At 42.1% G+C, this 57,671-nt stretch carries 47 protein-coding genes (1 of these 47 running past the window's edge); 19 read left to right on the top strand and 28 right to left on the bottom strand.

Annotated elements, in window-relative coordinates; all coding sequences use genetic code 11:
* Together ACM0OR_RS10520 and ACM0OR_RS10515 are read right to left on the bottom strand one after the other, a co-directional pair.
* Positions 1-688 carry the 5' portion of a M56 family metallopeptidase gene (locus ACM0OR_RS10520; RefSeq protein WP_323265627.1) on the bottom strand. 176 nt of this gene lie to the left of the window's left edge, so the window shows 688 of its 864 coding nt (coding positions 1-688); it begins with the start codon at positions 686-688; its stop codon lies off the left edge, out of view.
* A complete protein-coding gene (locus tag ACM0OR_RS10515) occupies positions 688-1,107 on the bottom strand; it encodes a BlaI/MecI/CopY family transcriptional regulator (protein WP_237991680.1) in 420 nt (139 codons plus the stop codon). Before ACM0OR_RS10515 ends, ACM0OR_RS10520 begins: the two co-directional genes overlap by 1 nt.
* A 302-nt stretch (positions 1,108-1,409) precedes the next feature.
* Between ACM0OR_RS10515 and ACM0OR_RS10510 the strand changes: the two genes are divergently transcribed.
* The gene (locus tag ACM0OR_RS10510; RefSeq protein ID WP_323265628.1) at positions 1,410-2,147 is read left to right on the top strand and encodes a 2-phosphosulfolactate phosphatase family protein; all 738 of its coding nucleotides are present in this window, start codon (positions 1,410-1,412) and stop codon (positions 2,145-2,147) included.
* Between the two features lie 590 nt (positions 2,148-2,737).
* Here ACM0OR_RS10510 and egtD read toward each other — a convergent pair.
* Both egtD and ACM0OR_RS10500 read right to left on the bottom strand, forming a co-directional pair.
* Positions 2,738-3,778 (bottom strand): L-histidine N(alpha)-methyltransferase, encoded by a 1,041-nt coding sequence (gene egtD, locus ACM0OR_RS10505; RefSeq protein ID WP_414576183.1) that lies wholly within the window; start codon positions 3,776-3,778, stop codon positions 2,738-2,740.
* Between the two features lie 324 nt (positions 3,779-4,102).
* Positions 4,103-5,050, bottom strand: coding sequence for an ADP-ribosylglycohydrolase family protein (locus tag ACM0OR_RS10500; RefSeq protein ID WP_414576182.1), 948 nt, complete (start codon positions 5,048-5,050; stop codon positions 4,103-4,105).
* Between the two features lie 271 nt (positions 5,051-5,321).
* On the opposite strand from ACM0OR_RS10500, the gene ACM0OR_RS10495 reads away from it, so the two are divergent.
* From ACM0OR_RS10495 to ACM0OR_RS10470, 6 genes are all read left to right on the top strand, one after another.
* Complete coding sequence (locus ACM0OR_RS10495) at positions 5,322-5,858, top strand: hypothetical protein (RefSeq protein ID WP_414576181.1); 537 nt, start codon at positions 5,322-5,324, stop codon at positions 5,856-5,858.
* Positions 5,859-6,202: 344 nt separating this feature from the next.
* Positions 6,203-8,128: a sulfite reductase, ferredoxin dependent gene (sir, locus tag ACM0OR_RS10490; protein WP_414576180.1), complete on the top strand. Its 1,926-nt coding sequence runs from the start codon at positions 6,203-6,205 to the stop codon at positions 8,126-8,128.
* 233 nt (positions 8,129-8,361) lie between these two features.
* Complete coding sequence (locus ACM0OR_RS10485; protein ID WP_414576179.1) at positions 8,362-8,553, top strand: DUF6888 family protein; 192 nt, start codon at positions 8,362-8,364, stop codon at positions 8,551-8,553.
* Positions 8,550-8,750, top strand: a complete 201-nt coding sequence (locus ACM0OR_RS10480) for a DUF6887 family protein (protein WP_323265638.1) — start codon at positions 8,550-8,552, stop codon at positions 8,748-8,750. Before ACM0OR_RS10485 ends, ACM0OR_RS10480 begins: the two co-directional genes overlap by 4 nt.
* Before the next feature lie 44 nt (positions 8,751-8,794).
* The gene (locus ACM0OR_RS10475) at positions 8,795-9,502 is read left to right on the top strand and encodes a 16S rRNA (uracil(1498)-N(3))-methyltransferase (RefSeq protein WP_414576178.1); all 708 of its coding nucleotides are present in this window, start codon (positions 8,795-8,797) and stop codon (positions 9,500-9,502) included.
* A 184-nt stretch (positions 9,503-9,686) separates the two neighbouring features.
* Positions 9,687-10,793, top strand: a complete 1,107-nt coding sequence (locus ACM0OR_RS10470) for a tetratricopeptide repeat protein (RefSeq protein WP_414576177.1) — start codon at positions 9,687-9,689, stop codon at positions 10,791-10,793.
* A gap of 57 nt (positions 10,794-10,850) precedes the next feature.
* Here the strand turns inward: ACM0OR_RS10470 and ACM0OR_RS10465 are convergent, their stop codons facing one another.
* The 4 genes from ACM0OR_RS10465 to ACM0OR_RS10450 form a co-directional block, all read right to left on the bottom strand.
* Positions 10,851-11,294, bottom strand: a complete 444-nt coding sequence (locus ACM0OR_RS10465; RefSeq protein WP_323265635.1) for a hypothetical protein — start codon at positions 11,292-11,294, stop codon at positions 10,851-10,853.
* A 559-nt stretch (positions 11,295-11,853) separates the two neighbouring features.
* The gene (locus ACM0OR_RS10460) at positions 11,854-12,309 is read right to left on the bottom strand and encodes a cupin domain-containing protein (protein WP_323265634.1); all 456 of its coding nucleotides are present in this window, start codon (positions 12,307-12,309) and stop codon (positions 11,854-11,856) included.
* Between the two features lie 3 nt (positions 12,310-12,312).
* Complete coding sequence (locus ACM0OR_RS10455) at positions 12,313-13,104, bottom strand: cysteine hydrolase family protein (RefSeq protein WP_414576176.1); 792 nt, start codon at positions 13,102-13,104, stop codon at positions 12,313-12,315.
* Positions 13,105-13,310: 206 nt separating this feature from the next.
* A complete protein-coding gene (locus ACM0OR_RS10450) occupies positions 13,311-15,344 on the bottom strand; it encodes a protein kinase domain-containing protein (protein ID WP_414576175.1) in 2,034 nt (677 codons plus the stop codon).
* 525 nt (positions 15,345-15,869) lie between these two features.
* Between ACM0OR_RS10450 and ACM0OR_RS10445 the strand changes: the two genes are divergently transcribed.
* Both ACM0OR_RS10445 and ACM0OR_RS10440 read left to right on the top strand, forming a co-directional pair.
* Positions 15,870-17,156, top strand: coding sequence for a PPC domain-containing protein (locus ACM0OR_RS10445; protein ID WP_414576174.1), 1,287 nt, complete (start codon positions 15,870-15,872; stop codon positions 17,154-17,156).
* 69 nt (positions 17,157-17,225) lie between these two features.
* Positions 17,226-18,623: an amidohydrolase gene (locus ACM0OR_RS10440; protein WP_414576173.1), complete on the top strand. Its 1,398-nt coding sequence runs from the start codon at positions 17,226-17,228 to the stop codon at positions 18,621-18,623.
* Here ACM0OR_RS10440 and ACM0OR_RS10435 read toward each other — a convergent pair.
* Positions 18,599-18,769: a hypothetical protein gene (locus tag ACM0OR_RS10435; protein ID WP_414576172.1), complete on the bottom strand. Its 171-nt coding sequence runs from the start codon at positions 18,767-18,769 to the stop codon at positions 18,599-18,601. The genes ACM0OR_RS10440 and ACM0OR_RS10435 overlap by 25 nt on opposite strands.
* Positions 18,770-19,242: 473 nt before the next feature.
* Here ACM0OR_RS10435 and thrC point away from each other — a divergent pair, with 473 nt between their 5' ends.
* Positions 19,243-20,334 (top strand): threonine synthase, encoded by a 1,092-nt coding sequence (thrC, locus tag ACM0OR_RS10430; protein ID WP_414576171.1) that lies wholly within the window; start codon positions 19,243-19,245, stop codon positions 20,332-20,334.
* A gap of 130 nt (positions 20,335-20,464) precedes the next feature.
* On the opposite strand, the gene ACM0OR_RS10425 is transcribed toward thrC, so the two are convergent.
* A complete protein-coding gene (locus ACM0OR_RS10425; protein WP_414576170.1) occupies positions 20,465-21,001 on the bottom strand; it encodes a hypothetical protein in 537 nt (178 codons plus the stop codon).
* A gap of 374 nt (positions 21,002-21,375) precedes the next feature.
* On the opposite strand from ACM0OR_RS10425, the gene ACM0OR_RS10420 reads away from it, so the two are divergent.
* Entirely contained in the window at positions 21,376-23,370 is a 1,995-nt protein-coding gene (locus ACM0OR_RS10420) for a S8 family serine peptidase (RefSeq protein WP_414576169.1), read from the top strand.
* Between the two features lie 141 nt (positions 23,371-23,511).
* On the opposite strand, the gene ACM0OR_RS10415 is transcribed toward ACM0OR_RS10420, so the two are convergent.
* The gene (locus ACM0OR_RS10415) at positions 23,512-24,342 is read right to left on the bottom strand and encodes a squalene/phytoene synthase family protein (protein WP_414576168.1); all 831 of its coding nucleotides are present in this window, start codon (positions 24,340-24,342) and stop codon (positions 23,512-23,514) included.
* A 1,372-nt stretch (positions 24,343-25,714) separates the two neighbouring features.
* Between ACM0OR_RS10415 and ACM0OR_RS10410 the strand changes: the two genes are divergently transcribed.
* Positions 25,715-29,899 (top strand): PAS domain S-box protein, encoded by a 4,185-nt coding sequence (locus ACM0OR_RS10410; RefSeq protein ID WP_414576167.1) that lies wholly within the window; start codon positions 25,715-25,717, stop codon positions 29,897-29,899.
* Positions 29,900-29,955: 56 nt separating this feature from the next.
* On the opposite strand, the gene ACM0OR_RS10405 is transcribed toward ACM0OR_RS10410, so the two are convergent.
* Positions 29,956-30,414 (bottom strand): DUF4168 domain-containing protein, encoded by a 459-nt coding sequence (locus ACM0OR_RS10405; RefSeq protein WP_414576166.1) that lies wholly within the window; start codon positions 30,412-30,414, stop codon positions 29,956-29,958.
* Positions 30,415-30,754: 340 nt separating this feature from the next.
* Positions 30,755-31,744: a DNA polymerase III subunit delta gene (gene holA, locus ACM0OR_RS10400; protein ID WP_414576165.1), complete on the bottom strand. Its 990-nt coding sequence runs from the start codon at positions 31,742-31,744 to the stop codon at positions 30,755-30,757.
* Between the two features lie 124 nt (positions 31,745-31,868).
* Here holA and ACM0OR_RS10395 point away from each other — a divergent pair, with 124 nt between their 5' ends.
* Positions 31,869-32,657, top strand: coding sequence for a DUF1868 domain-containing protein (locus ACM0OR_RS10395; RefSeq protein ID WP_414576164.1), 789 nt, complete (start codon positions 31,869-31,871; stop codon positions 32,655-32,657).
* A 116-nt stretch (positions 32,658-32,773) separates the two neighbouring features.
* On the opposite strand, the gene ACM0OR_RS10390 is transcribed toward ACM0OR_RS10395, so the two are convergent.
* Together ACM0OR_RS10390 and ACM0OR_RS10385 are read right to left on the bottom strand one after the other, a co-directional pair.
* Positions 32,774-33,556 carry an RDD family protein gene (locus ACM0OR_RS10390; protein ID WP_414576163.1) on the bottom strand — a complete coding sequence of 261 codons (783 nt, stop codon included), beginning with the start codon at positions 33,554-33,556 and terminating at the stop codon, positions 32,774-32,776.
* A 21-nt stretch (positions 33,557-33,577) separates the two neighbouring features.
* Positions 33,578-34,432 carry a DUF975 domain-containing protein gene (locus ACM0OR_RS10385; protein ID WP_414576162.1) on the bottom strand — a complete coding sequence of 285 codons (855 nt, stop codon included), beginning with the start codon at positions 34,430-34,432 and terminating at the stop codon, positions 33,578-33,580.
* 81 nt (positions 34,433-34,513) lie between these two features.
* On the opposite strand from ACM0OR_RS10385, the gene ACM0OR_RS10380 reads away from it, so the two are divergent.
* The 5 genes from ACM0OR_RS10380 (at position 34,514) to ACM0OR_RS10360 (ending at position 40,062) form a co-directional block, all read left to right on the top strand.
* Positions 34,514-35,479, top strand: a complete 966-nt coding sequence (locus ACM0OR_RS10380; protein WP_414576161.1) for a stage II sporulation protein M — start codon at positions 34,514-34,516, stop codon at positions 35,477-35,479.
* 229 nt (positions 35,480-35,708) lie between these two features.
* A complete protein-coding gene (locus tag ACM0OR_RS10375; protein ID WP_190705599.1) occupies positions 35,709-36,176 on the top strand; it encodes an Hsp20/alpha crystallin family protein in 468 nt (155 codons plus the stop codon).
* Positions 36,177-36,381: 205 nt separating this feature from the next.
* Positions 36,382-38,271: a molecular chaperone DnaK gene (dnaK, locus tag ACM0OR_RS10370; RefSeq protein ID WP_323265651.1), complete on the top strand. Its 1,890-nt coding sequence runs from the start codon at positions 36,382-36,384 to the stop codon at positions 38,269-38,271.
* Positions 38,272-38,794: 523 nt separating this feature from the next.
* Positions 38,795-39,040 carry a hypothetical protein gene (locus tag ACM0OR_RS10365; RefSeq protein ID WP_190705605.1) on the top strand — a complete coding sequence of 82 codons (246 nt, stop codon included), beginning with the start codon at positions 38,795-38,797 and terminating at the stop codon, positions 39,038-39,040.
* A gap of 11 nt (positions 39,041-39,051) precedes the next feature.
* Positions 39,052-40,062, top strand: coding sequence for a hypothetical protein (locus ACM0OR_RS10360; protein WP_190705608.1), 1,011 nt, complete (start codon positions 39,052-39,054; stop codon positions 40,060-40,062).
* 113 nt (positions 40,063-40,175) lie between these two features.
* Here the strand turns inward: ACM0OR_RS10360 and glpK are convergent, their stop codons facing one another.
* The 6 genes from glpK to ACM0OR_RS10330 all read right to left on the bottom strand — a co-directional run bounded on the left by glpK (position 40,176) and on the right by ACM0OR_RS10330 (position 46,411).
* Positions 40,176-41,693 (bottom strand): glycerol kinase GlpK, encoded by a 1,518-nt coding sequence (glpK, locus tag ACM0OR_RS10355; RefSeq protein WP_414576160.1) that lies wholly within the window; start codon positions 41,691-41,693, stop codon positions 40,176-40,178.
* A gap of 96 nt (positions 41,694-41,789) precedes the next feature.
* Positions 41,790-43,802: a transketolase gene (tkt, locus tag ACM0OR_RS10350; protein WP_414576159.1), complete on the bottom strand. Its 2,013-nt coding sequence runs from the start codon at positions 43,800-43,802 to the stop codon at positions 41,790-41,792.
* Between the two features lie 602 nt (positions 43,803-44,404).
* Positions 44,405-45,655 (bottom strand): beta-ketoacyl-ACP synthase II, encoded by a 1,251-nt coding sequence (fabF, locus tag ACM0OR_RS10345; RefSeq protein WP_414576158.1) that lies wholly within the window; start codon positions 45,653-45,655, stop codon positions 44,405-44,407.
* Between the two features lie 37 nt (positions 45,656-45,692).
* Positions 45,693-45,848, bottom strand: a complete 156-nt coding sequence (locus tag ACM0OR_RS10340; protein WP_414576157.1) for a hypothetical protein — start codon at positions 45,846-45,848, stop codon at positions 45,693-45,695.
* A gap of 42 nt (positions 45,849-45,890) precedes the next feature.
* Positions 45,891-46,142 carry an acyl carrier protein gene (acpP, locus tag ACM0OR_RS10335; RefSeq protein ID WP_190705620.1) on the bottom strand — a complete coding sequence of 84 codons (252 nt, stop codon included), beginning with the start codon at positions 46,140-46,142 and terminating at the stop codon, positions 45,891-45,893.
* 74 nt (positions 46,143-46,216) lie between these two features.
* Positions 46,217-46,411 carry a hypothetical protein gene (locus tag ACM0OR_RS10330; RefSeq protein WP_414576156.1) on the bottom strand — a complete coding sequence of 65 codons (195 nt, stop codon included), beginning with the start codon at positions 46,409-46,411 and terminating at the stop codon, positions 46,217-46,219.
* Between the two features lie 193 nt (positions 46,412-46,604).
* Between ACM0OR_RS10330 and ACM0OR_RS10325 the strand changes: the two genes are divergently transcribed.
* Positions 46,605-47,510 carry a CoB--CoM heterodisulfide reductase iron-sulfur subunit B family protein gene (locus ACM0OR_RS10325; RefSeq protein ID WP_414576155.1) on the top strand — a complete coding sequence of 302 codons (906 nt, stop codon included), beginning with the start codon at positions 46,605-46,607 and terminating at the stop codon, positions 47,508-47,510.
* Positions 47,511-47,618: 108 nt separating this feature from the next.
* Here ACM0OR_RS10325 and lpxD read toward each other — a convergent pair whose 3' ends face one another.
* The 7 genes from lpxD to ACM0OR_RS10290 all read right to left on the bottom strand — a co-directional run bounded on the left by lpxD (position 47,619) and on the right by ACM0OR_RS10290 (position 57,181).
* Positions 47,619-48,671, bottom strand: coding sequence for a UDP-3-O-(3-hydroxymyristoyl)glucosamine N-acyltransferase (lpxD, locus tag ACM0OR_RS10320; protein ID WP_414576154.1), 1,053 nt, complete (start codon positions 48,669-48,671; stop codon positions 47,619-47,621).
* Between the two features lie 291 nt (positions 48,672-48,962).
* Positions 48,963-49,877 (bottom strand): glycosyltransferase family 2 protein, encoded by a 915-nt coding sequence (locus tag ACM0OR_RS10315; RefSeq protein ID WP_414576153.1) that lies wholly within the window; start codon positions 49,875-49,877, stop codon positions 48,963-48,965.
* A gap of 4 nt (positions 49,878-49,881) precedes the next feature.
* Positions 49,882-50,856, bottom strand: coding sequence for a glycosyltransferase family 2 protein (locus ACM0OR_RS10310; protein ID WP_323265658.1), 975 nt, complete (start codon positions 50,854-50,856; stop codon positions 49,882-49,884).
* 19 nt (positions 50,857-50,875) lie between these two features.
* The gene (locus ACM0OR_RS10305) at positions 50,876-52,330 is read right to left on the bottom strand and encodes an O-antigen ligase family protein (RefSeq protein ID WP_414576152.1); all 1,455 of its coding nucleotides are present in this window, start codon (positions 52,328-52,330) and stop codon (positions 50,876-50,878) included.
* A gap of 8 nt (positions 52,331-52,338) precedes the next feature.
* A complete protein-coding gene (locus ACM0OR_RS10300; protein ID WP_414576151.1) occupies positions 52,339-54,516 on the bottom strand; it encodes a GumC family protein in 2,178 nt (725 codons plus the stop codon).
* Positions 54,517-54,668: 152 nt separating this feature from the next.
* Positions 54,669-55,868 (bottom strand): glycosyltransferase family 4 protein, encoded by a 1,200-nt coding sequence (locus ACM0OR_RS10295; RefSeq protein ID WP_414576150.1) that lies wholly within the window; start codon positions 55,866-55,868, stop codon positions 54,669-54,671.
* A gap of 95 nt (positions 55,869-55,963) precedes the next feature.
* On the bottom strand, positions 55,964-57,181 hold the full coding sequence (locus ACM0OR_RS10290) for a glycosyltransferase (RefSeq protein ID WP_414576149.1): 1,218 nt from the start codon (positions 57,179-57,181) through the stop codon (positions 55,964-55,966).
* Between the last annotated feature and the right edge of the window lie 490 nt (positions 57,182-57,671).

Genomic DNA, 57,671 nt, shown 5'->3' with positions numbered 1-57,671 from the left:
AAATGTCTGATTGAGCAAATACAGAACCATTACTGACTACTAATAACAGAGATTCTGCCAACAATAAAGGGTCTACTTGGGATGCAGCGTAACTATCAGCGCGTAATTCTCGCAATACTAAAAGTTCTTGCCACAAAGGTTCTGTGTTGGGTAGCCAAGCGGTGCAGGTACGTATCCAACCCAGCCAGAAGAACCAAAACGTGTCTCTGTAATAATGATGTCCTTGTTCGTGTGCTAAGACGCTTTCTACATGGTCTGGAGAGAGGGTTTGTAATAATCCTTGACTCACTACTAATTCTGGTTGCCAAAAACCAATTTGACCTGCAAATAAAGCTTCTGTGTTCATGAGTCTGACTTGTGTACCCTCAAAATCTACGACAGGACAATCACGGGCTGATTGTAGCGATCGCCAACCTTGGTAAGCTAGTGTGAGGCACAATCCAGAGAATACAGTCAGGACAACTAAAGCGAGAGAATAGCTCAACCAACCTGTATACATCCCGCCCATTTGGCCTTGCGGCCCCATACACAGCACCGCGATCGCTGTCATAAAAATTAGCAAAGGCGGGAAGAGAAACAGAAATAGCGATCGCCGCCAGCGCACATCCCAACTACCTAGGGTAGGAGTCCAAGAACAGCGCAATATCCCTGCGACTATCACAGTAATCAAAATCATGATTAGGTGCATTATTGTTCCTCCCTGGCTTGGCGTGCGGCTTGAATACGTTTAGCGATCGCTTCGATTTGCTCGCTGGCTGCTTCATCCAGACTATCAGCAAAAGCAGCTACTACGTCAGGATTACCTACAGCCAGAAATCGCTGTAATTGTTCATGAGCTTTAATTACCTGTGCCTGCTGCTTTGTCAGTAAAGGCCGCCAATAGAACGCTTTACCTTTTTTATCACAAACTAGCCAACCTTTATCGGTGAGGCGACGCAACACCGTAGTCACAGACGTGTAAGCTAACTCGCGGTTAGGGTCAGCCAAAATGCGATCGTGAACATCTTTGACGGTGACTGAACCTAATTCCCAGATGATATTTAATATCTCTGCTTCTAAAGGGCCTAAAGACAGTTGTTTAGGATGATAGTCGGGTAAAGGGGCCATAGGGATTGGGGACAATAAAAGTCAAAAGTCAAAAGTCAAAATTTTAGAATTTCTGGGGGAATAGCTTTCCCCGTATTGTTTTAGAATATCTGGTTTAGACGCAAACTCTAGCAACTTTAAATCATTCGTTAATATCTGACGAGAGAATGAAAATCTCTCTTTCCTAATCCCCAATCACTCACAATAATCAATACTCTTGCCTAACCATTAAGAAATACTCGGACATTAAGTGTCATCATTGTGATCACGAGCAATTAGAATTAATCTCGGCAATAGTTATTGAGAGCAGGTTTATCCCCAGCGTGAAGCTATTTGTATACCATACCCCGGAACTAACTCCAACGGACAAAGCCCCAGACTGCGCGATCGCAGTCGATGTTTTGCGAGCTACTAGCACTATAGCAACTGTCCTCTCTTCTGGGGGCGAAGCTGTACAAGTCTTTAGCAATTTAGATCAACTCATCTCTGTGAGTGAACAATGGCCAGCACAAAAACGGCTGCGAGCTGGAGAACGAGGCGGTGGTAAAGTCCCTGGGTTTGAATTAGGTAATTCACCCCTCGATTGCACACCTGAACTCGTGGAAGGACGGCGTTTGTTTATTAGTACCACCAATGGGACTCGCGCTTTAAAACGAATAGAGGAATCAGCCACTGTGCTGACAGCCGCTTTCATTAACCGCGCCGCAGTTGTAGAGTACCTGATGGAGAAGCAACCGGAAACAGTTTGGATTGTCGGTTCTGGTTGGGAAGGCAGTTTTTCCTTGGAAGATACAGCCTGTGCAGGTGCGATCGCTCATAGTGTCATCGAAAAATCCCAATTACCGCCAGAAGAATTAGCTGGTAACGATGAAGTTATTAGTGCGATCGCTCTATACTCCCAGTGGGAAAATAACCTATTGGGTTTATTCCACCACGCTAGTCACGGTAAACGACTGTTACGCCTGGAATGCCATGAAGACTTGAAATATTGTTCCCAAACCGATATTTTAGCTGTTCTGCCCACACAGCAAGAACCAGGAGTGTTTAAAAGTAAAATTTAAATATGCAAAATAAATAACCGCAAAAATTTCTTGCTCTGTAGTTCGTAATTTGACGTGAGTTCGACGACTTTTAAACACCCCTCTCCAAAGACCTACCGTGTATACACATCTATATGCTAAGTGCAAAATGTGGTTTGATCCCCCTAAATCCCCCTTAAAAAGGGGGGTTAGGGGGGATCAGAATGATACGGCATAAGGTTATCAGACTTGTGTATACACCGTAGCTCCAAAGACGCGGAGAGGTACTCTCCCCTGCGGGTTCGCGGTAGCGTCTGTCTACGACACGCTACGCGTTCGCGTTAGCGTCCTGCAGGGAACGTAAAAGAAGCAAGCTAGATCGAGGGGTTTTCCAGATTCCGTGAAAAGTCAGGTTAATAGACAGGTGATTGGTGACAGACTTAGGTTGGGAAGCCACCGCCTTGGACGGCTCTCCCGGCTTGGGGCGAGTGGCGTTTAATGGAAGGAAACCTAATACCAAGATAGATCCATGTTGAGTTTCCTCGATCGATGTTGGGTTGCGCTTAACCTACATCTAATGCACAAATTTAGCCTTGACACGCTACTACATTTATTGAGTAATTTATTTTTTGTTAATCCTTGACTTGCAATTGACACAGCAATAAAGCAAACCATTGTTTTGCATCAGTCCAGGTTTGGATAGGAACTAAACCCTTGGTTGTCAGTTGCTGTTGGATAGTGTTGAGATTGAATTTGCGAGAGATTTCAGTGAAGATAGTTTCACCTTGGGCAAAATTAACGGTGAGATTGAGAGATTTTAATTGTACGGTTTGCGATCGCACACTTTTTAAGTGCATCTCAATTTGATTTTTGGTTTCGTTATAAAATGCCCAGTGTTCAAACTGTGTCGTGTCAAAATCTCCTTCAAACCGCCTATTCAAATGATCTAGCATATTCAGGTTAAAGGCTGCGCTGACTCCTTGGCTGTCATCGTAAGCAGGTTCTAAAATCTCCTTGGACTTGTGTAAATCTATCCCCAACAAGAAATACTCACCAGGTTGCAAAGCGTTGATAATTTGGGAAAAGAAAACATCACACTCATGAGGGTTAAGATTCCCTAACGAACTACCAATAAAACCAATCATCCGAGTAGGTGACTGAGTTGGGGGGAGTTTTGCCAAAGCTAATTCATAAGTTCCAGCCAGTGCATAAACTTGCAGGGAAGGATAATCCTTTAATAAATTTCTCGCACTACTTTCCAACATCCCTGCACTAACATCTATAGGTAAATAGCGCAAAGGATAGTTTAGTTGTCGATAAGCATCTAGTAAAATCCTGGTTTTGGTAGAACTACCACTACCAAGTTCTACCAATTCGCAAGCCCCAGTTATCTTGACGATTTCACCAGCATACTCTTGCAAAATCGCGGTTTCTGTGCGTGTAAGGTAATATTCTGGTAACTCACAGATTTGCTCGAATAATTCAGAACCACGGTCATCATAAAAATAATATGCTGGTAAAGATTTGGGAAATTGAGTTAATCCCTTGACTACATCACTTCCTGCGCTAGATGAAACTATTTTGGTTGCTTCTACCAAACGCTGTATCTGCAAACGTTCTTCAATACTTTTGTGGGAAGTATTCTTGTTGCTAACAGCTTCAGATATTGACATTGAACCTCCGCATACTTTTGATACTAAATTGCTTTTGATGACAAAGCTTTATTCTAATCAGTGAAACACCAAGCCATAGCTCATAACATCACGCCTCAGCCAGATGAATACAAAAGCATAGCTATTTTTACTGATTTTTCCATTAAAACAGCATTAAATATTTATTAATGAGGATGCACGAGTGTAGGGGAGATAAGGGAGAGAATAACTATTGACTATTGATATGGGTTCAATAGAGTATATTGGCTCTCCTCAAGGGCATTTGTCTGGGGCGTGGATTCAGTTAATAAACGGTAGCTTTTGCTTGAATTCAGGGTAAATTGATTATATTTGATGACCAATTGCCCCCGCAAAGCGCGTAGCTAAGTTGATAATGTCTTGTTTGCGAGCAATTTGCTTAAACCATTGTTGGGGTATACCTTCCACCCCATAGTAAATGCCTGCTAAACCCCCTGTCACCGCCGCAGTGGTATCGGTATGTCTTCCTAAGTTGACAGCTTTTAGTACCGCCTCTGCATAAGTGGAACTATTTAACAAGCACCAGAGGGAGGCTTCTAGGGTATCAATTACATAGCCACCAGAATTAATCTCTGCTATTGGTAACTTGGCAATTTCACCCCTGAAGATGCGCTGAAAATAAGGTTGTTCTGGAAGATATTCATCTGCTGCATAAACTCTTTGGATATTTTCTAATCCTTTTAAATAGGCTGTCTGGGGATTCGCACCTTTGAGCAGTTCCACGGCAATACTAATATAAATGCCGCAGGCCATTTGCGATCGCAGATGAGCATGGGTAATACTAGAAACTTGATGTACCCTTGTAATTAACTCCTGTAAAGCTAAACTTCGATGACAATAAGCCATTGGCAAAATTCTCATCAAAGAACCATTACCATTGCTCATTTCACTAGTTCCTCCAGCTTCTAAAGGTGGAACTCCCTGCTTGAGACGCATAATCACTGCATGAGTGCTTTCACCGATGCCAAATATTTCGCCACGAGGTGTCCAGTAAGCCGTTTTATACCAACGGCAAAAAGAATCCGCGATCGCATTTATTGAATAACCTCTACACAGGCTTTCTGCCAGGCAAAATGTGAGTGAACTATCATCAGACCATGTTCCTGGAGGTTGATTCCATGTCCCGTAACCCAGCATCTTTGTGACTGGAGATTGAGCTAAGTCGGCGCGGCTAGTGAACTCCACCGGTACACCCAACGCATCACCGACACACAAACCCATCAAACCAGATAACGTTTTTGTAGCGGTTAGCATTTATTAAATCTCCATGCAAACTACTCAAAATTAACTTTATAGATTTCTTGTAGAGATGATTGAAGTAACTGCTACAGCTAGCTTGTTCTTTCTATATGAATAGTCACAAAATAGGATTTAATAAACAAGTTTATTCCTTCAGATTGTGCCAGTTTTTAAAGTGCATATTCCCTATTTTTAATACAGAAATTCGTAAAAATATCTGGAACATATTTGACATATCTTTCGACTTTAAAAGTAAAAGGAAACACTAGAAAATTTACTCAAGATTATGAAAAATATACTCAAGTCTCTAGTAACAATCTCTGCATTTTCTTCCGTAATTATGACTGGTTTCGTAGTTAATGCTGGTCAAGCTGCGGCTGAACCTCAAAAAGGTACTGATGCTATTTATGTTGGTGCTGGTATCGCCGCAGGTGTTACCAATGGTGGACAAAATAATGATGCTGCTAACTTTGGCGGTAATCTTACAGGACGCGTCAAACTAGGCAATACCCCATTTTCTGCACGGGGTAACGTACTTTGGAATGACGAGACAACGGCAATTATTCCAGAGGTTTCCTTTGATGTGCCTATTGCCAATCGCACCAACGCCTTTGTAACTGGTGGTTACTCCTTTGTGGAAAAAAATGGCTTACCAAGTCCTTTAGGCAATAGAGAATCTGTAGTATTGGGTGCAGGGGTTGAATCTGAAGTGGCTAACAACTTCCTGGTTTACACCAATGCCAAAGTCGGATTGCGTGCTTACCAAGATAGCCCCGCGTCTGCTGTCAGCATCAATGGTGGTATCGGTTATCGGTTTAGATAGGTGACAGGTGACAGGGGACAGGTGACAGGGGACAGGTGACAGGTGACAGGGGACAGGTGACAGGTGACAGGGGAAGCAGGCGGAGAAAAATCCAATTCCCAATGCCCAATTTGAACACTTTTTGCGGTAGTATATATTTAACTCAGCACTAAAAACTCAGAAACGTCAAAAGCTGGTTTGATGAGGTGTTTAATCACTGAATAAAACCAGCTTTTTGTCGTGTTAAGATAGAGATATTCTGCACATTTCCGACCGGATTACCGGGAATAGCCAGACGCAGCAATGCTGCTAACAGGCTAATTCGGCAATTACCGATGCCTTATTGAGAATACTATAGAACTCTGATGGTTAAATCTGCTCCTTCCCCTCTCGCTAGCCGCAAGCCTTCCAAAGTAGAAGGGCTGAAAGAAAACAGTAATTTTTTACGTGAACCTGTAGCAACGCAGATACTTGAGGATACTACTCATTTCAGCGAAGACGCAGTACAAATTCTCAAGTTTCACGGTTCTTATCAACAGGATAACCGCGATAACCGCGTTAAGGGACAGGAGAAAGATTACCAGTTTATGCTGCGGACAAAAAACCCTGGTGGGTTAGTACCGCCGCAACTCTACCTGGCTTTAGACAAGCTAGCTGATGAATATGGCAATCACACTTTGCGGGCAACGACTCGTCAAGGTTTTCAACTGCATGGTATTTTAAAGAAAAATCTGAAAGCAGCGATCGCTACAATAGTTAAAAATCTCGGTTCAACTTTGGGTGCTTGTGGCGACATCAACCGCAACGTCATGTCCCCCCCTGCTCCTTTCAAAAATCGCCCTGAATATCAGTATGCTTGGGAATATGCCCAAAATATTGCGGACTTACTCTCACCCCAAACTGGTGCTTATTACGAAATCTGGCTAGATGGGGAAAAAGCCATCAGTGCTGAAGAGAGTCCAGAAGTTAAAGCAGCCAGACAGAGCAATGGCAATGGCACAATAATTCATGACACCGAAGAACCTATCTACGGCACATACTATATGCCGCGTAAGTTCAAGGTGAGTGTGACAGTACCGGGAGATAATTCGATTGATTTATATTCCCAAGATTTAACTCTAGTAGTCATTACTGACCACCAAGACAACCTGGAAGGATTTAATATCTTTGCTGGTGGTGGCTTAGGTAGAACCCACAACAAAGAAGAAACCTTCGCCAGAATTGCAGACCCCATCGGCTATGTTGCTAAGGCAGACGTGTATGATGCGGTAAAAGCGATTGTTGCCACACAGAGAGATTATGGCGATCGCACTGACCGCAGACACGCTAGGTTAAAATACTTAATTAATGATTGGGGTGTCGATAAATTCCGCGCCAAGGTTGAAGAATATTTTGGCAAACCCCTCGCACCTTTCCAAGAATTACCAGAGTTTAAATATCATGATTTCCTGGGTTGGCAAGAACAAGGCGATGGCAAACTATTTTTAGGTATTTCTATTGATAACGGTCGGGTAAAAGACGAAGGCTCGTTTCAACTGAAAACCGCCCTGCGGGAAATTGTCGAGCAATTTAACTTACCCATCCGCCTCACAGGTAACCAAAACCTGATTTTCTACGAAATTGCCCCAGAAAACAAACCCGCAATTCAAGCAATTCTCGACCGTTGCGGCATAGTTTCCGACCCCAACACCATCGACCCTCTAGTCCGTTATGCGATGGCTTGTCCCGCTTTACCTACTTGTGGTTTGGCTATTACCGAGTCAGAACGGACTATACCCAGCATTCTCGAACGGATTCGCGCTTTATTAGATAAACTTGGTTTACAAAATGAACATTTTGTGGTGCGGATGACTGGCTGCCCCAATGGTTGCGCCCGTCCCTACATGGCGGAATTAGGCTTTGTTGGTAGTGCGCCGGAAAGTTATCAAGTTTGGTTAGGTGGTTCACCCAATCAGATACGCCTAGCACAGCCTTATGTAGAACGCTTGCACCACAATGACATAGAAAGCTTCCTAGAGCCAATTTTTGTCTACTTCAAAAAATCGCGGACACCTGGAGAAAGCTTTGGGGATTTTTGCGATCGCGTCGGCTTTGATGCTATTCGTGAATTTACCGCCCAGTATGAGCCAGAAGCAGAATCAGTCACCGCTAAGTCTCGCAAGTCACGGTATCGCGTCAGCTTGCATGATGATCTTTACAGCAAAGTTAAAGCCACAGCTACTAGCCAAGGTAGATCAATGACTGAGTTAGTCAAAGAGGCGTTGGAAACTTACTTCCAAACTCTTTCATAGCTTGTTGGTTCTGAACAGAAAAGACAGGAAAAAGGGAAATGTAAGATTCCCCCACCCCACCATATCTGTAATTAACAGGACTTACGCAACTGGCATATTAGTAGGGTGCGTCTAGATATCAAAAATCTGTTTATTGACAGGATTTGATAGTCTGACGCACCCTACAAGACTAAAATTGATAAATAAGAGAGAAAATTTTAAGAAAATTTGATTAATGTGAAAATATATTTATAGTGAAAAACCCAGTTTATCCGACTACAGAGCAGACAATAACGTGTTTTATTCTTAGCCAGAATGTTACGAGTTTATTTTTGCCGATTTTTATAGTCCGAATCGATGAACGCACTGGCAACATTTACATTCTAGCTGGAGAAGAAACAGGTATCTTGATTACACGCGATGGAAAATGGAGATACGAAGAATGACCAAACCCGACTTTGCAGCAATGAGTAAGTCCGAGTTAAAAGCTTATCTTTTAAAACATCGCAACGATAAAGAAGCTTTTCATGCCTTGATGGATAAAATTGCATCTGAACCTAATCAAACATTTTATACAGTTGAGGAAGTTGGCAAACTACAAGAACTAATCGAAGATAGAAGACGTTTACAAGGCAATAGCTAGTCTTTTTCACGGTGTTTTTGTGTGCATCGGCGGTTTAAAATCTCATGGCTCAACTACAACGAATTGCGATCGCACCCTCCCAACTCCAAGAACATCAAATTTTACTCACACCACAGCAACAACATTACTTAAAGCGGGTGTTGCGTTTAGGTGAAGGTGAGCAATTTATTGCTATGGATGGACTGGGTAAATGGTGGTTGGCTCAGATAACTGGAGAACACGCAAAGGTTTTAAAACCGCTAATTGTTGAGACTGAGTTACCTGTAGCCATTACTTTAATCATGGCTTTACCCAAAGGTAGCGGCTTTGATGAAGTGGTGCGGAGTTGTACTGAATTAGGCGTAGCCTGTATTGCTCCGGTGTTGAGCGATCGCACTTTATTAAATCCTAGTCCGCAAAAGCTGGAACGTTGGCGACGCATTGCAGCCGAAGCCGCAGAACAATCAGAGCGTGCTTTTGTCCCAACAATTTTAGAACCTGTAACATTTAAAGATGCTGTAACTAATAGCACAGCTAGTCACCGCTATATTTGTGAAGCGCGTGGTGAGTATAGCCATCTTCAAAGCGTAATTACCAAGATTGCGGGAGATGTTGTCATAGCTACCGGGCCAGAAGGAGGATGGACAGATAGAGAAATTGAGGAAGCGATCGCCGCAGGATTTCAACCAGTATCTCTAGGTCGTCGTATCTTACGGGCAGTCACAGCACCCATAGTAGCATTATCCCTAATTTCCGCAGCTTGTGAAGTATAAATGTAGGTGATAGGGAACAGGGGACAGGGGACAGTAAAGAAGAATATCGCACTGTACTAGTCAGATTTATCTGACTTTTGCTATTAGCCAAGAACTTGATTTTTTGGCGGACTGAAAAGCTGGTGCAAGATATAACCCATCCTTAAAACCCAAACAGACTACATCTGAATTTCTTAATTTTGCCATGATTGAGCAAGTAGCGATCGCCTTTGAGCATAAAGACTATCAAACAGCAGCCAAATTACTCAAACCACTGCTAATCGAATCCCCGGATAATCCTTGGGTGGTATTTTATCTCGCCAGACTACACGAAGTTTCAGGAAAACACCGGGATGCGGAAAAAGTTTATCGGCGATTGTTGTTAATCACAACCAATAATAGGATTGTCACCCAAGCACGGCAAGCTTTGCAAAGACTGCAAGAAATTCAAAAAGAAGAAAAACAACGCGCGATCGCTCAAGCCACAGCCGAATCCAGCAATACTGAACTGGGAGTATTAATATTAGAACCTCTCAGCAACGAACAAAAAACCCAACTAGCAGCCAAATTTGCCCAAATTATGCAGCTAGATCCCTACACTGCAAAGTTAATACTTCCTAGCCGCACCTGGAAGTATTACCGCACCGGGAGAATTGGTGAACTCAAGTTTTACGGAATGCAGCTACAGCAAGCTGGTATCCCTTGCTTTTGGACAACCATCAAAGCGATTGAACAAATACAAGTTTTCCAAGTGCAGTATTTCCCAGAAATGCAGTCAAAAGCTACCGTTATTTGCTCAAACCAAGCAAACCAAGTTGGTTCACTCACCTTTGATTGGTCAGAAGTCACAGCGCAAGTTCTCGGACTATTACCTATTTTTGAGGAAGTTGTAGATATAAACGCACATCGCCAACTAGAGCGCAAAATTCAAACCCAAGACTATGCTCAATTTTGTGATTTACACTTACCAGAGAGACGCTGTATTTTGCGACTGTGCGATCGCCTACGGCGGGCGCAACGCCATCGCAGTTATGATTTTCAACAAGCTTTAGAAATTACCCCCTCAGCTAGTCAAAATACCATGAGAATCAACTGGAATAATTTACTAGACTTGCTGACGCAGTATCTACCACAAGTCAAACGTTGGTCAGACTTTACACCATTTGCACAGACAGTCCTAGAGCAAACAGAAATGCTGGGTAACATTCAGTCTCACATTCACCTGTTTCGCAGGGAGAAGACCTATTGGGACCCAGCATTTCATTTATATAGTGGACTGATATTTAACAAAGACATGGCAAAAGACCATTAGTATTGGTAATTAGCTCTTTTCCCCGTCCTCTAACCTGTCACCTGTCACCTTCAATACTTAGCCAGGAGTTTTTACTTGACGCGCCATGTCTAGATAAGTATTCATATTCGCGCCTGGACGACGACGACCATTTGAGCTACTAAAGGTAGGGATTAGGTACTTGGGTGCAAATGTGGTTTCAGTTGGTGTAGCGGGTTTAGTGCTAGCAGCTGGTACTGGGACTGGTGCTGGTTCAGTTGGAGCAGCTTTACCATTCTGAGAAGCTTCTTTCTTAGCTGCTTTGACAGGCGTAGGTGATGGCTCTGGTTGCGGTGCTTCTGCTGCGGCTTTTGTACCGTTGGATTTTTCTACTGCTGGTTTAGTCTTAGTCTCAGCAACTGGTGCTGAACCTGTACCAGTTTCTTCTAGTTGTAAGTAGTAGCCACCATTTTTCTTGCCAGGTAATAGCCCGGTAACGAAACTTAGGATGCCAGCGATTAGTTTTTTGATAAAACCGAACATGGGATATTTCTCCTGAATTCTATACTTGTAAAATTTGACCGCAATATTAATAATTACGTCACAATGCTACGTTTTGTGATGGTCAGCTATTTATGATCGAACTTGATTGATTTGATTTCAATCAGATGTAAAGCTACATTTACAAGAGTCTCAAGTTTTGTTTAGCCGCACTGTGCAATATGTAAACACTGAAGACTAATTATTAAATTTTACCCTAATCTAAAGCAAGATTCTGAAAGCTTGCTTAACAAAAATTAACATAGGGTTCTCTAATAGTTATCTATTGTCATCAGTAATAGTTATTTGATCAAGGGTCTTGTTGCTAGCATTGCACTCTCCTTGTACTTTGTGATAAGAATTTTTACTGGCTGGGTTAGGCAATGTTAAGATCGACTGTGCCTGCAATTGCTCTTTGACCCCGGAGAGTAATGTCAACCTGCAAGTTGCTCAGTGCATACATCATAGAGTGCGGATTGATCCTAGAACCAGTAGAGGTTGACTCAAAAAGTAAGCTTAAGAGGTATGTAACATTTTTTGCATAGTAAATAATGCTAATCTTTTAACAAGATATTAAAGTATCTAACCTTCCTAAGACTGTCATATCTTCTGCATCTAGCTCTAGTGGTGTCCCACTCCGAATTAGTTCTGCAAAATCTTCGTTAGGAACCATGATAGTTAGTGTATACAAACGAGTATTACCCGTATTTTTAATCAAATGAGTTCCGGTAGGAGGTACTAATAAACTATCTCCAGCTTTAATGGCAACTTTTTTACCATCACACATAGCGATACCTTCTCCTTTCAAGACGAAAAACATTTCTAACGCCCATTGATGACGATTAGGTGGTGTTTGTCCACCAGGATCAAAAATTTCTACACAGCAAGTCAGAGAAGTATTAGCATTTGTGGAATCAAAGATAATTGCTAACCGATTGGTGTCATGGGGGCTGATGCGGTAGACTTGATAATCTTTGGGAGACTTAATTACAGGAATTACACAACGAGTAGATTGCATTGATTATTCTCCTCCTGTTAGATCAGGATGATTTATGGCTGTTAAAATCGCTTGTGATTCAGTCAAAAACCCAAAACATTGTTTGACGTTATATAACGTTGCTAGCCAACAATAATCGGGAGAAGTCGTAGCTGTGCAGTCTTTAATTAAAATGCAGTCGTAGCCTAAAAAATTCGCATCACAAAGTGTTGTAAGTACACATTGATCTGCATTGACACCAGCAAAAAATAAAGTTGTTACTCCTAAATTCCGCAGGATGCTATCTAAAGGCGTATCCCAAAAACCACTCATGCGGTATTTATCCACACGAATATCTGCTGGTAATTGGGGGAGTTCGTCTACTACCGCCGCCGCCCAACTCCCTGCCATTAATACCTTAGCACCATTTTTCGGTAATGGATCACCCAAGCCCACACCATCGCCTGTGGGGTTGTAGACATGAAGTGAACTAGCACTGATATTGAGTAAGTCGGGACGATTTCCCCAATTTATCCAAATTACAGGCACATCAACGGCACGTAGTTCTGGGAGTAAACTATTTAAAGGTTCGATGGGTTGACGTGCAGGGGTCACATCCACGCCGATATGAGCCAACCAGCCATCAGGGTGACAGAAATCGTTTTGCATATCAATAACGAGGATGGCAGCTTTTGCCAAGTCTAGGCGCAGGGTTTTAGTTTCTGTTGATAAGATAATAGGTTGTGGGGTTTTTTCGGGACGAGTGATATCTGCGATCGCCTGATTCACCATCCAAGCATTTGGTAAAATTCCCAATGTCCGCAAAGACTGATTCATAATTTGAGTGCTGAGTTGTGTTAGCGGTAGCGCGGCGTTTAGCCGGTGCTGTTAGCGGTAGCGGGGCGTTTAGCCCGTGCTGAGTGCTGATGAGTTGTGGGGAGTGGGGAGTAGGGAGTAGGGAGTGCTGAGTTGTTAGTACAATTAATTTTACTTTTTACTCATTACTCATTACTCATTATTCATTACTCAGCACTCAGCACTCGTTACTCAGCACTGTATACATTTAATCCTTGCCCAATTTCATTTTGAGGTTTCTCAAATATCCGCCAAATCTCAATACCATAGTTAGCGCGACCACTAAAGAGAGTTTTTCCATTGGGATTGAATCTAATCGCTGTCACTTTGCTGGGATCTTGCTTTAAAGTGGCATTTACTTGATTTGTTCCCAGATTCCAAAGTTTTATCGTACCGTCGTAACTGCCGCTAGCCAGAGTTTTACCATTAGGAGTAAAGTCTAGGGAAACTATAGCTCCCGTATGTCCCTCCAGAATAGCGATCGCTTTTTCTGTCTCCAAATTCCACAATCTGATGGTCTTATCAACCCCAGTGCTAGCAACAATCTCTCCATTGGGACTAATCGCTACAGAAACTATCTCTTTGGTATGACCTGTTAGGGTTTTGCTTACTTTGCCTGTACTCAAATTCCATACCTTGATAGTCTTATCCCAACTGCCACTGACAAGAGTTTTACTATCTGGACTAATAGCAATAGAGTTGACTATATTAGTGTGACCTGCCAAGGTTCTAATCACTTTTTTAGTTTGCAAATCCCAGAGTTTAATTGTGCTACCTTGTCCACTGGCGAGGATCTTACCATCGCGGCTGATGGCCAAGCTAGTCACTGGCAAAGAAGCTTCCTCTAAAGTAGCAATTTGTTTTCCTTGTTGTATATTCCATAATCTAATAGTTTTATCTCGACCACCACTAGCCAAGATTGCGCCATCTGGACTGAAAACAACAGACCAAACGAAATCAGAATGTCCTTTAAGGGTATGTATTACCTCGCTTCTATCCAAATCCCACAGTTTAATAGTATTATCACTGCTACCACTGGCCAGTGTTGTAGCATCAGCACTAATAGCAATGGTATTAACTTCCTCAGTATGGTCTTTGAGAGTCTTGGTAAGATAATTGTCAGCGCGGGAATTGGTATTGATTGTGGGATTGGTAGAAAGATCGTTCTTACCTAAACGAAATTGCCAAGACGCTATTCCCGCTCCTATTGCTAATAGCAGAACTGAAGCAACAAGCCAATATTTTTTGGTTTGTCTATCTATTAATTGTAAAATAGTTGATTGTGTTTGCGAAATTAGGGTTGGGGGAACTGAAACCGATAGTGGCGATCGCTGAGGAGTTAAATCTGCAATGACGGCATCTGCTGACTGATAACGTTCATGAAAATCTACTGCTAAGAGATGATCAAGCAGTTGAGCAAATTTCTTACTCACAGGGTGTTGCACATATTCTCGCCAGGATGCAACCCAACCATAACCATTCTGTATCCACAATTGAGAAGGAGAAATTCCACTCAGCAAATGAAAGGATGTTGCGCCTAAACTATACAAATCGCTAGTTGGATAAGCCTCACCCCCCTGCATCTGCTCTATGGGGGTATAGCCTTGTGAACCAATAGTTGTACCCTTTTGAGCCTGCACTGTGACACTCAGTTGTTTTGATGCGCCAAAATCAATTAATACTAATCTGCCATCTTTTTTACGGCGAATAATATTTTGTGGCTTAATATCCCGATGAATAACTCCTTGTTGATGAATAAATTTTAAGACTGGTAATAAATCAAGTAATAATTCCTTTATTTCATTTTCTTGATAAGTCAAACGCTGATTTAATTCTTGAGATAAGTTCTGACCATCGATAAATTCTTGTACTAAATATAAATTATTATCTTGTTCAAAATAGGCAAAAAGCTGGGGAATTTGGGAATTTTCTCCTAACTGTTGCAGTCGTATCGCCTCTTCTTTAAATAACTCAACAGCTTTTTTCAACGCCCAAGTACCCTGTACTCGCGGAGCAAGTTGTTTAACCACACATTGCTCATTTAGCTTATCTACATCTTCTGCCAAATAAGTTCTGCCAAACCCACCTTCATCAGATAGTAGATTTACTATCCGATAACGATTTCTAAGTAAACTTGTTAACTCTGTACCGCAAGCTTGGCAGTATTTTGTACCTTCAGTATTTAGAGGATTGGGGCAATCCGGATTTATACAGCAGATCATAGGGGGATATATTTTTTATATAGGACTTTTATGGGAAGGGGACAAATAACAGGGGACAGGGGGGACAGAGCAAGAAACCTTTTTTATTTTTGGTTGTGGGGTTTTCTCGTGATTAGCTGACTTGAAAAAGCTGGAGAATTAGGGGAGGTTGGGGGAGAAATTTCATCGGTTCTGGTGTACCCAGTTCCTGATGGTTACTGAAGATTTTTCACAAATCATTTAATATTTTCATATACTTGATAATTTTTTGTTTAAGCTAATACGTTAATAATTATGATAGTGTATCAAATAAATTAGTATAATTTTTAGTGATGAAAGAATTTAAAAGTTTATTGTGAAAACTGAAAGTTGTTACATCTATACCTTATAGAGCTTGACAAAAAATCTATTTTATGAATTTAAATCGATGTGTCCTCTATTCAGGTATATAAGACAAGTTAGATAGGGGAAGGTACGTAAAAATTTATCCCAATTGTTTTGGAAGTAGAAAGACGTAAATTCTGTTCTATATTTTAGGAGTGAGCAATGAAAAAGCAAGGCGATAAAAAAACTGCACATCAATTAAAGTCTCTGTTCATTTATGGCATGAGTTCTAGTCTCATCATATCGAGTTATATTCTGCCGATCAGTGCGGAAAATATTCAAGATAAAAGACAAGAATTTACAATTGCATCACTACCAATAGATGACCCAACTTTGAAGCAAGGAATCAATGAAATTAAAGTTCCTGATGCTCCTAAATCGCCAAAAAATGAAGCACCTATTAAACCTCCTATAAGCCCTAGCAATCAACCCAGTAACAGCGTATCCAATACTATTAATTCCAATAGCAGTAATACCTCCAGTAGTAACACTGCCAATAACAGCAGTAGTACGAACAATCGTCCTGCTAATAATAGCAGTAGTGCGAATAATCGCCCTGCCAATAACAGCAGCAGTGCGAACAATCGTCCTGCTAATAACAGCAGTAGTGCGAACAATCGTCCTGCTAATAATAGCAGTAGTGCGAACAATCGTCCTGCTAATAACAGCAGTAATACTGGGAGTTCTAGTAGAAATAACAGAGGTAATTCAAGTAATCGCAACCCAGTAATATCTACTAATAACTCATCCAAAGAACCTACATATAGAAACATTGATTTTGTAGATATTCCATTTGGAATATTATCACCAGGGGATTTTAAATCTGATGGCAGGTATTTCCATTTTTACCGATTTGAGGGGCAAGAAAATCAAGTAATTCAACTCAGACTTACAGGGAGTGTAGATAAACGTCGCACCAACAACTTGAGTTTACAACCCTATATGTTTTTATTAGATCCCGATAATAATGTGATCTTGCGAAGGGGCAGTTCAGATAAAAGTAAAAATATTAGGGATGCTTCGATATTTGCAAAACTGCCAGCGAAAGGTAATTATACCATCGCTGTTACTAGCCAAAACCCTGGAGATATAGGTCGTTATACATTAGCATTGAGAAATGATAGAGCTAGCTACATTGAAGATGAGTTTAATCAACTAACCGATACTAGCCCAACTCTCCAAAATGGCAACTCATATAATGTCACCAAGTTAGAAGGTAAAAAAGGCCAACTCATCAGTATTCGTGCAGATAGTGTCTTTGAAGATTTTTCTCCCTTTATAGTTTTGTTGGATGCGAAAGGGAAGGTAATATCTTCAGATAGTGACAGAGAAGGTCTATACAGCGCATTAATTGATCGCGCTAAATTACCTGATGATGGGACTTACTATGTGGTGGTATTTTCCAAAACTGCCACTAGACGTGGTAGATATCGATTAACTATTTTCTAATTTCCTTGGGAAATTGATCTAAATCGTAATTTCTGAAGCCAAGGTGGAAATATGATCTGGGAGCATACCGTGAATTTTACTATTCAAAACGTATTGATTGCCGCCGATCGCAGTTACAAAACTAAAGATGTGCAGATTATAGACGGTAAAATCGCGGCGATCGCACCCAATTTAGATGTAATCGGTACGGCGATTGACGGTGAGCATAAATTGTTACTCCCTGGTTTTATCAATGCTCACACCCATTCTTCTGAAAAGTGGCAACGGGGTGTGATTCCACCTTTACCTCTAGAATTATGGTTAGCACACCTATATGATTTTGCACCCCTAGACATAGAACAAGTTTATCTGAGTGCTTTGGGTACGGCTGTAGAAACTTTGATGTCTGGTGGTACGAGTGTAGTAGATCATCTGGTATTAATTCCTGGACAAGAGATAGAAACTATCACTAGTGCGGTTCGTGCTTATCAAGAAGTGGGGATACGGGCTTTCATCGCCCCTCTCATTCAAGATGAATCTCTCATGGCTGGGATACCGACGGGGGAATCAACCCAAACCCATGAACCGTTTTTTCGTTCCACAGCCGCAACTCTCGAAATCATCGAAGCCGCAATCCAACAGTTTCATCGTCCCGATGAGGGTGTGAGTATTTTAGTTGCCCCAACAGGGATACAATTGTGTAGCGATGTTTTATTTGAAGGGTGTATTGAATTAAGCGATCGCTATAATATTTGTCGTCACTCTCATTTACTCGAAACCAAAGCCCAAGAGAAACTCGCCCAAGAAAAATACGGTTGTACTGCTGTTGAACATCTTAAACGAATTGGTTACTTGAGCGATCGCACTTCCTTAGCTCATTGTGTCTGGTTGAATGATGCTGATATCGCCATCCTGGCAGAAACTCAATCTACCGTTGTACACAATCCCCTGAGTAATCTACGTTTAGGTAGCGGCATCGCCCCAATTTTAAAATATCAGCAAGCTGGGGTAAATGTAACCTTTGGTTGTGATGGTGCTTCTAGCAATGACTCCCAAGACTTATTAGAAGCCATCAAAATCGGTTCTATTCTGCACAACATTACAGATTTAGATTATCGCTACTGGATTACACCCCGAAAAGCCGTAGAAATGGCATCATTAGGCGGTGCAAAGGGGTTAAATATGGCAGATCAACTGGGGTCACTCACCGTTGGTAAACAAGCCGATTTAATGCTTTATGACCTCACTAATTTATCATTGCTACCCCGTACAGACCCCATTGGTCTATTAGTTTTAGGTCGTCCCACCAATGTAGTAGATAGTGCATGGGTGAATGGTAAGCAAATTATTGCCAATGGTAAAGTAACGACGATTAACGTTGATGAACTGCGGCAAGAATTATTTAACCGCAGTCAGTGGACTACTAAACCCCAGTCGCCAACCGTAGCAGAAATTGAGCCTCATTATCGTACAGTAATGGGTTTGTGAAAGACCTGTTGACATCTGAGTTGTGAGTGCTGAGTGCTGAGTGCTGAGTGCTGAGTGCTGAGTGCTGAGTGCTGAGTGCTGAGTTGTGAGTGCTGAGTTGTGAGTTGTGAGTTGTGAGTTGTGAGTTGTGAGTTGTGAGTGGACATTGTATTTTTCTCCCCCTGCTCCCCCTGCTCCCCCTGCTTTCTTTTCCCCAGTCCCCAGTTATTTAATTTTGACTTTTGACTTGACTTGTCCCCAGTTAAATAAAATCAAAATTAACTGTAAAATAGCTGTACAAAAAGAGATAATATCTGAAGTAAAAAATCTCAGAAATAAGAGAAGGACGCAAAAATATAGCGGTTTGCAGTTAAGTCTAATACAGACCTAACCCCCAACCCCTTCCCTACAAGGGAAGGGGAGTAAGCCTCAAAGCCTCTACGCCACTTGCTTCTCTTCGAGACGCTTCGCGAACAAGTCGGGAAACCCGCCCAACGCAGTGGCTTCTCCTTGTAGGAGAGAGGTTTGGAGAGAGGTTAGAGTGTATTTCATACAAACGAGAAGTGCTATATTAACCTTATTTGCCTGAGCAATTACCGAATTGCTCCATAATATAATTTTGAAGTAAGTTTTTAAGCCCGTGACTTTAAGCTTGTCTATTGCTCAATCTCATCGCCAACCCTGGCCCGGACTCATAGAAGCCTATCGTGAGTATTTACCTGTTAGCGAAACTACGCCGATTGTCACTTTGTTAGAAGGTAATACTCCCTTGATTCCTGTGCCAGCGATCGCAGAACGCATCGGTAGACAAGTGCGGGTATTTGTCAAATATGATGGTCTAAACCCTACCGGTAGCTTCAAAGACCGGGGGATGACGATGGCAATTACTAAAGCCAAGGAAGCCGGAGCTAAGGCGGTAATTTGTGCCAGTACCGGCAATACTTCCGCCGCCGCCGCCGCCTATGCTCGCCGTGGGGGAATGAAGGCTTTTGTGTTAATTCCTGATGGTTACGTCGCCTTAGGTAAGTTGGCGCAAGCTTTACTCTACGGTGCAGAAGTTTTGGCGATTAAAGGTAACTTTGACCGCGCCTTAGAAATTGTCCGGGAAATGGCGGAACACTATCCCATTACCTTAGTAAATTCAGTTAATCCCTACCGCTTAGAAGGGCAAAAAACCGGAGCATTTGAAGTTGTCGATGCTTTGGGTAATGCTCCAGATTGGTTGTGTATCCCCGTTGGGAACGCAGGCAACATCACAGCATACTGGATGGGTTTTTGTCAATATCATCAAGTCGGCAAATGCGATCGCCTCCCCCGGATGATGGGATTCCAAGCCGCAGGTGCAGCACCTTTAGTTAACGGTCATCCGATCACCCATCCTGAAACCATAGCCACAGCCATTCGTATTGGTAATCCCGCCAGTTGGGATAAAGCGATCGCCGCTCAATCATCCAGTCAAGGTCAATTTAAAGCCGTCACCGACGAAGAAATTCTCGATGCTTACCGACTTTTAGCCTCATCAGAAGGCATTTTCTGCGAACCTGCTAGTGCTGCTTCTGTCGCTGGTTTGTTACAAGTGAAAGACCAAGTACCCACAGGCGCAACAGTCGTATGTGTCCTCACCGGTAACGGATTGAAAGACCCTGATACAGCCATCAAACACAGCCACTCCCAATTTAAACAAGGCATTGAGGCAGAATTAAGCGATGTTGCTCAGGCGATGGGATTTTAAACAATTTGTGATGGGCTGCGCCCCGCTACGCTCTAAGCGCAGCTATGCCGCAGGCTTTACGTAATTCGTAAGAGGTTAGGGGGTTAGGTTTCGCGTTAGCTTTTCCACATAACGCGAAAAGTCAGGTTTATTAACGTCGTCTCATTTCCATGAGCATTTGTGGCTCGACATTCTCCACATTCGGTATTGCTTCTAATTGAGCAATGCCTTGCAAACCATCGCTCATCTTATCCGATTTAGCACGTAACCAAGCCGCATGGGGAGCATAAGCCAGACTTTCGACAACTTCATAACCTGCTTGATTAATTGCTGCTTGCTGTGACTCTACCTCAACATCTTCAGCAAAGCGAATAAATACTAAACCCGTAGGAACGGCGAGTGAACCCCCTTCCAGTGTATAGACAGGGCTGAGTGTCTCTCTAATTTCTGGCTTGGGTTCACCAGCAAAAACTACTATTTTTCCCTCATTTAATACTAAAACTGCTGAAGATATTACGGTACTTGGTTCTTTGTAATGTACGGCGTAGTATCCAGGCTGACGGCTGAATAACACAGGCGCATCTTTACCAACATGAATTTGTTGGGGATATTCATTAAAGTAGTCTGGTTGAAATCTCACTTCAGCAATTGGGGGTAGAGAACAAGCCTGGAAGAACAACTCGATCATGTTGTTTAAATTCTAATGATTTTCGACTATCAGCAAATTAGTCTTGTAAACTTTTAATCAAGCAGAGGAAAGATGAATTAGTTAGATGATTTTTTCGTATTCAGGACTTTAGTCCTCAAAACTATCAGGACTAAAGTCCTTACTACAAACCTATTACCCTTATTTTTTCTCTAGACAGCAGAAAGTTAAACCAGGTTGCTGTTTACTTACATTTTGTAACTTGTATTGCCGATATTCTGGAAAAATCGAGGGCAAGCTTGTATTTAGTGGCTAATACTAAATTCTTTCTTAGCTGCGGCTTGTGGGTGACTCATTCCAGATATGCACACGCCAGTCAGAGGCTGAGATTTAACTTGATACCAGGAGATTAAATTATGGTTCAGGTTCGCTATGGTGGCCAGAACGGTGAACAGTATGAACTCGTGATTAGTGATGATCACATTGTAGTTCGTACCCAAACCCGCAATGTTCTTATAGGCGATCGCCCTTTTGAAGTGGCATCTGTATCACCAGAAGCCCGTAATATCCTCAATCAATTCGAGTTAACAACGCGATTCCTTCAAGCAGGTGTAGAAATTCTGCACGTGAAAGCACCACATGAAGATAGTGCTTTATGTAACCAAGCTAAGGAAATTTTAAATCAAGAAGCAGAAATCCAATTTGCTGGGCGGGTATTGGTTGATCCTCAATCGATGCAGCCAGTGGTCTACACCGAAAACTTATTCGTGAAGTTCGATGACGAAGCGGAAGTTAGCACCTGTGAGGAAGTTTTGGGGCGTTACGGTTTAACTATCAAACGTCAACTTGACTATGCCCGCAATGCCTATTTTGTCGGTGCGCCTGCAAATACTGGTTTAGCTGTCTTTGACCTGGCTGAAAGACTACTCCATGAAGAGTCAGTGGAACTTTGCCATCCTGAGTTAGTGAGGGAATTGCGTCAACGTCAAGTTTTCCCCCAGCAATGGCATCTTAAGGAAACCACAATTGATGGTAAGACTATCAATGCTCATGTAAACGTCGAAGCAGCTTGGAAGTTAAGCGAAGGTGCAGGCACAATTATTGCCATTATTGATGATGGTGTGGATATGGAACATGAAGAGTTCCGTTCTTCTGATAAGATTGTCGCCCCAAGGGATGTAACACGGAAAAGTGACAACCCCAGACCAGGGAACTCAGACCATCATGGCACATCCTGTGCCGGGGTAGCCTGTGGTAATGGTAACTTTGGGGCATCGGGTGTAGCACCAAAAGCCAAACTCATGCCGATTCGGTTTGCCTCTGGGTTGGGTTCACAAGATGAAGCTAATGCTTTTGTTTGGGCGGCGCAAAACGGTGCAGATATAATTTCTTGTAGCTGGGGTCCACCAGACGGGATTTGGTGGAAAGACGATGACCCAGGCCATAAGCAAAAATTCCCTTTACCTGACTCTACACGCTTGGCGATGGAATACGCCTTTACTAAAGGGCGCAATGGTAAGGGGTGTGTGATTTTATTTGCAGCCGGTAATGGGAATGAGAGTGTTGATAATGATGGTTACGCCAGTTATCCTAAAGTGATTGCTGTCGCCGCTTGTAACGACTTTGGGACAAGAAGTGCCTACAGTGATTTTGGGAATGCGGTCTGGTGTACTTTCCCCAGTAATAACGGCTACAGTTCTCAAACCCCTGGCATTTGGACAAGCGATCGCACTGGTTTAGCTGGGTACAATTCCGGTAATATTACACTTGGCGACGCAGCAGGCAACTATACTAATAGTTTCGGTGGCACTTCTAGCGCGTGTCCTGGGGTGGCTGGTGTGGCAGCTTTGATTATTGCCCGTAATCCTGATCTACGTTGGGATGAGGTCAAAGACATCATTAAACGTTCCTGCGATCGCATTGATGAAGCTGGCGGCAATTATGATGCTAATGGACGTAGCCCCCTCTATGGTTACGGTCGCGTCAATGCCCTCAAAGCCGTAGAACTGGCGTTACCACCACAAACGGAACGCGTTGGTGTTTTCAAAGCCGTGCAGGATGTCCCCATTAACGATTTGCAGACATCTACATTGAGTTTAGCGATCGCTAACACCAACATGATCAAATCTATCAAAGTTGAGGTAGACATAGAACATACCTACAGTGGCGATTTGATGGTAAATCTCAATCCCCCAAAAGAATTAGGTATATTACCGATAGTTCTCCATAGTCGTCAAGGCGGAGCTACAGACAACATCAAAAAAACCTATGATGAAGTCAATACTCCTGAATTAGCTACCCTCAAAGGCAAAATTCCCCAAGGAAATTGGACTTTGGAAGTAACAGATAAAGCTGAAGCAGATACAGGCAAAATTCGTAGTTTGACTATTGAAATTGGCTTTTCAGGATAGTTGTCTCTGAGAGAATCCAGCCTTCTTCAATACTGTTCAGTTAAGAATATTCGTAGGTTGAGTTGAGGCTTTGCAAAACCCCCTGATTTATTCGGGGGTTTTACGTTTCAGAAAGTGTCAGAGTTTAACAGTTATCAATTATCAACCAGCTTTTAAGTTGACACTGTTGAGTTGCTCAAGTAATAACATCACATCACTACGACTGAGTTTCTCCTTACCATTAGCTAAAGCTTCAATAGTTCCATGTGCCAAAGCTAAGGGGATTTGGCAAAAGTTTAAAGCCGGGCCATCTGGCAAACTATCGGTATAAGCATCGGCTAAAGCTAAATTACGCAGAGCATACTCTTGTATATTGGCTGTATTCCAACCTTCAGGCAAAAAGCTGACCCCACGCTCTAAATCTTCTACATGATTTCGTAAGATATTAACTGCTTGTAAGCCTCGACCAAAGCCAATAGCTTGAGTCCGGTTGGTTTGCGTACCATCGTACCAAGTCCACAAGTCTGAGAGCAACAACCCCACTGCACCCGCTACCCCAAAAGTATAACGGTCTAAATCAGCCTCTGTATGAATTTTCCAGTTAATTTCTGCCCAGTAAGCCATCCTGTCTGACATCGCCGCCGTCGCATCCCAAATTCGCGGTGCAATGCTCTCTGGTGCAAGTAACGACCATTCTCTAATTCTGAGAGTGACTTCTTCTACAATATCTTCGTAGCCGCTAAATCCATCTGAAAAAGCATCGACGGGGAAACCGTCAACTCCTGCTTGTAGAGTCAGACTGATTGTTCGCAATAGTTTTGCCTTGCTGGAATTATCTAGGTTGGGATGATCCTCGATTTCATCTATAGCACGCATACACAGGTACGCGGATGCGACTGCCTCTTGCAACCCTGGCGGTAAAATACTAATCGGAATATAGAAAGTTCGACTAGTTTCTTTGAGGATTTGCAAAGCATCACTACGTAAATCCATATTGTCACTCCCCTGTTGATTTTTACACCACATGCAATTGGCAATGTTTTTGATAATACTTGATATTGTTTTTACTGAACCTAAAAAAATATAGATGCAATGATGTTGCTTTTAGATAGTAATATTTTTCGGTATCAAAATTGACAAAATTTTTATTTATATTATTTAAAATTGAGTAGACACAACTTTAGTTGTAGATATTTTTAGCCTTGATTTTGATTTAACTATGATAAATTTTTGGTGTAAATCTAAATCAGTAAGTTGTTAAGACCTGATCATAGACGGGTTTGCCGAATTTGAGTAATCATGGCCAATTTACCTTGATTTTATGGTAAGCATAAGTATTAAATATAACATTAATATGTTTTTTTGGTGTCTTCAATCATACTAGTAGACGACTAACACAGCTAAATTGTTGCCAAAAAATTGAGGTTAGTCTGATATTCTGATATAAAGAAACCAAACATCCTGATCCGTGTTTGCTTACTCTACGAGTAGGCTTGAGCCTGCGCAGAAAAGTTAATTTTTTATTATCTGAACGCAAAATAAAAAATGGGATGCAGCCAAAATCCTCTCTGATTCCCATATCATACTTAACTTAATCTTAATCTCCCTCTTTAAAAATTCAGAAATTTGAATTAATAAGCTTTTAAAATTGCAAACTCAAAATTTGAATATAATAATAATGGGATATCTATTTGATTATTTAATTTTCAATACCAAATAATTACTTGTTATCAAATATTTTTTCTATCAACACTTTCTGATGCGATGTTAACTATTTATAGGAATCTTATTTGATTAGGACTTACGCACAAATTACGGAATAATGAACCACAGAGACGCAGAGAACACAGAGAGATAAGGGTTTGAGAGAGTTTTTGCGTAAGTCCTGTTGATTTGTAAAATATATTTAATGGCGTGACAAGACTAAAATGTCCCAAGAAATTTTAGGTTGGGAAGCTACTGTTGCGGATAGCTTTCCTGTATTGATAAGAGTGTTCTTTGGCACAAAAAAACAACACCCTGATCCATTTTGGGTTACTCTAGGAGTACGCTTGTGCCTCGGCAGGAAAAGATGCACCTTTGCAAAGCTTTAACCCAAGCTACGTCTAACCCAACATTTTATTCGTTTTACGCCAGTAAAGTGGGCTTAAACCTAATTATGTCTCTTGACTGATAACTGTTAAAATCCTGTTCGCAAAGGAAAAGATTATTTTCTAGAATTGTCTGGGCTTTGCCTTCTGCGGTTTAAAAATACCTACATAGATAGATGTGGATTGGACGGATGAAAGTAATATGTATAAGGATGTCAAAACACATTAAAACACAAAACATCTCACAATAGATAGATGCGGTTACATAAATCTCAATGTTAGGAGTCAACCGCTTGCGACTACACGATACATCTAATTCCATCATTGCCAAAGGTGCAAGTGCGATCGCTATTGTAGTTGGTAGTTTAATACTTATTGTCTGGTACTTAAAACTTAAATTTCTTCAAGGTAATTTCTTAAGTATTACAGTCACAATACAACCAAATACAGCATTATGCTTTGTCCTATCAGGCATTTCCCTGTGGCTGTTGGTAAGGAAAAAGCAACAGAAGCGCAGTTACTTATCTAGCATCTGTGCTACTGCTGTCGGCGTTATTGCATCTCTCACCCTGAGCAAATACTTATTAAGCTGGAATCTGGGACTAGATGATGTGTTACAAAAGATAACCCATTACCAGGGAGGTATGGGGTGGAATACAGCCCTAAATTTCATCTTATTAAGTATAGGCCAACAGTTGTTAGTTCATCCGCGAAATAACCGCAGCTATTGGTATGCTCAAATATTCACTCTGATGGTAGCTGTAATTTCTCTACACATGGTGATAGGTTATGTATACAAAGTGAAATTTGTTTACAGCCCGACTCCCTCTATCCCATGTATGGGATTTTATACTGCATTATTATTTATAGTCCTGTGTGTAGGGATTTTATGGGGACGAGCAGAACAGGGATTGATGAAAATAGTGATCAGCGATAGCTATGGTGGCTCAATTACACGACGTTTATTGGTAGCTGCGATCGCATTTCCTGTAATTCTGGGGTGGTTAATCGTCGAAGGACAAAGGGCAGGAAAATATGGGCCAGCCTTTGGTGTATCAGTATTTGCCGTGATTTTAATTGTAATTTTTGCCATTGTGATTTGGCAAAGTGCGGTAATTATTGAACTCCTCAGCCAACAACGCGATCGCGCCGAAAAAACCGTGAGAGTCTATGAAGAAAAACTGAGAAGTTTTGTAGATGCTAACCTCATAGGCATTATGTTTAGTGACGTTTATGGTGGTATCGAACAAGCCAACAACGCCTTCCTCGAAATGATTGGTGCTTCCCAAGAGGATTTACTGGCAGGAAACTTGAGTTGGCGAGACATCACACCACCAGAGTATCGTCACTTAGATGAACAACGCATCGCCGAAGCCAAAGCCAACCCTAAAGGTGCTTGTACACCCTACGAAAAAGAATACATTCATAAGGATGGTAGTCGCATTCCCGTGTTAGTAGGTTACGTACTCACAGGAGAAACCAAGGAAGAAGCAGTCGCCTTTATCTTCGACTTGAGAGAGAGCAAACAAGCACAAGCCGAACAACAAAAATTAGTATCTCTGATCGAAAATAGTAACGAATTTATTGGTTTAGCCACCCTAGAAGGTGAGTCATTTTACCTCAACAATGCCGGTCAAAAATTAGTCGGGCTAAGGAGTTTAGAAGAAGTTAAGCACAAGGTAATATCAGATTATTTCATGCCTCAAGACCTAGCTTATTTTCGAGAACAAATTCTGCCAACAGTAATCAGCAAAGGTGATTGGCACGGCGAATTCTATTTTCGGCACTTTCAAACTGGGCAAGCTATCCCCGTCGATCATCATATTTTTACCATTACAGATCACAATACTGGACAGCCCATTGCCATAGCTACAGTAACTCGCAACATCACCGAACAGAAGCAATCACAAGAAAAAATCCTCCAACTCAACAAGGATTTACAGCGTCGAGTTACTGAGTTACAAACATTACTAGAAGTTATCCCGATTGGCATTGGCATAGCAGAAGATCCCCAATGTCAAAATATCAAAGTTAACCCTGCCTTTGCTAAACAACTAGGAATACCGCCAGATGTTAATGCTTCTTTAACTGCTCCCATGGAAGAAAAACCAACACAGTTTAAAGTCTACCGCGAAGGTAGAGAACTTTTACCAGAAGAACTGCCCATGCAATATGCTGTGGCTCATGGGGTAGAAGTTTTAGACTTTGAAGTTGATATAATTCATGACAATGGTAACATCGTCAACTTATTAGAGTATGTTGCCCCATTATTTGACGAAGAAGGTAATAGCAGAGGGGCTATCGGCGCGTTTTTGGATATTACAGGACGCAAGCAAGCTGAAGAATTACTGAGAAATCAGCAACAGTGGTTGGAATATGTCTTAAACCTGATGCCTCGACCACTATTATTTATTCAGCCAGGAACAGCACGAGTAATATTTGCCAATCGCGCTGCTGACGAACTAGCTGGAGGTGAATTTCCCAAAGGTATACCTGCCGCAGACTATCACACAGCTTACTACTGCACAGATGCTGATGGGAATCAAATTCCCAATGAGCAAATGCCAGGGGTACGGGTTGCTCGTGGAGAACGGTTAGAGGGGCATGAACTAGATTGGCATACACCCAACGGTGTCCTATCTATAATCGTGTTTGCCGATACTCTACCAGCCATGCACAGCTATCCAGCTACTTGTGTATTAGTATTTCAAGATGTTACTAAGCTCAAGCAAGCTGAAAAAGCCCTGTCACTCGGTTATAAAAGGCTGCAATTATTATTTAATACCGCTAATGAATTACTATCTAGCCAAGAGCCATTGGCATTAATTGATAGTTGCTTTCACAAACTGGCAGAACAAATAGGGCTGGATACTTACTTTAACTATTTAATTGAGGAAAATTCCCAGGGAATGCGTTTAGCTTCCTATAAAGGGATTTCCGAGGAACTCGCCCAAGAAATTAAGAGGTTGTCCGTAGGGCAAGCAGTATCTGGGGTTGTTGCTCAACAATGCCAATCAATTTATGTCGAGAGTCTACAGGAATCAATTGACCCCAAAACTGAATTACTGCGCTCCGTTGGCATCACAGCCTATTATTGTTTACCATTGATAGCCCAAGGGAAAATTTTAGGAACTCTAGGTTTTGGTAGCCGCACTCGTAATGCTTTCACCGACAATCAAAAGGGCATGATGAAAGCAGTTTGTGATCAAATAGCGATCGCGATGGAACGCACCGAATTAATCACTTCGTTACAGCAGCAAACTGAACAGCTAACAGCCGCCAATCGCATGAAAGATGAGTTTTTAGCTATACTTTCCCATGAATTGCGATCGCCCCTCAATGCTATCCTCGGTTGGTCTCAGCTGCTGCGGACTCGCCAACTCAATGAAACTCAAACAGCTAAAGGCTTAGAAACCATCGAGCGCAACGCCAAAGCGCAAACCCAGTTAATTGAAGACTTGCTAGATATCTCGCGGATGATTCGTGGCAAGTTGCGCCTCAATGTTTGTACTTGTAATTTGGTTTCTATCATCGAATCAGCTATTGAAAATATCAAAATAGCCGCGCAAGCCAAAGAAATTGACTTACAATTTTCCTTATTTCCCCAGTCCCCAGAAAACACACAATTCTTCATTTCTGGTGATTCTGAGCGATTACAGCAGATTATCTGGAATTTGTTATCAAATGCCATCAAATTTACACCCACATCCGGCAAAGTAGAAATAAGGCTTTCAAAAGTTGCGGGTAGTGAACAAGAAACAAATCGCACTGTCCAGATCCAAGTAATAGATACAGGTATTGGGATTAACTCTAACTTCCTACCCTACGTATTTGATCGCTTTCGCCAAGCTGACAGTTCCAGTACCAGATCCCACGGCGGATTAGGTTTAGGTTTAGCTATTGTCAGACATTTAGTAGAGTTACATGGTGGTACAGTCCACGTATACAGCCCTGGGGAAGAACAAGGCGCGACCTTTACAGTCAAGCTACCACTCCTAGCCGCGAGTCAGGCGGCTGTAATTGAACCACTCACCCAATTAGCAACCAATGTTTCTCCATTGCCCATGTGTCCCTCGCTGTCAGGCGTGCGTGTGCTAGTAGTAGACGATGAAGTTGATTCTCGTGATTTTGCAACCACAGTCTTAGAAAAATGTCAAGCAGAAGTCCAAGCAGTTGATTCTGTACCAGCAGCATTAGAGATGATTAAGCAATGGCAACCAGATGTTTTAGTGAGTGATATCGGTATGCCTAATGAAGACGGATATGCCTTAATTCGTAAACTGCGATCGCTTCCTCCAGAACAAGGAGGCAAAATCCCCGCCGCCGCACTCACCGCCTACGCCAGAGCCGAAGATCGCACCCGCGCCATCCAAGAAGGGTATCAGCTACATTTACCCAAACCAATTGAGCCGATTGAGTTAGCCACGGTTGTCGCTAGCTTGATTGGCAGGAATAGATAAGGTAGGGGGCAGGGGGGAATTTTTAACTATTATGCCGTAAGTCCTTTGATTAATGACTATTTATTTTGAAGACGGACTAAAGTTTCGTAAATCTCTTGTTTTAAGTTATTATTCTTGGGAATTTCCATTGTGATTCTATTGAACTTATCAATAGTCAGTCCATGATTTTCTACAATTTCCTGAGACTGTTTACAGTAGTTAACCGCAATATCTCTAGCCCTATTAGGCAAATCATTCATACTATTAGGTTGATTACAAACTATTTTAGGAACATTTTCATTTCCGACTATTTTTTTAATTGCTCCAAAAGCCTGTTGACGTGCAGGCTCTATTGCTAATAAAGCTTGAGCATAGCTAGTAATTTCATTCTTATTAACAGAGAGATTTTGAGCATTAGCTTTTAAACTTAATGTACTCAAAACCAAAGTAGTTGCAGTTATCAGTCCAAACAAGAAGTTATGAGTTATCCTCTTGTGCATACTCGTTTGGAAAAACAAATTATTAATAGTCTTCATAGGATGTAACACAGAACCACGGCAAGGAGTATTTAAATGACTGTGAATTATTTTAGAAGTGATAAGTTCCAGAAAACTTTAATCACTCCTATAGCCATCCTATTTGATTTCTAAGAATTGTGAGACTTCAGAACCCCTCTAACTTTTGACGGTATCTGGAAAACCTCTCTCTAAATCTCTCTCCTGCGAGGAGAGAGACTTGGAAATCCTGGGTTGGAAGTTAGATTTTCCGTGGACTTTTCCACATGACGTGAAAAGTCAGCAAAACTCCTGGGTTTTCTAAAAAACCGGATTTCTTAGCTCTTACGAATGATCTAGGATTGCTGTAGGATATTTATTGTTAGTTACGTCGGCATACTTGAGATATTTCTATGACTTTAGTTTGAAGAACAGATACATCTCCAGAGCCTTTTTTGAAAATAAACTCCAACTCTAGTAGTAGGGGTAAACAAGAAATTAGTTGTTGTAAAGAGAGGGATTGTACTTCTTGTTGTAAAAAGTAGATGCGCTTAGGATTGCCAACTTCAGCAGCTTGAGCGATCGCTTGGGGGTTGCGTTCTCCACTTTCCAGCATTAACTTCACCCATAACCAAGTACGAAATTGACCTACAAGGGTAGCAATGATCCGTAACTCTGGCTCGGCAGCATTGACGAGATCGGCTAAGACGGTTAAAGCTTTAACTGTGTCACCTGTTCTCATGGCTGCGGCTAGTTGCAGGCTATTTTGGGTAGTATTTCTGACTAAAAGCGTGACAGTATCTACATCTACAGGTTGATGGCTACCCTCAGCATAAAGGCGTAATTTCTCCATTTCATTGTAAAGGAGTCGCGTATCATTACCTACAGCCTCTGCTAACACTTCCGCAGATTTAGCAGTAAGTTTTACTCCCACAATTTGAGCCGCTTGGTTAACAGCTTGTATGAGTAACTCTGTCTTCCAAGGTGGGATCAGGGGAAACTCTCGAAACTCAGCAGCGTATTTTTTGATTAATTTCGTGGATTTGAGACGTTCGTCTGGTTTGTTACGGGTAGTGAGTAATAAATATGAATTGTCAGGAATTACTGGCAAAGTCCGCGTCAGTTCTGCCAACAGATTCTCAGGACACTGTTGACAAACAGTAGTGTTCATCAGCCATACCAAACGCCCCCCAGCACCAAAAGGTGGAGTCATGACTTGATTTAACGCCGCAATTGCCGCATCACTTTGATCGGGGAGAAACCCAGTATAGTTAAAACTAGTCCAGAGAGGATCAAGAATGCGATCGCGTAATATTGCCACTGCCTTCTCTATCGCAAAATCATCCTCACCCCAGTAAAAGTAAATAGTCATTGGGTATTGGGGAATAACTTATATTAATTAGTATTGTCCCTTACACCCCTATACCCTTATCCCCCTACTCTTTAATCTAAATTTTCCCTAAAATCAATCAAGTGAGAGCGCGAGGCAACGAAGATTGGACGACAACTACCAAACTTATCTAAATCGGGTGGCAAGAATGACGCTACCAGAAGCTTATAGATCCCAAGTGCAGCATATTCAGGAATCTTATAAATTTCAGCCATCTGGGGAATCTAGAGCCGCAGCACCTTTTCCTGGCTATACCTTAATTACCCCAACGGCGGACGAAGACTCAGACAATGCTGCTTTCTACGCCACATTACAAGCGTATCAACAGGAAGTTTTACAGTTACCGGGAAATCAAGATTTAATTGTCCCTCTGCCTCCTGGGAGTTTCCACTTAACCTTAGCAGATTTAATTTGGGACAGTGCTTATCATCATGCTTGTGAAAAAAATCCCGAATTTGACCAACAATTACACTCTTGTATCACAGAAACATTTCAGCAATATCAAGAATCTCTGACACAAGAGAGCCAGGCGATCGTCTGGCAAATGTTAGGACTGGTCATCATGCCTAGAGCTATAGGTGTGTGTCTAGTACCTAAAGATGAAAGTTGCTATGAACAGATTCTGAAATTCCGCCGCACAATTTATCAAAATCCCAAATTAATCGCTTTGGGAGTTGAGCAACATTATCACTTTACAGCCCATGTAACTTTAGGTTACTTCGGTGATATCCCACCAGATTTAGAGCGAATCAATCTTGCTGACTCACTTTCTGAATTAAATGAAAAATGGATGTTTAGTATGCCAGATATTTCCATCCATCGTGTCGAACTGCGGAAATTTGACGATATGACCCGTTACTATCGGGAATCAGACTGGCCTAGTTTAGAGTTTTAATTAGGGCATTGGGCATTGGACATATAGAAGAATATTCTCCTATATGTCCAATGCCCCACCCTGGGGGTTTCGCGAAGCGGTACTGCTTCTTTCCTGTCACCTATCACCTGTCACCCCTACCCCCATTCCCGATTCTGATACCCCAAGTAAACGGCCTCTAAAAAAATATCTGAGTGAATGGTTGCTGGTAAATTTTCTATATGCAAAATATCTTGAACTTGTTGGGATAACTTCAGAGATAACGCACTTTTAGCCTTGGGTGACATAGCACTACGTCGCTGTAAGTATTCCCGAATTACCGCAAAATCATCAGGTAATAATTTTGATAAATCAGTGATTTGAATTAAATCCTGATGTAACGATTTAGCTTGTTCAGAAATCATGATATTGGCTGATATAGTTGGTGTCCCAGCTTGAATCACAATTGTGCCGGCAGCTAAATCACCAAGACGCTTTTCTCGGCGACTAAACATAATTAGAAAAGCTCCTATAAATAGAAACTCATCAAATGGTCGCAGGAGAGCGCGTAAGGTTGCTTGCTGCATCCCAATTGGTCTACCATCATCTCGAACTACACGAATTTCTGCGGCTTTTTTACCAGGAGTTTGACCTTGCCATAAAGTTTCAAAAAATACAAAATAACCTGCGTAAATGGCAAAGCTAACGATGAATGTAATGGCTACCCACCATAAACTAAATGTAGAACCAAAAACTTGTTGCCAAACATCTGATAATTGACCAGCAATAATAGCCCAGACAATTAAGAAAGCGGTCAAAATGGTAGCTAATACCAAATAGTCAATTAGCAACGCCCAAGCACGATTACCGATACCTGCGAGGGTGAATTCTAACTCGACACTTTCTGGTGTGCGGTATTTAACACGGTTAAACAGGTGCATAATCTTAATTCATGCTGGCGGTTAAATTTCGCGATCGCGTAGTTTTAAGCCTAACCCTTCCCGGCGACTCCGCAGGTCGTAGTAAATGACGGCTTTAATACTTTGGTAAAATGGGACTACTAAAGCACCGCTACCAAAACTGATAACTAAGACAAGCAAGACGTAAAGCAGAATATATACACTAGCTCCCTCTAGTAAATAGGGCAAGAAAACAGATTGCAGAACTCTGGTAAGAATCTGCACCACAATTTGAATTGGGATAGTAATTAAAAAGCCTACAAAGGAAATCAACAGTATTCGCCAGACATAACCTTGAGTTATTTCCCAACTGCGGCTAATCGCTGATGCACCATCAATATTATCTTCAACCGCTAAGGGCAAATCTACTAAATAAAATCTTGTCAGCAGCCACAACACTGCTAGAAGTGACACAATCCCAATAACAAAGGCAATTAGACCCAACAACACCAAAGTAGCAGGATTTTGCGCCTGACCTCCTTGCCCAATTAGTGCTGCCGATAACACCGTTAATATACTAAATATAATTAACATCCCTATGCCAATTCCTATACCGACAAGAAACAGCAACAGCATCGCCAGCAAAAACTGCCATAACCGGGAGTTAACAAAACGTTTACCAGATGAGACACTTTCAGGCTGATTGACTAGTTCACCAAAAGCCAAACGGGAAATTAGGGATGTCAGGGCATAAAATTTAGCCCACCCATATACAGGAACTAGCACCCATAGGTAAGCTTGGAGAGCCAGTAAAAAATAGTCCTGGAAATGAGAGCGATATAATCTCATTCCAGCACTCACCACATTACCCACAGTCAGTGGTTGCATGGGACTAGGAGAACCAATATTTCCTGTCATAAGGTTGAGCTTTCCTTGAAATTACGGGGATGAATTTGAAGCTATCTTAAGGTACGTTAAAAGCTAATATGCCCAAAATTTATGAATATTCAACGTTGGATTGCACGGCGAGAACCAAATTGGCAGCGTTTGGATGCTTTATTGAGACAGTTAGAACACAAAGGGTTAAAGTCTCTCAAAGCTGCGGAGATTAGAGAAGTAGCGAGTTTATACCGTTCCGTGGCAGCTGATTTGGCACGCGCTCGCACTCAACAGGTGGGCAATATTTTGATCCATAATTTACAATCCTTGACCACCCGCGCCTACACACAAATTTACCAAGGTTCTCGTCGGCAGGAATGGCAAGCCGTATGGGACTTTTATCTTTGGGGGTTTCCTGCCGTCATTCAAAAAACATTTCCCTATATCGCCACAGCGACAGCTTTGTTTTTTGTGGGGTTATTGGTGGGTTGGTGGTATGCGTGGCAAGACCCGACTTTTATGTCGTTAATCGTGCCAGAAAGCTTAATTTCGCAAGTCCGAGATAAAGGTGAGTTGTGGATGGGGTCAATTGTGGGTATTGAACCTTTAGCATCGAGCGGCATCATGATTAACAATATCAAGGTGTCCTTTGGTGCTGTGGCTGGGGGAATGACAGCCGGAGCTTTCACGACCTATATCATGGTATTTAATGGGTTATTAATTGGTGCGATCGCAACTTTGGTTGGTCAAAATAACTTGGCTTATCCTTTTTGGGCTTTTGTCTTTCCCCACGGTGCATTAGAGTTACCCGCTATCTTTTTTGCTGGTGGGGCTGGTTTGTTATTAGCAAAAGCGATTCTATTCCCTGGTAAATATCGCCGAGGAGATGCCTTAAAACTTTATGGTTCGCAAGCAGTACAGTTAGTATTTGGCATTGTACCAATGTTAGTAGTCGCCGGAATTATTGAGGGTTTTATCTCTCCTAATCCTATAATTCCAGACCCATTAAAGTATCTATTTGGTTTAGGATTATTCATAATTTTAGTCATATACTGCAACCGCAAACATACATCAGTCACTAGATAGATTTTCACTTTTGAGTTTTGATTTTTTTCTGTACGGTTATTGCGATCGCCACTGTTCATTAAACCGAACCTACAGCTATTTGGCAGTGATCTAGTGTGTTAGTGAGGAAGCTTAAGATAAAGCTTTTGGAAATTAAAGATTGAACTAAAAATATATTGCTGTACTTTCAGCTATAAAGCTTTAAATTAGGCTGCCTTCATCTAAATAGTACATTTTTAGAGGTGATATTATGGCACTTGTTCGTTGGGAACCTTTCCGGGATATCGAACGCCTAGAACCATTCCGAGAAATTGATACCTTGCAACGGCAAATGAATCGCCTGATTGAAAGGTTAATGCCTACCGATGGCGGCGAAAGAATGGGATTTACATTCATGCCTGCTGCTGAACTTGAAGAAACAGACGATGCAATTCATCTCAAATTAGAAGTACCTGGTCTAGAATCCAAAGATATTAATGTAGAAGCCACACCCGACTCAATTTTGATTAGCGGTGAACGCAAATCTGAAACCAAAACTGAAGAAGGTGGTATGACTCGTTCTGAATTTCGGTACGGTAGATTTCAAAGAGAAATACCGCTACCTTGTCAAGTTCAGAACGACAAAGTACAAGCTGAATACAAAAACGGCATTCTCCGCCTAAATCTGCCAAAAGCAGAATCCGAAAGACAAAAAGTTGTGAAAGTTAATCTCGGATAATTTGAGGTACTAGGTGTAGGTTGGGAAGCCACCGCCTTGGACGGGTTTCCCGGCTTGGGGCGAGTGGCGTTTGACGCAAGGAAACCCAACACCAATATCTATATTGGGTTTTTGAGATCAATGTTGGGTTGCGCTGCGCTTAACCTAACCTACATCTATTGCACTATTTTAAGCTTGACTACACCCCTAAAGAGAGGTAATTCTTATGGCAAAAGTAGTTGGTATTGATTTAGGGACGACAAACTCTTGCGTTGCTGTTATGGAAGGGGGACAACCAGCCGTCATTGCCAATGCAGAGGGACAACGAATTACTCCCTCTGTTGTTGCATATACCAAAACTGGTGAACGCTTGGTGGGTCAAATTGCCCGACGGCAAGCTGTGATGAACCCAGAAAACACCTTTTATTCTGTCAAACGCTTCATTGGGCGTAAATTTGATGAAGTTACTCATGAAGCCACAGAAGTTTCTTATCGAATCATGCGCGACAGTCAAGAGAATGTCAAATTAGACTGTCCCGCCGTAGGTAAACAATTTGCCCCTGAAGAAATTTCTGCCCAAGTTTTGCGGAAACTGGTAGATGATGCCAGCAAATATCTAGGAGAAAAAGTCACCCAAGCCGTAATTACAGTCCCAGCTTATTTCAATGATTCCCAACGCCAGGCTACCAAAGATGCCGGGAAAATAGCTGGTATAGAAGTTCTCCGCATTATTAACGAACCAACAGCCGCCGCCCTCGCCTATGGTTTGGATAAGAAGGAAAATGAAACTATCTTAGTATTTGACTTGGGTGGTGGAACTTTTGATGTTTCGATTTTGGAAGTAGGCGATGGCGTGTTTGAAGTTAAATCTACCAGTGGCGACACCCATTTAGGTGGTGACGACTTCGATAAAAAGATTGTCGATTGGCTAGCTAATGAATTTCGGGGTAATGAAGGTGTAGATTTGCGTAAAGACAAGCAAGCACTGCAAAGATTAACAGAAGCAGCCGAAAAGGCCAAAATTGAACTTTCTAGTGCCACTCAAACCAATATTAATCTCCCCTTTATCACCGCTACTCAATCAGGGCCGAAACACCTAGACATGACCCTGACACGGGCTAAATTTGAGGAGATGTGTGCAGATTTGTTTGACCGTTGCCGCAAACCAGTACAACAAGCGTTGCAAGATGCTAGACTCTCCAATGCCCAACTTGATGAAATTGTACTAGTTGGTGGTTCGACTCGGATTCCTGCGGTGCAAGCATTAGTCCGTCAGATAACGGGGAAAGATCCATGTCAAGGAGTTAACCCGGATGAAGTTGTAGCAGTTGGTGCAGCTATTCAAGCGGGTGTGTTATCAGGTGAAGTCAAAGATATCTTACTGTTGGATGTAACACCTTTGTCCTTGGGTGTAGAAACTCTGGGCGGCGTGATGACTAAGATTATTGAACGTAACACCACTATCCCGGTGAAAAAATCAGAAGTCTTTTCTACCGCCGTTGATGGGCAAACAAATGTAGAAATTCATGTTCTCCAAGGTGAACGTGAATTAGCTCAAAATAACAAAAGTTTGGGTAATTTCCGTTTAGATGGCATTCCCCCAGCACCTAGAGGTGTCCCACAAGTTGAAGTAACTTTTGATATTGATGCCAATGGGATTCTCTCAGTGACAGCGAAAGACCGAGCAACTAACAAACAGCAGTCAATTTCGATCACAGGTGCTTCAACCTTAGATAAACGGGATGTGGAACAAATGGTGCGGGATGCAGAAGCTCACGCTGCTGAAGACCACAAACGCCGCGAACAAATAGACACCAAGAACTTAGCCGACTCTTTAGTCTATCAAGCGGAAAAACAACTGCGAGATTTGGGTGATAAAGTTAGTGCCAGCGACAAGAGTCGAGTTGAAGGGCTAGTAAATGATTTACGAGAGGCGATTAACCAAGATAATTTTGATCGAATTAAATCTCTGACTAACGAGTTGCAACAAGCCCTCATGCAAGTTGGTAGTGCTGTTTACGCCCAAGCCACAGGAACAACTTCGGGAGGTACACAGGGTGAACAAAGAGGTGACGGTGAAGATGTGATTGATGCTGACTTTGTAGAAAGTAAATAGTCGCAGGTAAGTTTTGTTAATGAGATAGTTGAGGCACAAGCAATCATCGTTTGTGCCTTTTCAAGATTAATTTGATATTTAAAGAAGATTACTATATAGAGTTTTTATACACCCATATTCCCCAACTCTTTTCACTAAAGAATCTGACTCTTAGAATAGAAAGGTAATTTTTCATTACATCCTACTGTAGGCATAAAACTTGATAATGAAAAGTACAATTTGGACACTACAGTTAGTTTGTTATAAATCTTTGTAAAGAAAGTGTTCAAATCAATGGTATGTAAATTTTTCGTGTTTAATAAGCCAAAAATAGGGCAGTAAATAGTACCTAGATGTTGATAATGAACTATATGCTAATAAGACAACCAATAGATTTCTCCTGGTTTCTACTATGCCAACTTTGCATCTAGTGTTTTACACAAAATTGCTGATTTGAATCAAGCAGATAACTAAACACACACGGATCTCAGTTTGTTTGCTTGAATAGCTATATTGATAGAATTGCAATTCCACTTTTTTGATTATGACCAGTAAGCTAATTGATGTTAGGGAATATACTGTCAAAGCTCATCAAAGGCTGATTCACACGCGCGTTTTTAATTTTGTCTGTAAAGAGTGTAACGAAGCTACAAACCGCGAGACTTTTGGCCCCCGTCCTTTATATTGTGAGAGATGTCGCCCGCCACAAGCACCGAAAAAATCTCAGCAGCCATCTCACAAGGCTAAACCTCGACCAATGTCTTATAAAAGTGATACCGATTTGGGTTGACGTGAAACTACATGATGAATACTCAATTGCATTTAGAACCCCCTCCTCAAGACTTCCTCTCTCCGTTGTTGGAACTACGAGACTACTATGCTCACCTTGTAGAAGAGTACGAAACTTTGTATACACAGGCGCGATCGCAACTTGACCATGTGCAAGCTTTGTTATCTACTTGGTCTGCGGACAAAGATACAAACGGCCAAGTTGCAACTCTAGAAGCTGTTCAAGAAGTATCTACCCATCCCCAGGATGAGTCTTTGTTATCTTTGTCTGATAGTGTTTCCCCTACTGCTATTAAATTGGTAGAGTCTAGCCAAGCTGACATCAAAAGTTCAGATCGTTTAGAACTCAAGGATGATACTACTAAGGTTGCAGAGCATAATGAGCCTCCAGCTACAAAGATATCAGCAGAAAGCATTAAGGGAATTGATTTCCCCATGCTACCTGAGTATCAATCTATGAGTCGGATGGAAGCTATTTCAAAACTATTGCAAGAACATCTTGGTGCTGTCTGTCATATAGATTTTGTGGTGCGATCGCTCTATGGTGAGTTAGATCCACACATTTTTAAGGTAGTTAAAGGTCGAGTCCAATCTTCTCTTACCCAAGGTAGAGAACGACAGGCCTGGTTTGGTATACCTGACGAACCTGGTTGTTACACCCTAGACTTAAGTTTGGTAACTTCAAATCGCACTAATACTTACTCTCGCAATGGTAAAAGTAGGAAGAAGCCAGCTTTAGTTGTACCGAAGACTAAAATTGTTCCTATGTTGAAAGCCTATGAAGGTCAATTTTTAATTGATGCACTTACCTCTTTCTTTCGACACAATCCAGGGAAAGTTTTTAGTGTGGCGGAAGTGATCACAGGACTTTATGGAGACATCGATGCTGATGATCACAGAGAAGTTAAAAGCAAGGTATTAAATGAATTATCTCGCGGTTATCGCATAGGAAGATTCGACAGAATACCTAAAAAAGTTGGCTTTTATACTTTGGATTTGGAGTTAGCCGCCAGTTCGGGGTGAGGGAATTGAGAATGAACGACTGTAGAGATGTTGCATTGCAATGTCTCTACCCCCCCCATAACATTAAGCGTTTGTCACCTGTCCCCTGTCACCTGTCCCCTGTCCCCTGTCCCCTACTCTACCCACCCTAAAGTCCGTTTAACGGCTTTTTGCCAAGTGGCGAAGTTGGCTGTGGCGTGATGTCTTCCTTCCCCTGGCTCAAATATGCGGTCAATTTCTCGTTGCTTTACCAATTCTGCATAACTATCCCAAAATCCTACAGCTAAACCGGCGGCAAAGGCTGCACCAAGGACTGTGGTATCGCGCATGGTGGGGCGTTCTACAGGAATCCCCAACACATCCGCTTGGAATTGCATCAGAAAATTATTCTCGCAAGCACCGCCATCCACAATTAAACGCTGCATAGCATGACTACTAGAGGCGTTGATTGCTTGTACTACTTCTAGCACTTGATAAGCGATCGCCTCCAACACAGCCCGGACTAAATGCTGGGGTTGGACGCTGGCGGTAATGCCAAAAAATGCCCCTCTGGCGGTCATATCCCAGTAGGGTGCGCCTAATCCACTAAAAGCTGGGACAAAATAAACTCCACCGTTATCTGATACTTGTTGCGCCATCATCTCAGTGTCCGCCGCAGTTTTGATTAATTTGATGCCATCGCGCAACCATTGGATACAAGCCCCACTAGTAAACATACTGCCTTCCAGGGCATAGCCTATATTTAAGTTATGGCTGGGATTTACTTGTGTCCATGCCACTGTAGAAATCAGTTGATTTGAAGAGCGCACAATCTCATCACCAGTGTGAGCTACTAAAAAACTACCAGTACCATAAGTACACTTCATCAAGCCGGGGCGATCGCAGCCATGACCAAATAAAGCTGCTTGTTGATCACCTAAAATAGCAGTGATGGGAATAGCTGCACCGAGTAATTCAGCATCAGTCACGCCAAATTCCCCTAAACTCGGTTGAATTTTCGGCAATATATGCGCCGGAATCTGGAGAATATCTATTAATCTCTCATCCCACGCGCAGGTTTTGAGATTCATCAACATTGTCCGGCTAGCATTGCTGTGGTCAGTGGCGTGGACTTTTCCACCCGTAAGATTCCACAGCACCCAACTATCAATAGTACCTGCGAGGACATTATGCAAGTCAATGCCTGTAAGATTATCCAAGAGCCATCTAAGTTTAGTAGCCGAGAAATAAGCATCCACTACTAAACCAGTGCGATCGTATATTTCCTGAGCATAACCTTGCTCTTGTAATTGGTTACACAGAGGAGCAGTGCGGCGGTCTTGCCAAACAATAGCTTTATGGAGTGGTTTACCTGTCGTTTTATCCCAGAATAAGCAGGTTTCTCGTTGTACAGTCAGACCAATAGCTGCAATTGCCGATGGTGGAATTTGAGACTGAGACATTGCAGTTTTCATCACCCAGCAAGTATCCCACCAAATTTCTTCAGCGTCATGTTCCAACCATCCCGGCTGGGGATAATATTGTGTCAGTTCCTTATATGCCTGTCCCACAATTTTACCGTCAGCGTTAAAAATAAAAGCGCGGTTTCCTGTCGTACCCAAATCCAACGCTAAAATATAGCCGGATGATGATGTGCTGCCCAATGTCTGCATAGCCCCAATTATATAATTCTGACTTTTCAACCCTCGGTGTAAAAAAAAGGTGGACAAAATGCCCACCCCCTAAGCTAAGAGAATATTCCGTTGCTATTAACCCAACAATTTTTTAGCTGTAGCTAACACATTATCAACGCTAAAACCAAATTTCTCTAAACAAACGCCGCCAGGAGCAGAAGCACCAAAGCGGTCAATTGTCACAGTATCACCTTCACTACCAATATATTTGTGCCAACCGAAGCTACTAGCAGCTTCTACAGCCAAACGCTTGGTGACAGCTTTAGGTAGAACAGATTCTTTGTAAGCTGCATCTTGTGCTTCAAATAAATCCCAAGCACTCAAGGAGACTACACGGACTTTCTTACCTTCGGCTGCAAGTTTCTCCGCTGCGGTGACACAGAGGTTCAACTCTGAACCAGTACCCATGAGGATGATATCGGGTGTACCATCGCACTCTACTACTACATATCCACCCTTAGCTACACCTTCAATTGATGTACCGGCTAAGTTGGGGACATTTTGACGGCTAAACGCCAACAAAGTAGGAGCGTTATTCTTCGCTCTTTCAATTGCAACTTTGTAAGCACCAGAGGTTTCATTACCATCGGCGGGGCGAATCACTGTCAGGTTAGGAATCGCGCGTAAAGAAGCCAGGGTTTCGATAGGTTGGTGGGTGGGGCCGTCTTCACCTTGTCCGATGGAGTCGTGAGTCATCACCCAAATCGAGCCGGCTAGAGAGAGTGCAGATAAGCGGATAGCAGCCCGCATATAATCGGTGAAGATGAGGAAGGTCGCACCGTAGGGAATTAAGCCTGAACTGTGCAACGCCATCCCATTACAGATTGCGCCCATACCATGTTCCCGCACACCAAAGTGAATGTTGGGGTTTTGGTATTGTCCTTTTTGGAAATCGCCCTTACCTTTGATTTCGGTCAGGTTGGAGTGGGTTAAGTCAGCTGAACCACCAATGAGTTCAGGTAAAACCGCCGCCAACTTATTGAGACAGGTTTCTGAGTGCTTCCGGGTAGGTAATCCTTTGTCTTCGGGGGTGTAGGTAGGTAGTACCTTATCCCAACCGTCAGCTAGTTTACCACTTAGGTAACGCTCAAATTCAGCCGCTTCTTGGGGATACTTCGCTTTGTAATCAGCAAAAGTCTTGTTCCATTCAGATTCGTAGCCAGCACCGCGTTCTACGGCTTTGCGGGTATGGTTGAGGACATCTTGAGGAATGACAAATGGTTCATGTTCCCAACCCAAATTTTTACGGGTTAATGCTACTTCGTCTCCACCTAAAGCTGCACCGTGAATACCAGCCGTATTAGATTTATTGGGAGAACCGTAACCGATAATAGTTGTCACCTTAATCATGGTGGGTTTATCGGTGACAGCTTTCGCTTCTTCAATAGCTTTGTGAATTGCGTCTAAATCGGTGTTACCATTTTCAACGTGCAGGACGTGCCAGCCGTAAGCTTCAAACCGCTTAGAAACATCTTCGGTAAAAGCAACATCTGTAGAACCATCAATAGAGATGTGGTTATCGTCGTACAGAGCGATGAGTTTACCTAAACCCAAGTGTCCAGCGAAGGAAGCAGCTTCACCGGAAACGCCTTCCATGTTGCAACCGTCACCTAGAATTACATAGGTGTAATGGTCAACAATTTTGGCATCAGGTTTGTTGAATTTAGCTGCGAGATGAGCTTCTGCGATCGCTAAACCCACACCATTGGCAATACCTTGACCTAGGGGGCCAGTGGTGACTTCTACGCCTGCGGTCATGAAGTTTTCAGGGTGTCCGGGGGTTTTAGATTCCCACTGCCGGAATTGCTTGATATCTTCAATGCTGACGCTATCGTAGCCTGTCAGATAGAGCAGGGCATACTGCAACATCGAACCGTGACCAGCAGACAGAACAAAGCGATCGCGGTTAAACCACTTGGGGTTTTTGGGGTTAAACCGCATAAAGCGATCCCAGAGTACGAAAGCCATCGGAGCTGCGCCCATCGGCAGTCCTGGATGTCCCGATTTTGCCTTTTCTATAGCATCAACAGCCAAGAAACGGATCGAATTAATACAAAGTTCTTCGAGGGATTGGGTTGCAACAGCCATAATCTATATATTTTTAACGACGGGTTAGTACTCTTGGAGCTACTCTTAACGGGGTAGTTTTTAACAGTTATCAGTGATCAATGATCAGTTATCAGCAGTAAATTTTATGTTGATAACTGTTGACTGTTAACTGTTAACTGATGGAAGTTCCCCTACAGTATCATCATCCCATTCCCAATTGTGCATGGACAAGCGGGGTATCCTGAGTTTCTGGTAATTAATCAAGCCAAAAACCAGGTCAACTTGAACCCTTGGCTGATTGGGGAATGACATTTACGATACTGTTGTTGTTTTGATTACGGGATAGCCAACATAGATAATGATTTCAGCTTCTCAGTAAGAATGGAAAACTTGAAAGTCAAGAAGAAGAATTCAGAACTCAGGAATCAGGATGCAGAATAGAAAAATTCAAGATTTCTGAACTTTGGATTCTTCATTCATGTTTTAGATTATGAGCAAGTCGATTACTCACATTATCTCCTAATTTTTGAACTATTCTGTCCCCTGAATTCTATTTTGAGTGCTGAGTCATGTTAGCGGTAGCGCGGCGTTTAGCCCGTGCTGAGTGCTGAGTCAGGACTTTTAACTTCCGCGTAGCGGAGCTAGACGTATTTTCTAAAGGCGAGGGTGACATTATGTCCACCAAATCCAAAGGAATTGGATAAGGCTACATCGACTTTGAGAGCGCGGCTAGAGTTGGGTACGTAATCTAAATCACACTCTGGATCAAGGTTTTTGATATTGATTGTAGGTGGAATGCGATCGTTAGCAGTAGCTAAGACTGTGGCTACAGCTTCAATACCTCCAGAACCACCTAACAGGTGTCCTGTCATTGATTTAGTGGAACTGACGGCGATTTTGTAGGCATGATCGCCCAAGGCTCTTTTAATCGCTGCCGTTTCCGTAGAATCGTTAGCCGGGGTGCTAGTACCGTGGGCATTAATATAGCTGACTTGATCTGGGGTAATACCTGCGTCTTTTAGTGCCAACTGAATGGCTCTGGCTGCGCCTTCACCGCCAGGGACAGGGGAGGTTATATGGTACGCATCACAGGTCATGCCATAACCAACGATTTCGGCATAAATGCGTGCGCCACGACTGAGAGCGTGTTGCAACTCTTCCAGAATCAAGATTCCCGCACCTTCACCCATGACAAATCCATCGCGATCGCGATCGAAGGGACGGCACGCATGAGTGGGGTCATCGTTGCGAGTAGAAAGGGCGCGTGCAGCCGCAAAACCAGCTACAGACAAGGGAGTTATCGCCGCTTCACACCCACCACAAATCATGGCTTGAGCATAACCACCTTGAATCATGCGAAAAGCGTCCCCAATGGCGTTAGAACCTGCGGCGCAAGCAGTCACAGTACAGTTATTAGGGCCTTTAGCACCAGTATGAATTGCTGTCAGTCCCGCCGCCATATTAGCGATCATCATGGGAATCATGAATGGACTACAGCGATCTGGGCCACGGTTAAGGTAGATGGTTTGCTGGTCTTCCATGACCTTAATACCGCCTACACCAGAACCGATAATAACTCCTACCTGTTCGGCGTTGAGTTCATTAATAACTAACTTGGCATCTGCAACTGCTTGTTTGGCTGCTGCGACTCCAAATTGGGAAAATCGATCCATGCGCTTGGCTTCTTTGCGATCCATGTATTCATGCGGATCGAAATTTTTCACCTCTCCAGCAATGCGACAATCATGGCTAGACGCATCAAAAAAAGTGATGTAGTCAATGCCATTGCGTGCGCTTAACAATCCTTCCCAATATTCAGCAGGTGTGTTACCAATAGGTGTAATCGCGCCAACACCAGTTACAACAACGCGGTTACGATTATAATCTGTCATGACTCAGTAAAAGATGGCGAGAAAGTTGCAAGTAAAGTTATGAGTAGTGAGTGCTGAGTGCTGAGTGCTGAGTGCTATAAAGCCCTGTGGGCATAGCTGCGCTTAGAGCGGTAGCGCGGCGTTTAGCCGGTGCTGAGTAGGAAATTTCACTCAGCAGTAGTGTTCCGAGTTCCGAGTTAGAAATCTTACTCATAACTCATTACTCATTACTCAGCACTCATAACTCAACACTTTCTTAAGCGGATGCGGCAACTTTGCTGTTGATGTAATCCACTGCTTCTTGAACGGTTGTAATTTTTTCGGCGGCTTCATCGGGAATTTCGATATCAAATTCTTCTTCCAAAGCCATTACTAATTCCACTGTATCTAGAGAATCTGCCCCTAAATCGTTAGCAAAATTTGCTGTTTCGGTAACTTTTTCCTCGTCAACACTAAGTTGTTCAACAATGATTTTCTTGACTTGTGCAAAAATTTCTGCCTGGCTCATATATAAAATTCCTTAACCAACTGCTATTTTCTGCTCTTGATGTTATGGGAGACATGGTTTTGAGCATATACATCTTATCGGAAAGCGCGATCGCCCGTATACGTCCTTGTCCAAAATAGGAAGAGAGTGGTGAGTGCTGAGTGCTGAGTGCTGAGTTGTGAGTGCTGAGTTGTGAGTGCTGAGTTGTGAGTGCTGTTAGCGGTAGCGCGGCGTTTAGCCGGTGCTGAGTTGTGAGTGCTGAGTTGTAAGTTGTGAGTGAGATTCACCACTCAGCAAGCTGCTCATGTTCCACTACCCTAACTAAACTTGGAACTCATAACACTTTTTAATACTGCTTGTTATCAATTCTTACTAAATTTTTAGTGAATGTTCAAAAAATATACATTTCCTTCTCAGTATCCCTGGTGAGAGGTGAGAAAACAGTTATCATCGGGGCAGTTGCCCTAAACCACACTTACTTTTATGCTATCTCAAACACTAAAATATGCTTACTTCCCTGGTTGTGTAGCTCAAGGTGCTTGCGGGGAATTATACCAGTCAACTCAAGCCTTGACTCAAGCATTAGGTATTGAACTGATTGAACTCAAGAAAGCTGCTTGTTGCGGTTCAGGTACATTCAAAGAAGATTCTCAACTGTTAGAAGATACAGTTAATGCCAGAAATATTGCCCTCGCAGAAGCATTAAATTTACCCCTACTGACTCATTGCAGTACCTGTCAGGGTGTGATTGGTCATGTTAACGAACGCTTGCAAGATTTTCAAACCAGTAACCCTGATTATGTGAAGCAAGTTAATGGCTTGTTAAACAAAGAAGGCTGTCTACCTTATCGCGGTAAAACAGAAGTTAAACATATCCTCTATGCGCTAGTCAGAGATTATGGCTTAGAGGAAATTAGCAACCGTGTTACCCGTAAGTTATCTGGGCTAAAGTGTGCAGCTTTTTATGGCTGTTATCTCCTCCGCGCCCAAAAACCTATGCCCGACGAAGACCCTTACAATCCAGAAGCAATGGAAAATGTCTTTCGAGCGGTGGGTGCAACACCAATTTATTATCGTGGTCGGACTCAATGTTGTGGCTGGCCTCTTTCTAGCTATGCTACTACCCAATCCTTCCAGATGGCTGGGATGCACATTCAAGACGCTTTAACTGCTGGTGCTGATTGTTTAGTTACCCCTTGTCCTCTGTGTCATCTAAATTTAGATTCTCGTCAACCAGAGGTAGAAAAAGTAATTGGGCAAAAATTAGGTTTGCCCGTGTTACATTTACCCCAGTTAATTGCTTTGGCATTAGGGGTTAGCCCCAAAGAATTGGGTTTAGAACGGCATATTGTTTCTACAAAACCCGTTTTAGAAAAGTTAGGATTTTGAAGAAATTGGGGGCTGGTGATTAGGGATTGGACAGAAAAAGTCAAAAGTCAACATGACAAAGAAACAGACTTTTCAAACATCCTCTAAGAGTTCTTTAATTTTGAATTTTTAATTGATTTCTCCCTTAAACTGACGTTGGAGATGTCTAAAAAATTTATACATCTCTGGCAAGCGGCTGTAAATACCAGCAACTTTGAGATATGTTCTATGGGGAACAGCAGGAGTCCCAGAAACAACATCTCCTGCTGCAACATTGTGCAGAATACCGCTTTGAGCCGAAGCAATTGAGCCATCACCCATTGTTGCTTGATTGGCAATTCCGACTTGTCCGGCTAAAATCACACGATTGCCTAATTTGACTGCTCCAGCCATACCAGTTTGGGCAGCGATCGCGCAACCTTTACCAATTTGACAACCATGAGCAATCTGCACTAGGTTATCGATTTTGGTATCGTATCCTATCCTGGTTTCTCCCACGGCTGGGCGGTCAACGGTCGTATTACAACCTATTTCTACTCGATCTTCTAAGACTACATAGCCGGATTGTTCCATTTTGAACCAACCAGTCCGGGTAGGGACAAAGCCAAAACCCTCTGCACCGATGACAGCACCGCTATGAATGACGCAATCTGCACCAATTTGGCTACGTTCTTCGATGGTACAGTTAGCGTGCAAGGTGGTGCGATCGCCTATCTTCACATCGGGATAAATGACGACGTTGGGATGAATAATCACACTGTCACCGATTTCTGCTCTTTCCTGAATCACCGCATGGGGGCCAATGTAGACATCTTCACCAATTTTGGCTGTGGGATGAATAACGGCTGTAGGATGAATGGCTGGGCTGGGAGTGTATGGTTGATAAAATATAGCGATCGCTTTGGCAAACAACAATCTTGGTTGCTTTGTCGCTACCCAAGCTATGCCTCGTTCTTCTGCTTGAGCTTGTATCGTTTGATCATGAGGCAAAATTAAAGCACTAGCATTTGTCGTGTTGATAAAAGAGGCAAATTTCCCACCTTCTACGTAACTTAAAATACCAGTTTTTGCGTCTTCAATGGCCGCTACCCCTATAAGTTCTGGGTCATTATTTTGATTGATTTTCAGACTATGGTCGATTGCGGTGTCACCAAATTGGTGTATGATTTCGCTGAATTTCATATTCGCGTATTTATTTAGTAGTTTTCTCAGTAAAAGCAAGATTATACTATTTCATATCACGTCAGCTTGATTGCTGATCTGACTTTTCACGTCATGTGGAAAAGTCCACGGAAAATCTAACTTCCAAACCAGGATTTCAAAGTCTCTCTCCTCGGAGGAGAGAGATTTAGAGAGAGGTTTTCCAGATTCCGTGAAAAGTTAGGATTGCTGATGAAGCCCCAAGAAGCCCACCCCGTGAACATGGTGGGGTTTAATGAATGTTGGAAGCATAGTTAATTAATCTTCAATGCTTTACTTACCAGATGAAACTAATTTTTTTAACCTTCTCAAATATCTTTTCATAATTCTCATTTTATTAATTAACATAGGATTGCCTGATGGAACTTTTGGCATTAAATCTTCTCGCAATACATATACACCATCGTTACTGTCATAGTTTAATTTGGCTGCGGGTTTAATCTTTGTTTGCCATTCATCTCCAGATAGTTGCAGATTAGTCATACTCGCACCTTGATTATGGGAGTGAGTTACTACCATTAATTGAGATTCATGCTTAAAATTCTGACTACCTCTAGCTCTTGCTAACAAACGGACACTGATCCGTTTTTGTATCTGTTGAGGTGAACGATGTTGATAGTGTTTTAATCTAATCCTAAATGGATATATTGCCCCAAAATAAGGCCACCCCTGATCTTTATCCCAAAATAAATCCTGGTCATATCTGAAGAAACGCGCCTCTGACCAATTATTCAGATAGTAATGACACTTTTGTTCAACTGGTATTTCATCATCATAAATTGACGGTTGCTGACTATAAATTTCTAAATCCTTATCAGTAAAGAAGTATTGAAAACTAGCAGCCCAAACTGCTTGATATTGCCCTGGTATTTCCCCTAAGAAACTACGCGGATTGTCAATATAAATTTCATCAGCATCTAACCGACACCACCAGTCACCTGTTGAACTATTGGCTCGATAATGATGAAAGAGATCAGCCCATAAACCGTGATGATATGTGCAGTTATCTTGCTTGTAAGGAATGATTTTTTGATGTTTTTGAGACAGGTTTAAAATCTTTTCCCATGTGCCATCTGTACTACCATTATCCAAAACATATATAAAATCAGACCAGATTATTGCTGATGTGAGTGTTTGCTCAATGATGTCAGCTTCGTCTTTAACTACACAAATACTATGAATTTTCATGACCTTACCTCTTAGAAAATCTCATGAGTGCAGAATTGCTGCGGCGTAAACTGTAAAAAATTTGGATAAATTGTTGATAGCCATTATCCCCTAACCAGTGCATTAATGCGATCGCTACACTGAGACGAATATATTCTTTAGTAAAGATGATCAAAAAATCATGCTTCAGAGCTTGCCGACGAAAAACATCTGCTTGTTTATTATCTCTATCTTTACTTTGTAAACATTTCCATGCTAATAACAAATAAAGATTACCATAGCTCCGCTTTCTCAAATGTAAAAACTCAACTGGAGCAGACTGAAAAGCTTTTTCAAAAATGGTGCGAAAATCGTGTATCAGTTGAGGATAATTTTTAGATTTATTATGAGAATGCTGACGGTAGCTAACTAGAGGTTCTTTAATCAAAGCACAAGGATAAACCGCAGCGATTCGCAACCACATATCCCAATCTGGTGCTGCGTCAATACTTGCATCAAATACTCCTACTTGCTCAAAGCATTGGCTACGAATCATAGGCACACTACCACATTCAATCAAATTGCGAGCTGTAAATTTATCCCAGATATATCCTTCTGCATCCGGTTTGACTATTCTACCTGTAGGCTCACTTTTTTCATTTATATAAGCGACCCAATTGTAAACTAATCCTATTTCTGGATTTGATTCCAAAACCCTGATTTGCTTTTCTAATTTAGTCGGCTGCCAAAAATCATCAGCATCCATAAAAGCTATAAACTCACATTGGGAGTGTTTTATACCTGTGTTTCTTGCTCCTGATGAACCTTGATTTTGTTGACTAACTAATTTAACTCTTGAATCTTTGATTTGAGATACCCATTCAGCCGTTCCATCTGAACTACCATCATCAACAATGATTACTTCAAAATCATCAAAAGTTTGATTAAAAAGACATTTGATAGTTTCAGGAAGATAATTTATCGCATTGTAAGCAGGAATTATCACAGAAACTTTTGGCATATTTATAACTCTTATTTTGCTAATGGGATAAAGGTGATCTATCCATTTGTTGAGAATTGCCTATTTCATCCCAATCCCAACCTGCTACTGCTAAAGAAAGCCACCAATAGAACAAAAGAGTAGTGTGCTTCCAGATATTGTCAGTCAACATTCCCAGCAGAATAGCGGTGAAAACAGCCAACAGGATAAAGCAAAAGTTCTGTTGTGAGCGATTATTTCTAGCCGCAGACATGAGATTTATAAGGCGATAAACTTGAGCTGCCAGAAAGATCAAAAATGTTGTGAATCCTACTATCCCTCCCTCAGCTAAGGCTCGGAGATAATCATTATGAGCCTCGTTTTTTAACACAGTTAAGTAGGAAGCTGTATTTAACCCATAACCAAGTAACGGCGAGTTCTTCCAAGCCTCCCACATAAAATGCCATTGTGCTATTCTCCAATTAAAACTATTTCCGTCTGTCCAAGATAGTAAAATTGCCCGCCATATCTCTATATCTGGATTTAAGAGTGGTGTATCTGCCAGTGAGCCAAGGCGTTCTCGTCCAAACTCTGTACTCGCAAATAAAATTATTACTAATCCTAATAGTAAAAAGCCACCAATTAAATTGACGAGATTTAATTTAGGTACAATCATTACTAAAACAAACACAAACAGCATTGCTGTCATAGTTAGAGCTTTGGTACTAACAAAAAAGAAAGCAAGTAAGCCTAGCAAACATAACCAAGGCCAACGTTTTGGTGTGTTACCTATCTTCCAACAGGTTAGCGCGATAAATAGTAATAAGAATGTGGCAAATGTAGAAGGATGACCTAGAGTTCCTCTAATACGCGAAGCTGATTCTAATTCCCCAGTATTGACGCTACCTTGAGCCAGGAAGGAAGGTAGTAATGAAGGCGGTAAGAACATCTGCATTGATGATACTGTCAGGGGAATAACAAGACTCAAGAACAAGGCAGTAATTACTGTCTGAGGTTTCAACTTCCCCTTAAGTTGCATGACGAGCAAATAAACCATTAACCACGAAAATAAACGTGTCCACTCACGGACGCCTTCTAAGAGATATGTCCCATCTAAACCTAGCCCTCCTAATGGTAATAGCACTACCCACATTCCTTGTAGTGCGACCCATCCAGCAAAAAACCACCAAAATCTATCTACTTTGATGGCTTGATTTGTTAATAAAGAAACAGCTACATATAATAACGCCAAGCCACTTAAACCAACCGCAAAAGCAGATGGAATTTGCTGTGCAGAAAATGTATCTAAAGCACTACGCAAAACTAATAAGCCGATAACTGCTTGCTCAAATTTACCAAAAAACCAGACAACCACAGCTACGGCAAATATAGGCAAGCCGATTAACAAGGGGCTAACACCGACTAGAAACCCTGTTACTATGCCAATGGCAATACCTGCTAACCCAACCAAAATTCCCACATGGGAATAACGACTTGAGCGTTTATTAGTCAACATTGTTATCTTCACCTCAAATCGTTCTGGGAATTTCTGCTACTACTCCCTAGCAAGTTCAAGCGTCTCAAAGGCCTAGATAGGAAGGATTGGTTCTCATCAATGGGATAGCGATAATATTTTTCTGTCTCAGTTTCCATCCCATTGATCACTACTCCCAGAATCGGTATCCGGTTTTGATTGAGTTCTGCTACTGCTCTTTGCAATGATTCTTTAAGTGTGACACTGGGGCGCGTAGTCATGATGACGCCATCACTATATTGACTGAGGGTGGAAGCATCAGCACAAACCCCCAGAGGCGGTGTGTCTATAATAACTAGATCATAGTGTAATGCGGCTTCGGCTACGAGAGATTTCATTGCTTCTGACTCCAGCAACTGTGAAGGTCTACCATGTAGTTCACCACAAGTCAATACAAAAAGGTTTTCAATATCTGTTGACTGTGCAGCACTCAGTAATGATCTATTCCCATTGAGGACATCGGTAATGCCTGGTTTGGGAGGTAGGTTAAACAATGTATGCTGTACAGGTCTACGCAAATCTGCATCAATGATGAGTGTGCGGCGAGATAGCATGGCTGCAACAGCACCTAAGTGCGACACCACAACTGATTTACCTTCTCCAGAGATGGTACTGCTCACCACGACAATCTGCAATTTATCACTGCTACGAAATTCTAGATTTTTGAGGAGCATCCGGTAAGGCTCAACTAAGCCTACATCGTCTAAGAATTTTTCGGCTGGTTCGAGGGTGAGCTTAGTAGCAGGGAGGCGTGGTAAAACTCCCAGCAGTGGTAACTTCAGTAGCTCCTCTGCGTCTGCAACATCATAGAGTCTATTATCCATTAACTCTAATAGCAGCACTATCCCGGTAGCTAGAATGCTACCAAAGAACATAGCGATAACTAACACAACCGATCGCTTGGGATAAGCGTAAGCAGTTGGGGCTTGGGCTATTTCGATGATTCTGAGATTACTTACCTTTTGCGCTTCCGCAATCCGTGCTTCTTCTAGCTTGCTTTGTAGCAATTTCAAAGACTCGGCCGCTTCCTCCCGTTGACGAGTGAGCATGGTGAGTGGTTGTTGTCTGAGAGGCAATACTGTTAAACGAGCCTGGAGGTTAGTTCTCATAGACTGAACTGCTCGGAGCTTGTTTTCAACTGCTAGACGCTCAACTTCGTTATTGATTAGCTGGGTGGTGAGATTTTGACTGATTTGATCAGATGCAACGTCAGCAGAAGAAGCGGTTTGATTTGCTGGTGATACCCGCGCCACTTCCTCGCCATACAAAGTCCGAATTTGATCTCGCTGTCCTAGTAGGGATACAACTCTGGGGTGATTATCTGTAAACTGTAAACGAGCTTCTATGAGTTGAGTTTCTAATTGGGTTAATTTAGCTCTTAAGGCTTTGAGTTGTTCGTCTTGACCGCTACGTACTGATGTATAGGCGTTATTGATATTTTTAGTAGCAGTAAGTTTTCTCAGGGAATCATCCCGCGATCGCGCTTCTTGTACTTGAGCTAATAATATCCGTTCTTGGTCTTCTAGATTCGCTAAACTCTCGACTAAGCTCCGAGTTTGGTCGGTATCTGCAATCACACCACTTTGCTGTCTATATTTAGACTCCGCCACTTCTGCTTTTTGTAAGCGATTACGAGCTACTGGTACTTCTTTTTCTAAAAATTGTCTGACTTTAGTCGCTTCTGAGCTAATCGCTTGAATATTTTCCTCAACCATTGCTTGGGAAACAGCATTTAGCACTTCAGCCGCAAACTCAGGATTTTGGTTGTAATAGCGCACTTCTAGAATATTAGTAGCTGGTACAATGCTGACTTTCAATGAGGAAGTGATATCTGTAGTTTTTAGATCAATTGGATTGGCACTATTTTTGTTTTGGGAAACCAGCTTCTCTATAGCCTTATCCAAAACAGCCTGTGATTTCACTAGCTCGGCTTGATCTGCTAGGGGGTTGCTGCTCCGTCCCACAACTGAAGGTTGTGTCAGATCACGTCCTAATTCTGAAACGCTGACACCTTTAGCATCAACCATCAATCTTGCTGATGTTTCATAAAAACGCGGAGTTACAGCCAGGTAAGCAACTGATGCGCCAATCACAGCCGCTAAGGTAGACAAAGCTGGCAACCCTCTACGTCGTAATACTGCCAATAAGGTTGAAATACCTTTTCCCATTACCTATACCTTGATTTCTTTCAGATCGGACTATCCAACTTGGATACAGTATTAAAAAATATTAACTACTCGGTATCATAACTGATGACAACGGCACTCAATACAAACTAATTACTTTTAAAGAGTCGGTTTTTAGATATGATTGGGCTTGCCTATTTCTTAGTTCCTACTTTAGCTAGATCCATATCTTTGGTTTCTGGCTGAAATCCACCTGAAATTTCCGAAGAGTTCAAAACTTGTGTATATAGTTGCAATATTTCCGATGTAATATGATCCCAACTGTAGTTGAGATTGACATGATTTTGTGCTTTCTTGGCTATGGGGGCTAGTTTTTCTGGGTAACGCAACGCCCAGTCTAAGACAGAAATACAAGAGTCTAAGTTGCCAGCTTTAAATAGTATTCCTCGCTCTTCCCCTAGTAGTTGTTGATGAGGTGGAATATCACTACCTACAACCGGGATACCTTCTCGCATCGCTTCTAGCATCGATAAAGGTAATCCCTCTAAGTCAGAAGGCAGAACAAACAAACCTGCGCCTCGGACAATTTCCCAAAGACGAGAACCTCTAAGTTCCCCTGCGAAGACTATATTTCTTTGACGGGCAATTTTTTCTAGTAGTTGGCTAGTAAATGTTTTCGTATCACTGACACCCCCAGCCAAAACTAGTTTCCATCCTCTTGGGTTGAGCGCACTAAAAGCTTCAACTAACAAATCAGGACGTTTTTCTGGTACGAGTCTGCCTAAAAACAGAATATAACGCCCTTTTTCCAGTCCTAGATTAGTACCATAGTGAAAATTGGGATCTGAATAACCATAACTTGCTGGAGCTGTGGGAATATAAACCGTCTCTTTGCCATATGTTTGCAAAAAGTATGTTTGCAGTGATTTTGACACCACCATCATGCCGTGGCTAAAACGGACAGATGCCTTTTCTCCAAGTTGAATCAGCCTCGTAGACAAACTTCCCCACTTAGCTCGTTGCCAGTCTAAACCGTGACAGGTAACTACGATTTTTGACGAGTTAGCAATCCTAGGTATGCAGGTAAACAAAGCTGGGCCGAGGGCATGAAAATGGATAATATCATATTTCTGCCCAGTGGCGGCGATCGCTCCCATCGCTGAAGTAACTAGAGCATCCAAACCATAATAGTAGTCCAAACCTGGGAAAGAAATGACTCGCACCCCTCGAAAATCATAATTTTCCCAGCCAAAATTCTCTGTGTAAGATGAGCGAGCAAATAAATCTACAGTGTGTCCCTGTGACACCATCCGAGGATAAATTTCTGCACAATAATGCTCAATACCACCCTGTTTTGGTGGTATACCTTTTGCACCAATTACTGCAACTTTCATAATTAATTAGCCGTGAAGAACGAGATGATTAATAGCGAACACACACACAAAAAATAGGGAATTGGGCTTTCTAGTCTGAGGGAATCTGGCTTTTATTAGCGGCTAGCTGTGACTAAATATTTTGTTTCCCAACTTTGCCACATCTTTTTATACACTTCATTGATTACGGTACTGGCTGCATAAGGTTGAGCTGTGCGTACACAGGCAGAAACTGGATAACTTCCTGGATTCATCACTACTTGACGTAGAGCATTAGCAATGCAGTCTGGAGTTCGTTCTTCGCAAACAATACCACTATCAGACGAGAGTAATTTTGGAGTTTCACCCGCTTGCGTAGTTACTATGGGTATACCGCAAGCCAGAGCCTCAAGTACCACAAAAGGCAAACCCTCAAAGGCACTACTCAGCACCAACGCATGGCACACACGATGTAAATCAGCTAGTTCCTTTTGCTTGACTGCTCCTAGCATTGTCACCCGCCCTGCCAATCCTAGCCGGGCAATCTCAGCACGGATTGGCTCGGCTAACTCACCATTACCTGCCATTAATAGATGAATGTTGGAGTTGTCTAAAGCCGCTATGGAACGGATGAGGAGGATGGGATCTTTTTGGGGATGTAAACGACCTGCAAACATAATAAAGCGGGTGTTGTCATCTAATCCCCAGCGCATAGCCAGTTCGCGTCTCCCCTGTTCTCGTTTATCTGGTGGTAAGGGGTAAAAAATTTCTTCGTCAAAGGTATTCTTGAGAAAAGCTACCCGCTCTCGCAAGTTGGGGTATCGCTGTTGATAAAGTTTCATGGACTCTGTGTTGCAAGAGTAGATTTGATGAAACTGATCTACCAACATCTTTTCTAAGGCAAAATAAGCGGAGGGAAACTTTCTCCAGAGAATTGCGTTTTTATCATCCTTTGCCGCAATCTGGGCTTGAATGTCATTTTGAATAAATAGAGTCTTTTCTCCCTGCCAATGACGCGTCACTATGGTTGGTTCTATCCTGTAAAAGTGCATAAAATCTGAAGCGTAATTACGCCCAACCAAAGCGGCCGTATATTTAATAGTTGTCGGGATCAGACCTCTGAAATCGTCGTTCTCTATTAAACATAGGGGTAAAAAACTAATTTCTCTGCCGGCGAATTCTTTTTGTTGCCACTTACCTAGAACTTGAGAGCGATCGCTTGCTGTCCCTACAAGTCGCACTTCAAACTCCCTAGGAGCATACTTCATAAATGTGTTGATTAGTGTCTGAATTCCTCCTATCGAAGTGTACCAGGGATTGAACTGGTAAAAAATCGTTAGAACTGGTTTACGCATTACTCACACCATAAGGGAACTTTGCTGCATACAAAGTCAGAATTGACGAATATAGAAGAAATACTGAAATTTAGCCGTATTTTATGCAACAAACGTACTGAAACATACACAGCCTTATCGTAGTATCTCTATGTTGAAAAGTCACTTTATCGTTAAAGTCTTCACCAAAAGTTTACATTCGTGACAAAAAAATCTTTGGCGAAAAACTTCATAATTTCATAACTACTATCTATGAACCCTTTACTACATCAATTCATGAAGATATCCGTAGTTATTATGAAGGTACTTTAAAGTAGCTTCATAATAACTTTATGGAGAAATAGGTGACAGGTGACAGGTGACTGGGGACAGGGGAGCAGGGGAAGAAAAATACAATGCCCACCCACTCATTACTCATTACTCATTACTCATTATTCATTACTCATTATTCATTACTCATTACTCATTATTCATTACTCATTATTCATTACTCATTATTCATTACTCATTA

Source organism: Anabaena sp. CCY 9402-a (assembly GCF_963920945.1).
GTDB lineage: Bacteria > Cyanobacteriota > Cyanobacteriia > Cyanobacteriales > Nostocaceae > Trichormus > Trichormus minutissimus.
This window is presented reverse-complemented; position numbering and strand designations above follow the sequence as displayed.

Coding starts and splice junctions, on each gene's coding strand:
- ACM0OR_RS10515 (WP_237991680.1), bottom strand. CDS start 1,107: ATGGCCCCTTTACCCGACTATCATCCTAAACAACTGTCTTTAGGCCCT.
- egtD (WP_414576183.1), bottom strand. CDS start 3,778: ATGTCAATATCTGAAGCTGTTAGCAACAAGAATACTTCCCACAAAAGT.
- ACM0OR_RS10500 (WP_414576182.1), bottom strand. CDS start 5,050: ATGCTAACCGCTACAAAAACGTTATCTGGTTTGATGGGTTTGTGTGTC.
- ACM0OR_RS10495 (WP_414576181.1), top strand. CDS start 5,322: ATGAAAAATATACTCAAGTCTCTAGTAACAATCTCTGCATTTTCTTCC.
- sir (WP_414576180.1), top strand. CDS start 6,203: ATGGTTAAATCTGCTCCTTCCCCTCTCGCTAGCCGCAAGCCTTCCAAA.
- ACM0OR_RS10480 (WP_323265638.1), top strand. CDS start 8,550: ATGACCAAACCCGACTTTGCAGCAATGAGTAAGTCCGAGTTAAAAGCT.
- ACM0OR_RS10475 (WP_414576178.1), top strand. CDS start 8,795: ATGGCTCAACTACAACGAATTGCGATCGCACCCTCCCAACTCCAAGAA.
- ACM0OR_RS10470 (WP_414576177.1), top strand. CDS start 9,687: ATGATTGAGCAAGTAGCGATCGCCTTTGAGCATAAAGACTATCAAACA.
- ACM0OR_RS10465 (WP_323265635.1), bottom strand. CDS start 11,294: ATGTTCGGTTTTATCAAAAAACTAATCGCTGGCATCCTAAGTTTCGTT.
- ACM0OR_RS10460 (WP_323265634.1), bottom strand. CDS start 12,309: ATGCAATCTACTCGTTGTGTAATTCCTGTAATTAAGTCTCCCAAAGAT.
- ACM0OR_RS10455 (WP_414576176.1), bottom strand. CDS start 13,104: ATGAATCAGTCTTTGCGGACATTGGGAATTTTACCAAATGCTTGGATG.
- ACM0OR_RS10450 (WP_414576175.1), bottom strand. CDS start 15,344: ATGATCTGCTGTATAAATCCGGATTGCCCCAATCCTCTAAATACTGAA.
- ACM0OR_RS10445 (WP_414576174.1), top strand. CDS start 15,870: ATGAAAAAGCAAGGCGATAAAAAAACTGCACATCAATTAAAGTCTCTG.
- ACM0OR_RS10435 (WP_414576172.1), bottom strand. CDS start 18,769: ATGTCCACTCACAACTCACAACTCACAACTCACAACTCACAACTCACA.
- ACM0OR_RS10425 (WP_414576170.1), bottom strand. CDS start 21,001: ATGATCGAGTTGTTCTTCCAGGCTTGTTCTCTACCCCCAATTGCTGAA.
- ACM0OR_RS10420 (WP_414576169.1), top strand. CDS start 21,376: ATGGTTCAGGTTCGCTATGGTGGCCAGAACGGTGAACAGTATGAACTC.
- ACM0OR_RS10415 (WP_414576168.1), bottom strand. CDS start 24,342: ATGGATTTACGTAGTGATGCTTTGCAAATCCTCAAAGAAACTAGTCGA.
- ACM0OR_RS10410 (WP_414576167.1), top strand. CDS start 25,715: ATGTTAGGAGTCAACCGCTTGCGACTACACGATACATCTAATTCCATC.
- ACM0OR_RS10405 (WP_414576166.1), bottom strand. CDS start 30,414: ATGAAGACTATTAATAATTTGTTTTTCCAAACGAGTATGCACAAGAGG.
- holA (WP_414576165.1), bottom strand. CDS start 31,744: ATGACTATTTACTTTTACTGGGGTGAGGATGATTTTGCGATAGAGAAG.
- ACM0OR_RS10390 (WP_414576163.1), bottom strand. CDS start 33,556: ATGCACCTGTTTAACCGTGTTAAATACCGCACACCAGAAAGTGTCGAG.
- ACM0OR_RS10385 (WP_414576162.1), bottom strand. CDS start 34,432: ATGACAGGAAATATTGGTTCTCCTAGTCCCATGCAACCACTGACTGTG.
- ACM0OR_RS10380 (WP_414576161.1), top strand. CDS start 34,514: ATGAATATTCAACGTTGGATTGCACGGCGAGAACCAAATTGGCAGCGT.
- ACM0OR_RS10375 (WP_190705599.1), top strand. CDS start 35,709: ATGGCACTTGTTCGTTGGGAACCTTTCCGGGATATCGAACGCCTAGAA.
- dnaK (WP_323265651.1), top strand. CDS start 36,382: ATGGCAAAAGTAGTTGGTATTGATTTAGGGACGACAAACTCTTGCGTT.
- ACM0OR_RS10365 (WP_190705605.1), top strand. CDS start 38,795: ATGACCAGTAAGCTAATTGATGTTAGGGAATATACTGTCAAAGCTCAT.
- ACM0OR_RS10360 (WP_190705608.1), top strand. CDS start 39,052: ATGATGAATACTCAATTGCATTTAGAACCCCCTCCTCAAGACTTCCTC.
- glpK (WP_414576160.1), bottom strand. CDS start 41,693: ATGCAGACATTGGGCAGCACATCATCATCCGGCTATATTTTAGCGTTG.
- tkt (WP_414576159.1), bottom strand. CDS start 43,802: ATGGCTGTTGCAACCCAATCCCTCGAAGAACTTTGTATTAATTCGATC.
- fabF (WP_414576158.1), bottom strand. CDS start 45,655: ATGACAGATTATAATCGTAACCGCGTTGTTGTAACTGGTGTTGGCGCG.
- ACM0OR_RS10340 (WP_414576157.1), bottom strand. CDS start 45,848: ATGAGTAAGATTTCTAACTCGGAACTCGGAACACTACTGCTGAGTGAA.
- acpP (WP_190705620.1), bottom strand. CDS start 46,142: ATGAGCCAGGCAGAAATTTTTGCACAAGTCAAGAAAATCATTGTTGAA.
- ACM0OR_RS10325 (WP_414576155.1), top strand. CDS start 46,605: ATGCTATCTCAAACACTAAAATATGCTTACTTCCCTGGTTGTGTAGCT.
- lpxD (WP_414576154.1), bottom strand. CDS start 48,671: ATGAAATTCAGCGAAATCATACACCAATTTGGTGACACCGCAATCGAC.
- ACM0OR_RS10315 (WP_414576153.1), bottom strand. CDS start 49,877: ATGAAAATTCATAGTATTTGTGTAGTTAAAGACGAAGCTGACATCATT.
- ACM0OR_RS10310 (WP_323265658.1), bottom strand. CDS start 50,856: ATGCCAAAAGTTTCTGTGATAATTCCTGCTTACAATGCGATAAATTAT.
- ACM0OR_RS10305 (WP_414576152.1), bottom strand. CDS start 52,330: ATGTTGACTAATAAACGCTCAAGTCGTTATTCCCATGTGGGAATTTTG.
- ACM0OR_RS10300 (WP_414576151.1), bottom strand. CDS start 54,516: ATGGGAAAAGGTATTTCAACCTTATTGGCAGTATTACGACGTAGAGGG.
- ACM0OR_RS10295 (WP_414576150.1), bottom strand. CDS start 55,868: ATGAAAGTTGCAGTAATTGGTGCAAAAGGTATACCACCAAAACAGGGT.
- ACM0OR_RS10290 (WP_414576149.1), bottom strand. CDS start 57,181: ATGCGTAAACCAGTTCTAACGATTTTTTACCAGTTCAATCCCTGGTAC.